Origin of the sequence: Dulcicalothrix desertica PCC 7102, assembly GCF_003991905.1 — a bacterium.
Taxonomy (GTDB): domain Bacteria; phylum Cyanobacteriota; class Cyanobacteriia; order Cyanobacteriales; family Nostocaceae; genus Dulcicalothrix; species Dulcicalothrix desertica.
Genome location: NZ_RSCL01000019.1, coordinates 166,765 through 212,493, shown reverse-complemented (window position 1 = coordinate 212,493; position 45,729 = coordinate 166,765). Strand labels below are relative to the sequence as shown.

General features: G+C 37.5%; 43 protein-coding genes. 17 read left to right on the top strand and 26 right to left on the bottom strand.

What is annotated here, in order from left to right:
- The 4 genes from DSM106972_RS34325 to DSM106972_RS34310 form a co-directional block, all read left to right on the top strand.
- Positions 1 to 1,583: type IV secretory system conjugative DNA transfer family protein (locus tag DSM106972_RS34325; protein WP_233787949.1), on the top strand; the 1,583-nt coding region annotated here is incomplete at its 5' end.
- Between the two features lie 12 nt (positions 1,584 to 1,595).
- Positions 1,596 to 1,925, top strand: coding sequence for a hypothetical protein (locus DSM106972_RS34320; protein WP_127084892.1), 330 nt, complete (start codon positions 1,596 to 1,598; stop codon positions 1,923 to 1,925).
- Positions 1,925 to 3,262, top strand: coding sequence for a hypothetical protein (locus tag DSM106972_RS34315; RefSeq protein ID WP_127084891.1), 1,338 nt, complete (start codon positions 1,925 to 1,927; stop codon positions 3,260 to 3,262). The genes DSM106972_RS34320 and DSM106972_RS34315 overlap by 1 nt, the downstream gene beginning before the upstream one ends.
- Before the next feature lie 40 nt (positions 3,263 to 3,302).
- Positions 3,303 to 4,919, top strand: a complete 1,617-nt coding sequence (locus DSM106972_RS34310) for an AAA family ATPase (RefSeq protein ID WP_127084890.1) — start codon at positions 3,303 to 3,305, stop codon at positions 4,917 to 4,919.
- Positions 4,920 to 5,236: 317 nt separating this feature from the next.
- Here the strand turns inward: DSM106972_RS34310 and DSM106972_RS34305 are convergent, their stop codons facing one another.
- The 6 genes from DSM106972_RS34305 to DSM106972_RS34285 all read right to left on the bottom strand — a co-directional run bounded on the left by DSM106972_RS34305 (position 5,237) and on the right by DSM106972_RS34285 (position 9,837).
- Positions 5,237 to 6,457, bottom strand: a complete 1,221-nt coding sequence (locus DSM106972_RS34305; protein ID WP_127084889.1) for a HEAT repeat domain-containing protein — start codon at positions 6,455 to 6,457, stop codon at positions 5,237 to 5,239.
- Positions 6,458 to 6,522: 65 nt separating this feature from the next.
- Positions 6,523 to 7,452 (bottom strand): DNA adenine methylase, encoded by a 930-nt coding sequence (locus tag DSM106972_RS34300; protein ID WP_233787948.1) that lies wholly within the window; start codon positions 7,450 to 7,452, stop codon positions 6,523 to 6,525.
- 267 nt (positions 7,453 to 7,719) lie between these two features.
- Positions 7,720 to 7,833 (bottom strand): amidase, encoded by a 114-nt coding sequence (locus DSM106972_RS55955; RefSeq protein WP_411675360.1) that lies wholly within the window; start codon positions 7,831 to 7,833, stop codon positions 7,720 to 7,722.
- Positions 7,824 to 8,516, bottom strand: coding sequence for an amidase family protein (locus tag DSM106972_RS55075; RefSeq protein WP_158632928.1), 693 nt, complete (start codon positions 8,514 to 8,516; stop codon positions 7,824 to 7,826). Before DSM106972_RS55075 ends, DSM106972_RS55955 begins: the two co-directional genes overlap by 10 nt.
- Positions 8,470 to 9,180, bottom strand: coding sequence for an amidase (locus tag DSM106972_RS55070; protein ID WP_127084887.1), 711 nt, complete (start codon positions 9,178 to 9,180; stop codon positions 8,470 to 8,472). The genes DSM106972_RS55075 and DSM106972_RS55070 overlap by 47 nt, the downstream gene beginning before the upstream one ends.
- Before the next feature lie 69 nt (positions 9,181 to 9,249).
- Positions 9,250 to 9,837, bottom strand: a complete 588-nt coding sequence (locus DSM106972_RS34285) for a TetR/AcrR family transcriptional regulator (protein WP_127084886.1) — start codon at positions 9,835 to 9,837, stop codon at positions 9,250 to 9,252.
- Positions 9,838 to 10,125: 288 nt separating this feature from the next.
- On the opposite strand from DSM106972_RS34285, the gene DSM106972_RS34280 reads away from it, so the two are divergent.
- Together DSM106972_RS34280 and DSM106972_RS34275 are read left to right on the top strand one after the other, a co-directional pair.
- Positions 10,126 to 10,368 (top strand): hypothetical protein, encoded by a 243-nt coding sequence (locus DSM106972_RS34280; protein ID WP_127084885.1) that lies wholly within the window; start codon positions 10,126 to 10,128, stop codon positions 10,366 to 10,368.
- Positions 10,358 to 10,585 (top strand): hypothetical protein, encoded by a 228-nt coding sequence (locus tag DSM106972_RS34275; RefSeq protein ID WP_127084884.1) that lies wholly within the window; start codon positions 10,358 to 10,360, stop codon positions 10,583 to 10,585. Before DSM106972_RS34280 ends, DSM106972_RS34275 begins: the two co-directional genes overlap by 11 nt.
- A gap of 258 nt (positions 10,586 to 10,843) precedes the next feature.
- Here DSM106972_RS34275 and DSM106972_RS34270 read toward each other — a convergent pair whose 3' ends face one another.
- From DSM106972_RS34270 to mobV, 3 genes are all read right to left on the bottom strand, one after another.
- The gene (locus DSM106972_RS34270) at positions 10,844 to 11,665 is read right to left on the bottom strand and encodes a hypothetical protein (RefSeq protein WP_127084883.1); all 822 of its coding nucleotides are present in this window, start codon (positions 11,663 to 11,665) and stop codon (positions 10,844 to 10,846) included.
- Between the two features lie 838 nt (positions 11,666 to 12,503).
- Positions 12,504 to 12,974, bottom strand: coding sequence for a hypothetical protein (locus DSM106972_RS34265; RefSeq protein WP_127084882.1), 471 nt, complete (start codon positions 12,972 to 12,974; stop codon positions 12,504 to 12,506).
- Positions 12,922 to 14,568 (bottom strand): MobV family relaxase, encoded by a 1,647-nt coding sequence (gene mobV, locus DSM106972_RS34260; protein WP_127084881.1) that lies wholly within the window; start codon positions 14,566 to 14,568, stop codon positions 12,922 to 12,924. Before mobV ends, DSM106972_RS34265 begins: the two co-directional genes overlap by 53 nt.
- Positions 14,569 to 15,519: 951 nt before the next feature.
- Here mobV and DSM106972_RS34255 point away from each other — a divergent pair.
- The 4 genes from DSM106972_RS34255 to DSM106972_RS34240 are packed head-to-tail and all read left to right on the top strand — an operon-like array spanning position 15,520 to position 18,804.
- A complete protein-coding gene (locus tag DSM106972_RS34255) occupies positions 15,520 to 16,686 on the top strand; it encodes a ParM/StbA family protein (protein WP_127084880.1) in 1,167 nt (388 codons plus the stop codon).
- Positions 16,667 to 17,086 (top strand): hypothetical protein, encoded by a 420-nt coding sequence (locus tag DSM106972_RS34250; RefSeq protein ID WP_127084879.1) that lies wholly within the window; start codon positions 16,667 to 16,669, stop codon positions 17,084 to 17,086. Before DSM106972_RS34255 ends, DSM106972_RS34250 begins: the two co-directional genes overlap by 20 nt.
- A 9-nt stretch (positions 17,087 to 17,095) precedes the next feature.
- Positions 17,096 to 18,082: a P-loop NTPase family protein gene (locus DSM106972_RS34245; RefSeq protein WP_127084878.1), complete on the top strand. Its 987-nt coding sequence runs from the start codon at positions 17,096 to 17,098 to the stop codon at positions 18,080 to 18,082.
- Positions 18,079 to 18,804 (top strand): DUF6753 family protein, encoded by a 726-nt coding sequence (locus DSM106972_RS34240; RefSeq protein ID WP_127084877.1) that lies wholly within the window; start codon positions 18,079 to 18,081, stop codon positions 18,802 to 18,804. The genes DSM106972_RS34245 and DSM106972_RS34240 overlap by 4 nt, the downstream gene beginning before the upstream one ends.
- 47 nt (positions 18,805 to 18,851) lie before the next feature.
- On the opposite strand, the gene DSM106972_RS34235 is transcribed toward DSM106972_RS34240, so the two are convergent.
- Entirely contained in the window at positions 18,852 to 19,082 is a 231-nt protein-coding gene (locus DSM106972_RS34235) for a hypothetical protein (RefSeq protein ID WP_127084876.1), read from the bottom strand.
- 111 nt (positions 19,083 to 19,193) lie between these two features.
- On the opposite strand from DSM106972_RS34235, the gene DSM106972_RS34230 reads away from it, so the two are divergent.
- Positions 19,194 to 22,952 carry a hypothetical protein gene (locus tag DSM106972_RS34230; RefSeq protein ID WP_127084875.1) on the top strand — a complete coding sequence of 1,253 codons (3,759 nt, stop codon included), beginning with the start codon at positions 19,194 to 19,196 and terminating at the stop codon, positions 22,950 to 22,952.
- Positions 22,953 to 22,994: 42 nt separating this feature from the next.
- Here DSM106972_RS34230 and DSM106972_RS34225 read toward each other — a convergent pair whose 3' ends face one another.
- The gene (locus DSM106972_RS34225; RefSeq protein ID WP_127084874.1) at positions 22,995 to 23,603 is read right to left on the bottom strand and encodes a GIY-YIG nuclease family protein; all 609 of its coding nucleotides are present in this window, start codon (positions 23,601 to 23,603) and stop codon (positions 22,995 to 22,997) included.
- A 273-nt stretch (positions 23,604 to 23,876) separates the two neighbouring features.
- Positions 23,877 to 24,362, bottom strand: coding sequence for an aminoglycoside phosphotransferase (locus DSM106972_RS34220; protein ID WP_127084873.1), 486 nt, complete (start codon positions 24,360 to 24,362; stop codon positions 23,877 to 23,879).
- Positions 24,363 to 24,686: 324 nt separating this feature from the next.
- Between DSM106972_RS34220 and DSM106972_RS34215 the strand changes: the two genes are divergently transcribed.
- Positions 24,687 to 25,154 carry an XdhC family protein gene (locus DSM106972_RS34215; RefSeq protein WP_233787947.1) on the top strand — a complete coding sequence of 156 codons (468 nt, stop codon included), beginning with the start codon at positions 24,687 to 24,689 and terminating at the stop codon, positions 25,152 to 25,154.
- Between the two features lie 274 nt (positions 25,155 to 25,428).
- Positions 25,429 to 27,294, top strand: coding sequence for an AIPR family protein (locus DSM106972_RS34210; protein WP_127084872.1), 1,866 nt, complete (start codon positions 25,429 to 25,431; stop codon positions 27,292 to 27,294).
- A gap of 179 nt (positions 27,295 to 27,473) precedes the next feature.
- On the opposite strand, the gene DSM106972_RS34205 is transcribed toward DSM106972_RS34210, so the two are convergent.
- The 9 genes from DSM106972_RS34205 to DSM106972_RS34165 all read right to left on the bottom strand — a co-directional run bounded on the left by DSM106972_RS34205 (position 27,474) and on the right by DSM106972_RS34165 (position 37,244).
- Positions 27,474 to 27,755 (bottom strand): hypothetical protein, encoded by a 282-nt coding sequence (locus DSM106972_RS34205; RefSeq protein WP_127084871.1) that lies wholly within the window; start codon positions 27,753 to 27,755, stop codon positions 27,474 to 27,476.
- A 111-nt stretch (positions 27,756 to 27,866) separates the two neighbouring features.
- The gene (locus DSM106972_RS34200; protein ID WP_127084870.1) at positions 27,867 to 28,196 is read right to left on the bottom strand and encodes a hypothetical protein; all 330 of its coding nucleotides are present in this window, start codon (positions 28,194 to 28,196) and stop codon (positions 27,867 to 27,869) included.
- Positions 28,197 to 28,338: 142 nt separating this feature from the next.
- Positions 28,339 to 28,596: a hypothetical protein gene (locus DSM106972_RS34195; RefSeq protein ID WP_127084869.1), complete on the bottom strand. Its 258-nt coding sequence runs from the start codon at positions 28,594 to 28,596 to the stop codon at positions 28,339 to 28,341.
- A gap of 48 nt (positions 28,597 to 28,644) precedes the next feature.
- Complete coding sequence (locus tag DSM106972_RS34190; RefSeq protein WP_127084868.1) at positions 28,645 to 29,007, bottom strand: DUF6876 family protein; 363 nt, start codon at positions 29,005 to 29,007, stop codon at positions 28,645 to 28,647.
- A 111-nt stretch (positions 29,008 to 29,118) separates the two neighbouring features.
- Positions 29,119 to 29,367: a hypothetical protein gene (locus tag DSM106972_RS34185; RefSeq protein WP_127084867.1), complete on the bottom strand. Its 249-nt coding sequence runs from the start codon at positions 29,365 to 29,367 to the stop codon at positions 29,119 to 29,121.
- A 530-nt stretch (positions 29,368 to 29,897) separates the two neighbouring features.
- Complete coding sequence (locus DSM106972_RS34180; RefSeq protein ID WP_127084866.1) at positions 29,898 to 30,623, bottom strand: hypothetical protein; 726 nt, start codon at positions 30,621 to 30,623, stop codon at positions 29,898 to 29,900.
- 165 nt (positions 30,624 to 30,788) lie between these two features.
- Entirely contained in the window at positions 30,789 to 31,160 is a 372-nt protein-coding gene (locus DSM106972_RS34175; RefSeq protein ID WP_127084865.1) for a hypothetical protein, read from the bottom strand.
- 62 nt (positions 31,161 to 31,222) lie between these two features.
- Positions 31,223 to 31,468, bottom strand: coding sequence for a Pb-reticulocyte-binding protein (locus tag DSM106972_RS34170; protein ID WP_127084864.1), 246 nt, complete (start codon positions 31,466 to 31,468; stop codon positions 31,223 to 31,225).
- Between the two features lie 253 nt (positions 31,469 to 31,721).
- Positions 31,722 to 37,244 carry a DEAD/DEAH box helicase gene (locus DSM106972_RS34165; protein ID WP_127084863.1) on the bottom strand — a complete coding sequence of 1,841 codons (5,523 nt, stop codon included), beginning with the start codon at positions 37,242 to 37,244 and terminating at the stop codon, positions 31,722 to 31,724.
- A gap of 432 nt (positions 37,245 to 37,676) precedes the next feature.
- On the opposite strand from DSM106972_RS34165, the gene DSM106972_RS34160 reads away from it, so the two are divergent.
- Positions 37,677 to 38,270, top strand: coding sequence for an REP-associated tyrosine transposase (locus DSM106972_RS34160; RefSeq protein ID WP_127084862.1), 594 nt, complete (start codon positions 37,677 to 37,679; stop codon positions 38,268 to 38,270).
- 122 nt (positions 38,271 to 38,392) lie between these two features.
- Here the strand turns inward: DSM106972_RS34160 and DSM106972_RS54110 are convergent, their stop codons facing one another.
- Positions 38,393 to 38,536, bottom strand: coding sequence for a hypothetical protein (locus tag DSM106972_RS54110; protein ID WP_233787946.1), 144 nt, complete (start codon positions 38,534 to 38,536; stop codon positions 38,393 to 38,395).
- A 73-nt stretch (positions 38,537 to 38,609) separates the two neighbouring features.
- On the opposite strand from DSM106972_RS54110, the gene DSM106972_RS34155 reads away from it, so the two are divergent.
- Positions 38,610 to 38,846: a hypothetical protein gene (locus DSM106972_RS34155; RefSeq protein WP_127084861.1), complete on the top strand. Its 237-nt coding sequence runs from the start codon at positions 38,610 to 38,612 to the stop codon at positions 38,844 to 38,846.
- Positions 38,847 to 38,870: 24 nt separating this feature from the next.
- Complete coding sequence (locus DSM106972_RS34150) at positions 38,871 to 39,293, top strand: HNH endonuclease (RefSeq protein ID WP_325052243.1); 423 nt, start codon at positions 38,871 to 38,873, stop codon at positions 39,291 to 39,293.
- Positions 39,294 to 39,320: 27 nt separating this feature from the next.
- Here DSM106972_RS34150 and DSM106972_RS34145 read toward each other — a convergent pair whose 3' ends face one another.
- The 3 genes from DSM106972_RS34145 to DSM106972_RS34135 all read right to left on the bottom strand — a co-directional run bounded on the left by DSM106972_RS34145 (position 39,321) and on the right by DSM106972_RS34135 (position 44,487).
- Positions 39,321 to 43,163, bottom strand: a complete 3,843-nt coding sequence (locus DSM106972_RS34145) for an Eco57I restriction-modification methylase domain-containing protein (RefSeq protein WP_170213623.1) — start codon at positions 43,161 to 43,163, stop codon at positions 39,321 to 39,323.
- Positions 43,164 to 43,733: 570 nt separating this feature from the next.
- Positions 43,734 to 43,988, bottom strand: a complete 255-nt coding sequence (locus DSM106972_RS34140; RefSeq protein WP_233787945.1) for a type II toxin-antitoxin system HicA family toxin — start codon at positions 43,986 to 43,988, stop codon at positions 43,734 to 43,736.
- Positions 43,978 to 44,487, bottom strand: a complete 510-nt coding sequence (locus DSM106972_RS34135) for a DUF4365 domain-containing protein (protein ID WP_127084859.1) — start codon at positions 44,485 to 44,487, stop codon at positions 43,978 to 43,980. The genes DSM106972_RS34140 and DSM106972_RS34135 overlap by 11 nt, the downstream gene beginning before the upstream one ends.
- Positions 44,488 to 44,663: 176 nt before the next feature.
- Between DSM106972_RS34135 and DSM106972_RS34130 the strand changes: the two genes are divergently transcribed.
- Positions 44,664 to 44,858, top strand: coding sequence for a hypothetical protein (locus DSM106972_RS34130; protein ID WP_127084858.1), 195 nt, complete (start codon positions 44,664 to 44,666; stop codon positions 44,856 to 44,858).
- Positions 44,859 to 44,969: 111 nt separating this feature from the next.
- Here the strand turns inward: DSM106972_RS34130 and DSM106972_RS54105 are convergent.
- On the bottom strand, positions 44,970 to 45,729 hold a 760-nt coding region (locus DSM106972_RS54105), incomplete at its 5' end, for a DUF8741 domain-containing protein (protein ID WP_524536093.1).

Genomic DNA, 45,729 nt, shown 5'->3' with positions numbered 1-45,729 from the left:
GTAACTCTGTTGCACTATATGTTGGTACTCCTTCACAAATGCGTACTCGTTTAAATGCTGAATGGCGCCGTCTCGGATTACTTCAAACACAAACAAATGGGAACAGTTTTAATAAGTTTTTTTCGTCTAATCATACTTTATATGTCCCTGATGCTCAACGAGGTGTAGCTGTTATCGGCGCCGCTGGTTCGGGTAAAACTTTTTCGGTGATAGACCCTTTAATTCGTAGCGCTTTTGACCAGGGTTTTCCGATGTGCCTTTATGATTTTAAGTTTCCCGCTCAAACCAAACGGGCTGTAGCTTACGCCATGAAACGAGGTTATACTGTGCGTATTTTTGCACCAGGTTTTCCAGAAAGTGAGACTTGTAATCCTTTAGATTTGCTAGCAGATGAGGAAGACGCAATTGCAGCAGGGCAGCTTACGCAGGTAATTTCGCGTAACTTTGACCGTGGGGGTAATGTTAGTAGTGATAAGTTCTTTGAGGAAGCGGGAGACTCCTTGGTTGAAGGTATTTTACTTGTTACCAAGGCAATTAAAACTCTAACTGGGGAAGAAAAATACTGTGATTTGATGATGGCACAGGCGATTTTATCTTTGCCAAATCTACCTGCGCGTCTGGAAGCTGCCTCAATTGAAAAGCTGAAAGTATGGACTTCGCGCCCGCTTTCGCAATTAATCAGTGTTAAGGACTCAGAAAAGACGGCTGCATCTATCATCGGTACAGCACAAAGGATGTTTCAACGTTTCCTCAAACGTGATTATGTCGGCGCCTTCTGCGGTAAAACAACGCTGCCGTTGGATTTGGATGGCAAGCAGTTAATTGTGTTTGGGTTAGATAGAAATAACCGAGATATTGTTGGTCCACTGTTGGCTGCTATCTTGCATATGATTGTTACACGCAACGTATCGCGCACAATACCACGTATTGACCCTTTGGTGGTGGCGTTAGATGAATTACCAACTCTTTACTTACCAGCATTGGTAAATTGGCTGAATGAAAATAGAGAGGATGGATTTGTAGGTATTTTGGGATATCAAAACATCGCCCAGCTTGAGAAAGTCTACGGCAAAGAGTTAGCACGAGCTATTTTAGGAGGTACTGCAACCAAGTTTATTTTTAACCCTCAAGACCCGGAATCTGCAAAGTTGTTTAGCGACTATTTGGGGGAAATGGAGATTAAGTTTAGCTCTAAGTCCCGCAGTACTGGGAAAGGGGGTGGTTCTCATAGCAGCAACGACCATCATCAAAAACGGCATTTATTAGAGCCAGCACAGTTTGCCAAGATGGGTACTGGTAAAGCTGTGATTATTAACCCAGCTTACACGCGCGCTAGTGAAGCATATATTCCTCTACTGCAAAAAGTAAAAGTTCCTGCTGCTGATATTGCTGAAATGAATTGGTCAGAGGAAAAGTGGAATTTTGTACTTCATAGATTAATTCAAAATAATGAAGCGAGAATTAGTGATTCTGAACGTTCACAACAATTTTTAGAGCGTCGTGAGTTAGCAGAGAAATTATTCCCAGTGCCATCTCAATCTAATTCTCTGCCATCTCCAGAAGAATTAGCAAATGTTTTTTAGGAGGAAAATATAGTGCAACTTTTACAACTTGATTCTAATCAAGAAGTTTTCTCAGTTTTATCACGCTACCCTGAATGGTTACAAATAGTTCTTGAAACCATTGATAAGGCGCCTATAGATGGTGATTATTATCCACATATTATTGAAGTCTTTGACCAACATGGTTTGTTAGCTGGAAAAGTTCAAGGTAAGTTTGCTTATGAATGCACTCGCACTGTTGAAGAAAAGAGTGATTTTACTGCTTGGTTCATTGATGGAGAATTAATGGTTTTTTATGTGGGTTCAGAGGTACTTATTAATCGATTCAAACTCTTGACATCTGTACTAGGAGGGCTATTATAATGCCGGATATATTTACAGTCGAAGCAAGCGATGCAAAGGTAATTCAACAGCATTACGAGCAAGTCATCGAAGCATTGTTAAGAACTTTACTTGATGCCAAAGAGAAAAATAACGACAAACAGGGCTTGCAAATATTTGATAATGACAGGCTGATTTACGGACGAGAGGGGAATCAATTTCGTGATGAAGTTTCATCTTTCTCTGGACAGCTTCTTAACCCTGATATTATTATCGAACTGCAACAATTGCGTGCAGCGAAAGTAGGGGATGTTGTAGAAGGAGCAGCAAATAAGAGGGTTGAACTAGATGGGCAAGTTGTTTTACAGTCTGATGAAAACGGAAAAGTTGTAGTAAATACTTTATTACAGCAAGAAGCTGTTCAAACAAGAGAATCTCAAACAGCGCGTAATAATGAAAATCAGGCGCCAACAGATAATCAACAAATTATTACCATCACTCCAGGGTCAACGCGCGTAACACAATCACTTAAAGCGTTAGAGGATAGCCCATTAAAAACTTTACTCAATACATCTATCCAACAGTTGCAAGCAGAAATTAAAGCATTACAGGAAGAGCGTAATCAATATCAAGAGTTGATTCAAAGAAGGTTACAGCAACCACAAAATACTTCATGGTGGCAGCAAAGTATTAATAATATGGTAACTGTATTAAATAGTATTGGTTCTGCAATGAAAATGAGTGTACGTGAGTATAAAGATAACTCAGACAAACGTAATATCGCTACAACTCTTAAAGATTTATTTGACCTCCAAGCACAGCCAGGAGCTAATCAATACCAAGCGGGTGATTATCAAATTTCCCGTAACGGCTCTTTGTATGAAGTTAATGAGTTAGCTACAGGCGCCTCAATCATGAAGTTTCGCTCAACTCCCAACGGCGTAAAAGTCGAACAAGGTGATTTAGAAAGTGTACATCTGAAAAATATTAACGCTTTGCAACACTCTTTTGAACGAAATGAACCTATCCCTGCATCGTTCGCTCCTGTTGGCAAACAAGAAGCTGAATATTTCGCGCGTGTTGAGAAAATTACCAATGCTCTTGTTCAATACGCCGTTGCTCAACAAAAAGAAGTAAAAATCGATGGCGTATTTTCTTATACATGGCAAGCTAGTCCAGATGGAAAAGTAAGCATCTATGCTAAAGATGGACGCGGTACGTTGTTGGAGAAATCTGGAGGGCAACTCAAAACTAATATGAGCGAACGAGATTTAATTTATTTTGAGCAAATTTTACCTAAGCTGCAACCTGCTCGTAGACAACAAGAAGCAAGCACTACTCAATCACAAAAAGCCGCAAATAACCAATTATCAAGATAAATTGACGCTCGTAATATCCAAACCATCACCATTTTAGACCATGAAATTATCTGACTTAGACTTATTAATCGATTCTGGTAGCAAAATTATATGTGTAAATGCTCCAGTACAGGAACGCATCACTGTACTGACACATATTTACTATCAATGTGCAGCGTCTAAAAATCTTCCTCTTTATTTATGGAATGAAGGTTGGGGTTATTTTAATCAGGTCAAGTGTGATTTATCAAGTACAATAATATTCTCTCCATATGAAAATAATTTGCAACCGGAAAATGGAACTATTTTTACAGCTTTTGATTTTTTATTAGAAAGCCAATCGGATGGAATTTATATTCTTGAAAATCTACCATCTTTGATTAGCACTAGTTTCAAACAATACTGTAATTGCAATTCAACTAAAATTGTCTCGCATTTAATCAACCTATATGAGTACTTGAAAAACAGTAATCAATCAAAATATTTAGTGATTTTAGCAACTGAAGATGTAGAACTACCGCAATCTTTGAGTAGTTTGATTCCAACCCTTTCAACTCCCTTACCATCTATTGACAAGATACATGATATAATTACGCAATCTTTACAAAAATTGCTTGGCAAATCGTATACAAAGCTTAACGTTTCTGATTTTGTTAATATTGCTTCTGGGTTGACAGTTGAGGAGATTAATTTAGGGTTAGCCATAGCAGTCCGTTCTGGAGAGAAGATAAATACTGATTCTATAGCCGAAAATTTACTCTCATACAAAATTGGTCGCTTCCATTCCTTCAACTTAAATTTTTTCGGCAAGCCAGATGTGCATGACTTTGGTGGTTTGGACTTGCTCAAAAAGTTTATCGCTCAAGTGAAACAGGACTTTTTACCTGATGCAAGAGGCGCCAATATTCCCCTTCCCAAAGGTTGCTTGTTAGTGGGGCCACCAGGAACAGGGAAAACTTTAGCAGCACATGTCAGTGCTAAAAATTTGGGTTTTCCCTTAGTCAGCGTTGATACAGCAGCAGTTTTGGCTGGTGGCGCCAATTATCTGAAAAGATTACTTGGACGTGTCGAAGCTTGCGCTCCCATCGTTCTTTACTTCGACGAGTTTGATAAGTTATTTGCTGCATCGAACGAGTCAGGTGAAGATATTGGCTCACGGCAGATTTTAGGAACGCTGCTAACTTGGTTACAGGAGAAAACGAGCGCAACTTTTGTAGTTGCAACTCTTAACCGACTTGACGCGCTACCCCCAGAGCTAACCAGGGTAGGAAGATTTGATGAGATATTTTACGTAGGTTTCCCTCAAGCTATTGAGCGTAAAGAAATATTGACAACGCATTTAGCAAGATTTGATGAGCGTTACACTCATGATGACCCGTTAACCGAGAAAGAATGGCGAATAATTCTTAATAAAACACTTAATTGCACAGGAGCAGAACTTGCACGGATGGTCGAAAAAGCAGCGCGTGCGTTGTTTCATCAGAAACAAGAAATGAAAATAGGGTTGGTAGAACTTTTGGAACAACGAGATAAGATAGTGCCTTTGTACATGCGCGACACTGATAGAATTTTAGCTATTGAGAATAAAGCTAAATATTTTTGTCAACCAGCTTCAAGTCCCGATGTCTCCGAGTTTGCACCTGTCATAACCTCTTTTTGGGGCGAAGTTCACAACTAAATATTTTAACCACTGCTAAAATCCTAAGTTTTGCAAACTATAGAGATATCATGTGTTTAAACATACGAGAGATTGAAGTGTATGAGCAAAGAATTGATTGAAGCAAGTGAATTGTTAGAAAGATATCAGAAAGGGGAAAGAGATTTTAGCAATGTCTACATTGAAGGCTCTGATGAATTAGCTGGGGCTAACTTAAGTGATATTAACTTAATTTTTAAAAACTATTCATCTAATCTTTTTTATCAAACTAGCTCGCTAATGTCCAATAGCTTGAATAGCTTGAGAAGTAAAAGTATTAATTATTGCAATTTTATCATTCACTCACATAACGAGTAATAACGATAAGATTCTTGTGAATCTGCAATTACTTGACATTCGAGGTAATTCAACTTTTCAAGCATATTTTGTTTCAAACAATTTCTAGAAATATTTAAAGTGTATAATTGATTAAACTTTGCAGATTTAAGTAAATCAATATCTTCAAGGGTTCTTAAGTCACCTTGAGATAGGTTTAATACTTTTAAAGTATCGATGATTGGTGATTCGATTAAAGCTTTAAGAATTGCATTGGTGTTACAGCTATTAATTATTCCCAAATAAAGTAAATTAGGAAATGTTTTATTGAGTAAGCTACTCCAACTATCAATATCTAGTCTACCATAAACTTGTAACTCAAGATATTCTAAAGATGGCAAGCTCAAGTTAAAAATTTTATTTATATTTGACTCCGACAAATCATATGCTTCAATAATGAATGATTTCAAGTGAATGTGTCTAAATACTTTTTTTATAACTAAGTTTTCATTAACTATATTAGCTTTTTTATGCTTTTCAAAATCTAATTTTAAAAAGTTTTCATTATCAATTTTACCTCTAACTTTTAGTAGTTCTAAGTTAGAATAAGCTTTAAGAATTGGAAGAATGTTATAAATATATACTTGAGATGACATTAACGAGTCTTCTTTAGTATCTCCAATAAATAACGCTTTAAGATTGGGCAATAAATCTTTTGCTTCAGCAATATCTTGGAAAAATTGTTGTGAATGTTTACGACGATATAAATTTATATCTTCTATGTGGCATCTTAAGACTTTTAAACTCTGACAATTATAATCTTGTATCAAATCTTGTAGTTGTTTCTTACTTTGAACAATGTAAGCTGTATTAATTGGATTTGAAAGACGAATTTTAGGATGGAAATGTTTTACTTTCCAGTCTTCTAATTTAGTAAATATCAGCCAAGGATTATAATTTATTAAAGCTTGCTTTGCTTTTTTGCTTTCGCTTTGACCTAGTAGACTAGCTGCATACATTTGCACTACTAGCGAAGAATCATCCAAGGATTCAATCACCAAATCCAAACCCTCATCTCCATAATTCATCGCATCCTCAAGTGCTACAATTCTCATGTCAAAGGCTGCTGCACTTTTTAATCTATTTTTAACGCTTTGAATTCCTCCTAAAACCATACCACCCATAGGAGGCGTTATTTCTCCTCCAATCACAGCATCAAATTCTCCAGGTTGCCTTTTTGACATAATTTACTCTCATGTCGAACAATAACATCCACAAAGATAACCTACTTAATAAGAAGCAACCACACTTAAGTAATTTCGGTTGGGCAACACTGTATGCGAAAAATTACAACCTTGCCATTATTAAAATGACATTCAATTTCTACCTTTTTCGATTTAGCAGTTTTTACAGTTTCTAAAGAAATATTATCAATATTATAATTAATCCACAATACTTCGGTTCGCAGCCCTTTTGTAGAGTGACAAACTTTTTCAGGCGCCACAATTGCTTTCCAGTCACCATAAAGTTCGTCCATCAAATCACATTTGTAGCCAGAAACCGCTACTTTACCTTTAACATTATGCAATACGGATGCAAGTTCTCGATGCTGCTCATCGGTCATCTCATAAGCGTATGCTTGACTATCTCCCCTTGAACCATGCGGGTAAGGGGGGTCGCAATAAAATAATGTATCTTCACTATCGTAACGTTGAATAACTTTAATCGCTGTATCGTTTTCTATTTGCACTCGTAGAAGTCGCTGCACAATTTCCGGTAAATCTTCCACGCTTCCTAACCACCGAGAAACGGCGCCTGCCATTCCTGCGCGCGATGTTAATTTACAATGCGCCCACCTCCCAGAGCTTGCTGTTTGTGCTAAACCCGTTCTCACCTGCCTTGCCCGAATAAAAAATCGCCTTGCTCGCTCAAAGTCAGATATATCGGGAGTAAGCCTAGAAATCGCAAGCTCAAATTCTTCGCGCGAGAACGGAGTTAAGCCAATTGCCTCTATTAGCTTTTCTTTATCGGAACGCAGTACGCGAAAAAAATTTACAACCTCGCCGTCGATATCATTATATGTCTCAACCATAGCTGGCTTACGGTTAAGTAAAATTGCTGCTGAACCACCAAATGGTTCACAGTAATGCACCGAGTCGGGCAAAAGAGGTAAAATCCAATCCAGGTGACTAAATTTACCACCATACCACCCAAAAGCTATCACCTTGTTTTTACCCATGCTTTTTACCCCTGTGGATTAATTTAAGCCAGATTTAAAATAATATCGCACAAAATAAGATGTCAGATGTCCAGTTTATATACGCGAACAATATAACTCACGGTTCTCGCTTTGAATCAATTTCGACTGCTTCATAATCTATTCGCCAAGTGGTTCAAGTTTGGTCACTATAAAATAGTCTGAGTTATCTCTACTTTAACTTTTACTTGTAGCAAGCGTGTATTATGTGACTGTGGTGCCTGGTGCCAAACTCCAGCTCCTAAAAACTTAAAAGCCAGGTGGCGCCTCCCAAAAGCCTGATATTTCCGCAATTTGTTCAGCTATAGTTAGCAATTGCATATCCCGCCATCGTTGACCAGCAAGTTGCACTCCTATAGGCAAACCGAGGGCGGTTTTCCTATGGGAATTGTTACTATTGGATTAGTGGTAAGACTTGTTACAGCCGTGTAGGTTGTGCCCCATGTCCAATATGGTAAGTTTTTATCATCCACTGGCAACGAGGCGCCAAAGCCATTACCGACCGAGCGGTGAGTAAAAGCGGCGCCTGGTGTAACAGGACAAATCCACGCATCCCATTGAGTCAGAAATGATTGCATAGTAGCAATAAACCTATCACGCCGTTCTAAAGCTTGTGCATATTTTTTTAAACTTAAGCCAGTGTTTTTGAGAAATCCCCGCAATAGGGCACCTGGGTTTGAAAGTAAAACCAACGGTGTCATCATTCGGTAGCCCAGTTGCTCAATCACCTCAGAAGCAACTAGTGATTCTGCTCCCGCAATTTCGCCAAATGTTTCTATTGCTTGCTCAAAATCAAAATTGGGTGGCTGGCAATATTCTATGTGACATCCAGCTTCTTGTAACTTTGAGACAAATTGCTGTAGTAGCGAACGTGTTTCTGCTGTTACAGATACGGCGCCAAATGTATCTGTCCATGCAATGCGATACAGCGACAACTCACTCTGTAAAACAATCTCTTGTGGTGCAGGAGGAACTTGCCAGTCGTAATTATCAGTTCCCTCAATTAAGCTTAATCCTAACTTTAAATCCGAAACTGACCGTGCCAAAATTCCTGGTGTTGCCTGATGGCGCGCGCTCGGTTCCTAATATTTCCCATAACGCTCCTGATAATGGGACTCGATTTTCTGTGGGTTTTAAGCCGAAAATGCCACAAAAGTGAGGTGGAATTCGTATCGAACCTCCGCCATCAGTACCAAGTTCCAAGGGTGATAATCCTGCCGCAACCGCTGCTGCTCCACCCCCTGTACTACCGCCAGGTGTATAGTTGAGATTCCAAGGATTATTAGCTCGACCGAGTAGTTTACTATCGGTTTGAAATCCTTGAGAAAGTTTGGGTAGATTTGTTTTCCCTAAAAGAATGGCGCCTGCTGCTTTAACCCGTGCCACTACAGTTGCATCGTTTGGGGGAATATAATTCGCTAACGGCTCATAACCGCAAGTGGTACGAACACCAGCCGTTGCATAGAGGTCTTTGCAGGTGAATGGAACACCGTGTAGTACACCCCAAGATTCACCTTTAGCTAATGCCTCGTCGGCAGAAAAAGCTTGTTGCCTTGCTTGTGTTTCATTTAATGTCACTATCGCATTTAATTTTGGATTATGAAGAGCGACGTGTGCTAGATGTGCATCCAGAACTTCGACACAGGAAAATGTGCGGTCGCGAATTCCTTGAGCTAATTGATAGGCAGGTAAAAATACAAGTTCATTCATGATGATTAAGATGAAAATGCCTCACTCCACGTAGACGAAAGTTTGTTAAGTCCTGATTTTGAAGCCGAGTTAAGGTTTAAATACTTTTGATTGCAGTGCCTCAATTAGCGCATCCAACATACGCTCGAAACTTAAATCTAACGAGCGTGGCAGCGTAAATAAGCCTGCTTTTTCAGCCTCAATGAATCCTAGTAAGCCAGCATGAATCATCCGAATTGCATCAATGAGTTCTGCTTCCTCAAACCCATACGGCGCCAGTGCTTTGTTGTAAAAACTTAAAATTTCTTGAGCAATCGGTGCAAAGTCTGGGTCAGAAAGTGATAATTGAGTCCGTGTCATCACTGTGTACAAAACAGGATGCTTTTGAGCAAAGTGACGCATTGTATAAGCAATTGCTCGAATTATGGCTTGTGAATCGTTAAGATTGTCAGTTTGCTGATGACAGTCTACTAGAAACCTTCGCCAAAGTTTCAATGCTACACATCGACGCAAAGCAGCATTGCCATCAATGTGTTTATAAATTGATGGCGGTTTAATTCCCAAAGCTCTTGCAACTCTATTTACACCCAAGGCAGATTCTCCCTCGGCTTCAAGACAAGCAATCGCGACTTCTACAACCACTGCTGGTGTTAAGCCTTGCCCTTTGGGACGATTCATGTTGAATGCTCAAAATTCCTATAAGCTAACACTGTTAGCTTATGCTTATACTGCTGGTTTTGTCAATCTTCAAGTGCTAGTAGTAGTAGACACTGTTGGCGAAGTATAAACTGCCTGTTTAAGTATTAATACTGTTAGGTAGAATATTAAACATATATCTAATACTGTACGGTTGGCATTAATATATAATATGGGTGAGCGTAAAACGAGCAGTCTCGTTCAGTATAAACAGCACTTTCAAATCGCACGCAGCAGTATAATAAACAAACATTTAAAACAGGTGTGAAAATGAACGCGAAACAAGCATCAATTAATAAACAAGAAAAACTTCGTGCAATTACCTATAGCATGGATTTATTGATACCAGGATTATACTTTTGGTGTCCATATTTTCTGATTAGAATTGGTGGAGCAATACCTGACGATAATCCTTATAGATATCCTGGCACGATTCACAGTTACATCGGAATTGCATTAGTTCTACCAGGATACAAAATATTTACAACGTATCAGGGTAGCTATGACGCTTGACAAACATACGATACAAGGGTTGCCAGCATTTACCACTACAACTTTAAGCAAAAGCGAATTCTCTGAAAGAATGATTAATGCAGAATATTATGAAGTAGGAACGGCGCCAGCTCAAGGTGGAAGAATCAAGGTGTGGTGGTCTCATAACTCATATCCACGGGTTGAATCCATATACAGTCCGGATAAAAATATTGTTCTCACTGCATATCATGTGTAGTAGTGATGCTACTTTGAATACGTAAAAACACGAGAATTTTTAGATTGAGCAGCAATCAGGCTTGGTACAGCGAGACTCAATAATAAGGAGCAACACAGGTTAAGAGTGCTGAAGGTGGCGCCCTGACCTATAATTATCCAAAAACTATGCAGTCGTGAGTAGTATACTTATGCATTTGTCGCTTGTGGAAAATTTTCCACAAGCGTTATTGGTAAATAAATGTTTCCTATCTACGGATTGCCAATTATTTAACTTGAATCAGTTTTGGGAACCATTAGAGGCAATTCGAGCCTGGATATTTTTCAATGCAAAAGCTTTCAAAACCTTAGTTGCCTCTTGATTTTTGTTATTTGCAAAGTGTACCCATATGGATAACCATTCTTGTAGCGTGAGTGCGTACACACTTTTTACTCCTCCTTGAGTTTGTACACGGCATTCTACGTTGTCCTTTGATAAATCTAATGTAGAGAAAGTTTTTGCTTTTCGTTGTGAGTTTTGAATTAACCAATCAGGGGTGGATTTAATACACTTCAGCCCTTCATGATGTGCAATACGATATTCTCCAGTTGAATCCACTAATACTTCGAGTTTGATATTACCTTCTAATTCAATCTGGTATGACTCAGCTATTAGTACTCGGTATTCACCAGTGAAATAGCATGGATTCAGGGTAACTGAGTTTCCTTGTTCAGGATTAGTCAAAGCCGACGCTATTTCTGCCCATTCATAAGGGCTTAGGGGTAGATTCTTAGGTATATAACCACCGCTCAATAATTCATGCAAATAAACGGCGCCGACTTTAAGAGGGTAGACTTGAGTGGATATACCATTCGGAACTTCAACAGTCATTGTCTCTAGCTGATTCGATGTAATAAACTCTCGCACTTTCTGTTTAGGTTGGTCAACTAATAACGCCATTTTTCTGGCACTCATAACCTTAACTCCAGTTGGTAATTGAAAAGCTGCCCAAGTATAGTTTTGCCAACGCCAATAAGTATTAGTTACTTTTGGCAGTGATGACATTTTTTGTTCCTTACGCTTTTGTTTATTCTTGGGTTTTGTATTTCTTGCTCGACTCATAGTTAGGGAACTTCCTTTGTTTAATAAATTATTGTTTCCTGAAGAATCGCGTTCCTTGTATCATTCCGAGAGCCTGTGACAAAAAACCAGACAATGATGTCTGGTTATGCTTTTAATTTAAGGGAATCTATTTTTTACACCCTGGTACGATGCATATGAGTGTGGAGCTACCCCTGAATAACAATGTACAATTATGTGCTACCCCAATTCATCAACAGAGGATAATACATGTCAGAAAAACAAGCTTTAAGTTAGCTTTAACTAAAGCTTATATAACTTTATACTAGCTTAAAATTTTTGAAACATCAAAAGGTGTACAAGTAAAATTCAATTTTTTATCTAGATACAATTTGTTTTTATCAAGGTTTGGATATTTTATTTACACCATTTAGCAAATTTCCTCAGCAAAGATACGTAGATGATGTCGTGAAAATATAATTTTTATACTTTATAATCAATTAAATAACTTGCTATTAGCTGGTTAAATGATGTATAAAAGGTAAGTATCAATTAAGTTTAATTCATAGTTAATAATTGTGATTATTGCTGCTATGATTAGGTTTTGGTAATTATATATTTGCTCTAGTAGTTGTATATGGCGCCTAAAAATAAGTGCTTGGTTCTTAAACATACTGAGTATACTGAACTTTTAAATTTGACTATATTCCTAGGCGCGAGTCTATGCATAGCATCAATAATATTTTGGTTGTTCTACTAACTGAAATTATTTACTTGACTCTAGTTATAGAAGGTATAGACTATGCGTATTGATTCTAAGCTTAAAAGTAAAAACACGCTTATGGAAAATTTTCCACAAGCGTTAATTACAAACGTGTGATTACTTCTTTAGTTTTAGAATTAAATCTATTTCTTTAGCATCTCTGTTCTTACCTTGCTGTAAATAGAGGCTTTTGGCATGTTTGAGTGACTGACGACCTGATAAGTAACTATTTTGGCAAATCAAACTCATACCTTGTCCTTGGTACGCCAAACCGAGGTTTGAATCCAGAGAAATGGCTTTCTTGAAGTAAGGTAAAGCCTTTCTGCAATTAGCTTTATAACGTTCTGAGCGGCTATCCCTTATTCCTAACAAATCTGCCTCCATGACTTGATAACCCCACTTAGCATTATCTATGGCTGTTTTCAATTGCTCTGGCTTTGGCGGTTCAATATCCTTTTTGGGTGGCGCCAACAAAAGATAAATTCCTCCCAACGCTCCTAACAAGAACATTCCGAACACGTAACCGATAGGATTGCTAATGACAATAAGGGATGTCAGAAGCATTTCTCTGCGATTCCAGAATGGCATGGTTTTTGCCTCCTTGTTGTTGCAATTGTTGATTCCAAGTTATTTTTGGCTCTAAGCGTATTGCATTTGGCAAAGCTTTGCATACTGTGATTGCAGTTTCCCGAAGAGTTGCTACAATCACGTTTGGCACTTTTTCAAGAAATTCTTTAGGTAGCTTATCGTATTGGCTATCGATAACTAAATATAAAGTTTTGTGTTTGTGAGGAGCATTCAAAGCTGCCAAAGATAATGCTTCGATGGGTTCCGATACCAGTATGGCTTCTTTTGTAGGTTCGTCGAGTTTTCCACCTATGCTGAGGTGAAACCAACCGCATGAACGTCTGCTCGACGGATAAAGATTGAAAGTATTACCACCTGGTGCATGTAAATATGCTCCTGTTGGCTCATTCTTCATATTTCGCGCTAAAAATACGGCGCCGACTGTAACCGATGCATAAACTAAAGAGCGCTCATGAAGTATTTGCAATAATTGTTGGGGAATAAAGCACTGTTGTGTTAGATAGCGCTCAACTTCATCCCAATGATTAGGTGAAGAAGAAGGCGCCACAAATAATTGTGAGGGAGTTTGCTGTGCAATCGTTAAAGCATGATTAGCAACTGCGTGTAACATTCCTTTTTCGCCAAAGCGGTCGCGTAGCCAAACCACCGCATCATCAAAGTTATACTTGTTAACCCGCATTACCAAAGACAACGCATTATCATTTTGTTGATAGTAATTTGCTCCTAATTCATAAGCAACAAGCGGTAATGGTAAATCTGGCTGACCACTGGTTGCTTGCAGTAGATGTAATTCTTTCTCTAGCTGTTTTCTTAACTGTTCGCTCTTGAATGCAGTTTGCTTAAGAACGGCTTTTTGTTGGAGAATACGCGACCGCTCGTTTAACTGGTGATTAATTATCTCCAACTGTGGGTTCAAAATCTCAATGACCCTCTGTCGATAAGACTCGCTTGTTTCTTGTGCAGTAGGTTGGGGGAGACAATGTTCCAAATTCAGAATCTGAGAATCCTGATTAACTGCTGCGTAATACTTTCTAACTTGAGTGTGAGTCGCTAAACTTCCTTTAATACCGCGCTCGATTCCCAAGTGTGCAACAGCATCAGCAAAACTATCTTGCAACTGATACATTTGATTGAAAGTTCCAAACAAAGCTTTACATCTAAGTTTTCCCTGTTCATCCAATGGTACGAGATAAGCATGAACGTGGGGTGTAATTTCATCAAGATGAAGCACCGCTTGAACAACTCTGTCTCCCCAAGAAGAATCTAACCATCTAATAACAGCATCAACAAAATTATCCAGGCACCTTTTATCATAAACTCCACCCTCATGTGGTGCATGGGGACGAAAATATTCTGCACTAGCACTAAGCAACATTTCTACCGCCAGAACTGCGTTTGAGCGAATTTTTTGCGAACCGATTTTGTTTTGAACTAAAGTACCCAAATCGAGGTTGTCTAAATTCCCAACGATTTGAATATTTTCCACTTCTGGATTAGCGTTGGGAGTTTCCCGCGTCCTGGTGGCGTGTTCTGAGTGGGCTGTTAGTTGCCCCCAAGATTTTATTTTTTGAATGCGACAAATTGCAAAAGACATAATTCCATAATTGCCTCTATTTTTTCAGGAAAGTGTCAGTAACCTATTCCTTATATTTGTATCGCATTATGATTGATTACGTATATAATCAATTTAAATATTTTACCAAACAATAATTGATGTTTACGTAATCAATGGACATAATTAAGTTATTTATGAAGCATTAAACTTGTGTATATATGCTTAAAAGCAGACTTATTGAGCATGTGTTGCTTGTAATAATTTTCATATATAAGTTTTTATAAACGTAATTGTACGTAGCCAATATTTTTATAACTATAATACCTAGCGTTGCCTTGTAGCAATACTTGAGACGTTAGAGTATTTTTTTGTGACACGGAAGCTCTAAATTTTAACATCTATTATTTTATACCATTGATTTTAACCTGTTTAAACCACAGTTCAAAATCTACCCAGCGCAATATTGAAGTAATTAGGCTGAAGTTGCTAACACAAAGTAAGAAAGAAATTAAATGATAGGACAAAGGGAAGATATGAGCGATTTATTGTTTCAGGCTTTGATAAGTTACGCTAATACTCGAACACCTCTACGGCAGAGAGGTTTTACAAGAGGTGGATTTTGAGGCAAGTTTAGCTGTAATTCGTAAAACCCGAATTATTTTTCAGAAAATGTCGATTTATAAAAGTGTAGTGAGTTCCACTTTTTTAATTAACGGCGCCTGGAAAATACGATTCAAAAATAAATACAAAATTCGTGGATAAAAACCAGGCTATTTACCAAAAATGCAAAATCATGCCTAGTAGCCTACCTAAAAAACTCTCAAACTTATACAGCAAGCATTTTAGGAGCAAAACTACAACTGGAGCCAAATGGAGCCAAATAAAGCCAAATAGAGCCAACTTTTACGCCTATAAAAATGCAAAATCTATTAGTTTTATTTATAAGTAGGCTCCAAATGGCTCCAAATTCTTATTTTTTTGGGATTTTTCATGAGTATAAATACTTTAAAAACAAATAATTTTGACTCATCTCCTCTCGTTATTATCGCTCTCGACTTTGGAGGAAGTGGCACAAAAGGAATTTATTCGCTTTATGAAAGTTCTGAAGCATATTCATTATTTATGGAACCGGAGGTTGTTTCGGTAACGCTGGAATCAATTAAAAATTACGAACAAAATCTGATGGGAACGACTGAACCGGAGAACCGCGCGTGGGTGTTTGTCAATAACGAGGCAAAAGCAGTTGGATATCTGGCACAGAGCAGGTATCACGCAAACGCTGGACTCGTTGAACTGAAATACGAACGCGCGGTTCATAAAACATTAGCCGCAATTTGGGTAATTAAAGAAAAACTCAACCTAGAGCGCAAGTTTAGAATTGCCCTTTCTGTCTTGCTTCCACCTGGAGAGTTTGAGAACAAAGCGATATTTGAACAATTGGTTTGTGCTAGCTTATCCGATTACCTTGTACCGTGTGGCAAAATGCAAGTTGAATGTATAATTTTCAATTGCTTGCCAGAAGGAGCAGGTATATATCTATCGCACCAAAAGCGCGTTGGGGAAGCAATCAAACAAAAAGTCTGTGCGGTGGCAATGATTGGCTTCCGCAATGCATCAGTACTAATTGCCCATCGAGGTGTTGTATCTAGAGATGGTAAAACCTCAGATTTAGGCATGGTACGAATGCTAGAAAAAGTGGTTGCTGCAACTGCGGGGCAAGCAGTAGAGCGTTTAACCGGGGCAGTGGCAATTTCTGGAAGTGATGTTGATACTCTTCCTTTAATGCGTTTGTTACGTTCCACAACTACTCAGGGACGTTCCGCTGAATTAATCAAGCTTGTGCAAGCAATTAAGTTTGCTCGTCATGAATACGCTACTGCTTTAACAAGTTGGCTTTCTCAGCTTATCCCACTTGATGTTGAAGAAATTCTTTTTTGTGGTGGCACTGCTGACTATTTGAAAAAAGAGTTAAATACCTGTTACAGAACGACACCATGTATATTTTCTGGGATAGCCGTTCCTGCATCAATCGATAGCTACTCGCTTGGTAGTCGTTTGGCAGATGTTTACGGCGCCTTCTTATATTTTAACGAAATTGTAAAACGGCGCCTTTCACGTCAAATTGAGGTAATAAATAGTGTTCGAGAAAACTCGTAGTAATTTTCGCTGGCGATATCAACCGCGTAACGAAATAGATATTCTGATGCTCGATTACATATCTACAAGTGATGTAATGAGTACCACAACTATGATTTTGTTAGCATTGAGAGCATTTTGGCTACCCTTAGCGGCTGCTCAATCACCAGATTTGGATAAAGCAACTAGAGAGCGGATAGCTATGGAAGCTTGCTCCAGTTTGCTAATCCAACTCAACCAAATCTACGCAGTAGTTGGGTTAGAGCTACCTAATTATATGCCTTCATTCCATCAAAAAGAATTTATACAGGCAAATGGTCAGCCCAAAACTAACTCAACACAAAATTACCCCTCTGTTGAGGAGCAGAAAGAACAAATAGGACAATTTAATTACGATACTGATTCGTTTAGCAGTTGGTAGGTAAAATTTATGGATTTTCAACAGCCTAAAAAAAAAAGAGGCAGACCTAGAAAATATATTGCTAATTCTGATAGTTATGTGAATAACTCAACAACAATGCACGAAAACACAAATTTAAATAACTCTCCGACAGAAACAGCAAGTGAAAATAAAAGCGTTTATATTGAAGATTGGGAGCAGGAACTTGATGGAGAGTCAAACCCAGCTAACTTAGATTTATCTGAGCATGATAATACCTCAAATAATGAACTACCATCAGGTTCGGGCGCCATACCGTTTGATAACTTAGAAGAGAATCTCACTCATTCAACAGTGATTCACATTGTAGATGGCGAGAAAGGTGGCGCCGGAAAATCGTTTGTGAGTAAAACTTTGATTGAATATTGCGTCAATGCTGATTTGGATGTTGCTATTGTAGACGCGGATACAAGTAATCAGGACATTGCCAAGCTATATCATGATGTAAAGCCAGCGTTTTTTAGCGATGATGAAAAGCAAGCGCATGATGCTGATGAAATATTCGATTTAGCCTTAGAAAGGTCAGTAATTGTCAATTTACCTGCTCAAGTTTATACAAACGTTACTAACTGGATAACGCGCAATAGCCTAACTCAACTAGGTAAAGAGCATTCAATTATTTTCATTAAATGGTTTGTGTGTACTGGTGGGGTAGATTCTGTAAATTTCTTCCTCAAGTCGTTGAATGATTTAGGTGGTGATGTAACTCACGTATTTGTAAAGAATATGGGGCTATGCGATGACTGGAGCTATATAGATAAAATGCCAGAGTTTATAGAAGCGCAGAGGGTGCATCAATTTACGATTATGAACTTTCCCAAATTCCCATTTTGGGAGCGCAACATGGTTGACCGTTTAGGAGTTACTTTTTCTGGCGCCATAATGCACCCTGATTTTAAAGTGATATCCAAGCAGCGGGTGAAAAATTTCCTAAAAGTTGCGTATGCAGCATTTACTCTCACGGGGTTAATTAAATGAATCAATTACAAGACTCTCAACCTACACCGTCTAACCCAGAGAAGAATCAAACTCCAGAAGATTTACTTGCCGAAGCTTTAAAAGGAAAAACCGAACGCTTTAAGCGCCGTGTGTTGGACTTTGCTTCTAAGAGTGGCTTATCCCAAGATGACCCTTTATTTCTAGTGTTAATTGCTACTGGTCATTTAGAAGCGATGCTTGAAGAGGCGCCTGACACCTTACAATTACTCTTTAAAAACTGGAATAAAGACTTAGCTCATAATTTGGAATTGGTAGAACAAGTAGCAGTGGAGCGGCAGAAAGTAGCCATTAACCGCGCGGCTAATGCTTTAATTCATGAAAGCTTATTACGTGAGGGAAGAAATCTCATAAATTCAGTGTTTCCTGCCGCTATTCTATTTTTCTTTACCTTGAGTGTCGGTTTTATCACGGGTGTTTTAATGCCTCCCTGGATTACTGGAATAATTGGCGGGGGCTATACAAAAGTACAGTCAACGCTTTTAACGTGGAACGAATTAGACGCGATGAAATGGGCAATGTCCAATGAAGGAAAATTTGCCAGGAATTTAATCAACTGGAACCGGGGTTACTTAGATAATACAGAGTGCGTTAAAGATGCTCAAAGATTGGGTGTAGTTTTATCGCAGTTCGGACGTAAAGCGAAGTCAGGATACTGTTTTGTATGGGTTCTCCCACCTGATAAGCGAAAGTTTAGTCCCTAAAGCTGAACTTTGACGCTTATGGAAAATTTTCCACAAGCGTATAAACGTTAAAACTCGATGAAGTATTTATTGTAATACTCTTCAGACTTTGTATTGTCCTTTGTCTCCTGTCGCTCAATAGCAAGTAATTCCTCCAACTTTTCCTCTTCGGGGTCATAAAAATCATCATAGTTTGCATATCCCTCGCTCAATAGTTCATCCGGGGTCATAGAAGACTCTATCTGGTATCTAGTTGTTATTGGCTGATTATTTGGTTCGGGAACAGACTTTTTAACCATTTTTTTACCTCTGTGATACCAGTTTCTATTTTAGTACACCAACAGCTAGAAGAATTAATTAGCTTTGGTAACTTCTGACTCTAGTCACCACTCATACTTGCCAGAAGTACTATGGTTTTAAGACTTAATCACTTTGATACGAAAACAAATCTTAACACTGGGATACAAGAGAAACTAGAAAATACACTTGCTGAATACTTATTCCCTGGTGTTGAATTTAGTATTGGCACTGCTTATCTTAAAGCCACAATACCGTCCGATTTGCAAGAACATAACGGTATGAGCTTGCAATTTTCAGCGGGTAGTAGAATGTTTTTTGCGAATGACCCAACTATTCGCGATTCCTTATACCCAAATCCTTCGGATGGCGCCGCTTACCCTTTACCTTTTACACCTTGTCGCACTTTTCACCCTCTGCAAGATGTAAGAATTTTAGTTATTGACGACACGACAGGAGAAAATGGTGGTGTTATTGCAAATAGTGATGCTCGAAAGCTGGTTGGTGATTGTAAAGGGTTAATTGATAAGACTTTTGCCGCATCAAACAACATTGAACCGCGCGCTTTTCAATTTCGGCTTGGTATTCGACCTCAAGAAGAGAGCTTAGTAATGCGGATTGCTAAAGGGACACTGGCGCCTGCAAGGCTGGATAAATTTGGTGAATCGTTTTTTCGCATGGGTGGTAACACCTCTTATGGGACTCTACGCAGTAAAGTTGGCTATGATATGGTACTTGCCACTTCTTGCTTCAAAGGTAGGAAAGGAGAAGATGCAATTACACCAGGCGAGTATATGCTGTCTATTGGTTTAGGTGTAAAAGCATTAGCTTTATATAGAAAACACAGTTTAGGAACTCAAATTTTAGTAAATTACCCATCGGCGGTAAAAAAAGAAATTTTACCTATAATCAAGCAACAAGCAGAACAACTTGCTCATGACCAAAAAGATTTAAGGCGCCTTGCACAGCGGTATCTTGAAACTTACGAGCGTCGTAAAGCGTTATTGGCTAAAAGTTTAGAATCAAATTTCCAAGAAGATATAGATGATAAATTTTCGATATTTGATAATTTAGATTCAGGTGGAGAAGCTGATGACACTACTGATGGCGAAAATTTTTCTTATGAACAAAAAGATTTATTGCTATACTCATTATTAAAAAACGATTTATCCGGTTACTGCCAACTTTTGGAGCATCCCAAAATAATTACTGAACTTCAAGAGTTTGCTCGCAAAGAATGGGTAGAGATAGCAACTGGACGCTCTATCAAGTTTACTTCTGGCCTGGCTCAACCAAATTTAGACTTACAACATAATGAAATATGTATTCCGACAATAAATGATGGTGAAGAAATTATAGTTACTCGTTCACCCTTAATTAATTCAAATGGTGTTATCACTTTAAAAAATAGACACCTACCAGAAATGTTAGACGGATGTGTTTACATTCACCCGAAAACAGCTATGGACAATATGCAGTGCGATTTTGATGGTGATTTGCTGGCATTTGCTGCAAGTAAGACTTTTCCTCACCTAGCAAGTGAAGTTAAAGAAAAGAACTTATCTCAAAATCGTTACCCCGATATCGTCAAAAAAGCTAAAGTCGCTTATAAAGGCACGTTTGAGAAAATATCTATTTCCGCAATGTCAAATAAAATTGGCATTATCGCTAACGAAATTCAAAAGAATATCGCCTTACAATGCGAAATTTGTGCTATGCCGCAAGCCGATAAATTAAACTATCTCAAACAAGTATCAATTCATTTTAGTAAAGTTCTGCAAAAACATCAACAAGGTAAATTAAAGATTCCAGATAAAATTATACAGAAGGTCAAGCAAGTTACTATTAATGATATAAATAGTCAGCAGACTGAAGAAAAATTAATAAGAGTCAAAAATTTATTAAAAGATTGTGTAGCTGAACTTGGTAATGAGTTGCAAATTGCTACTGATGGCGTCAAAAGTGCATTACGACCTGACAACTTAATTATTGCATACTGCCAAGCCATAACAGATTATAAAAAAATCGAATGGTTATCCGATAAGAAAAATTCAGAAGCGTTTACTAATAGAGGCATGAAAAGCAATGGTTATAGCCCAATTGATTTAATGATTCAACAAACAAATCAGATATTTGAACAAAGCCAACTTCATGCTAGACCTATTGAACAGTTTAAAAAATTATATCCCGATATTGTATTAACTGACCATCATAAAGAACAAGCGCAAATAATCAAAACTGGATATAACTCGTTAATCAAACAACGTATCACATTAGAAGAGAGAAAGAAATTAGAACCAGGACCGTATCTTGTAATTACCTCTTCTACAAGTGGGAAACAATTAGAGATTACCAATTTAATTAAATTTGATGTAGCTAAAAATCCAGAATTTTGGAAAGCATCCGAACTAAGTATCCGCATTCAGTCAAGAATACCATCAGCAAAAATGTCACATCCTTTAAAAGCTACTGCCAAATACTTTGATACTGATGGTCAAGTGAAAGATATCACGATTGGGACAATCAGCATGAAATCAATGAAGGAACATGACCTAAAACCAGGAATGTCTATCAATCAAGCTAAGGTTGAATTCCACTTTGGCATCAGCGATGGAATGGTAGATGCTTTAAAACAGCAAACAATGGAATACGTCGAATCTATCAGAAATAGTACGCCCGAACCTGAAAAGTTACAGTTAGCAGCCGCAATACACGATATTACCCATACCGAGGAAAGTAAGAATTACCAAGGACTCAAAAGGGCAGGTGTTGCATTCGCCATATTCCCCAACGAAGTAGTTGGTCAACTTCACTCTTTACAGTTTACCAAAATGAGGGTAATCGGCGCCCAGTTTAATGAATGTGCTGGTATAAACTTTAAGGGTGAACAAGTTGCAATTAAATTTGAGGATGGTGCAAATCCTCGTGACCCAACTAAAACCGCACGTTGGGTAACTGTAGAAGAAAAAAAACTCGGAACTATAGACGCGCGCTCCCCTCAACTTATCGCAGGATGTGAAGCACTGGCAACTATTACTTCTTCCCCAAACACCAGTATTATCGTCACTAGTCTCAAAAATCCTGACAACAAATTACAAATTGACAATACTGATAAATATGCTTTTGCTGGTCGCGACTGGCAGAGTGAGAAGACTAGCATCTCCTTTAATGTACAACAATCAAACGTAGGTAAGGCGCCTGTTGTTATCGCATTATTGGGAAATCAAGCTTTAGGAATACTAAACAAACAATCAACAAACTTTTTACTACCTCAGTTAGCTAAAGGAGGTAAAACAATACAAGGGCTAACAATCACTGGTATTGTAAATAACGCACCTGCAAGCTATGCGGATATTGTAATTGACCCCAACAGCGTCAAGCTCCCAGATATTCAACCAAATAGTAATCAGCCTCTTGTTGCTAGAGTAGTATTTTTTGAAGCAACAGTTGATAGTAACTTACAACAATTAGCTGACCAGATGATGTGCAATATGTTGCAGCGCGCGGTTGATAGAGCTATCGAGCGAGGTTACAACATTATCCACTTCGTTGATATTTCTCCACACCAGTTAGATAACCCCTCACCTGCTGTAAAGATGATTCAGGAATTAGGCGCCACGCGCAAAGATATTAATATAAAATACTTTGATGTTGCATCGCCAAAAGAAGCCATAGGAAATTTAGTGCAACCGGATGACATTGCCCTTGGGATTCGCAGTAAAGAGACTATCAATATTATTGGGTATGCTGCAAACCAAGGAAAAGCAGTTGCAGCATATATTCCCGAAACTGGAAAGTTTGACAGGTATAATTTACCCCCAATCGAAAAAACAGTTACAGCTATCAAAAATGAAATAGAACGTGACGCATAGCTTTAATGCCTTTACATTAGCAGCGCCGAGTTTTTGATAATTTTATACTGCAAAATTATTCATAGGTATGTCATCTTGACTATGGTAAGGCTTATCGACATGATTATAAGCTGTTAAATTATACATTATTTGTTGATAAGCTTCTTCTGGTGTATAAGGATAAGGTATACGATAAATTTTTTGCTCACTATAAACTGCATTTAGTTTATTTTGCCAGTATTTTACTCTATCCAGTAGTAAGTATTCATTGACTTGTTCTACAACTTTTACAACAAAAGCTTCTATACCCAAAAATACCCAGTCACTTTTGAACAAAATTGATTTCCCACGACCAGCACAACTTCTCAAGTATTCTTCTGAATTCTCCCATGTTTCTCTCATATTTCTGATTTCGTGGCTATTACCAAGTTCTTTGATATGAGTTTTCATTCTTTGTTCAAAATTTTTTGTTTGTCCTACATACATTCTACTATTTGACAAACAAATGATAGAGTAAATATATCCTGTTTGAGGATAATTTTTAATTAATTCAATTGCCTGCTCTTTTGTTTCCGCTAAGAGAGTTTTTCCTGTTAGTATTTCTTTTAGGGTTTCGATAAACTCTTTATCTAAATATTGATCGCATTGCTTTATTTCGGGAAAACTAGACATATATCACTTAAGTTTTCATTCATCAGAGTATGAGAATTTTTTATTTTGATAACCTCAATTAAAACATAAAATAAAAGTTATTAACGTAAAGAATTAATTCATATTTTATATTTTTGTGTCTTAACTGGTATGAAAACATCGTCGGAGTTTGTGGGTTCATGCGCGAACCCACAGAGCCACCTAAATAAATCACGAGGTTGTCACAATACGTGACAACCTTATATTAGTACATGTTAACTAAATTAAGCAACAACAGCCTCGAAACTCCGAGACTCAACAAAGCTGTTTCTGTTTGCTTGTTGAAGTTTTCATTGTCAGTTGACCAAGCACCTGTTTAACTTTGGATGGTTGATATCTTAACACATCTTGAAGTTGCGCGCGCAATACTCCTACTTTTTGGTAGCTTCCATCAACCTTGTCTCTAATTCCTAAACGTCGTGCAGCAGTACGAACACGGGACTGTGGTAGCTTTTGTATCAGCAGTTCAAGCGACTCTATGTCAATGTAGTGTGTTGTAGGTGGCGCCTCAAAATCTGCTGCTGGTATGGATACAGTCTTTACATCTGTGTCAATTAATTGAAGCTGTTGCCTATTTGCATTTTTAAACTGTGGGTATACTTGTTGGACGTCCACTTCGTTCTTTGCGACGTTATTCCACAACTGCGTCAGTCCTATAGAGAAATCTAACGCTATTGTAATTGTGATAGTAGCACAAAGTACTACAATGGTCATTGTTAAGAAATTTTGAATGCTTTGCATTTTCTGTCTCTCCATATAAATCGCGCGTGTAGCGAGTGCGCTTTATTTCATAGATATTAACCCGTAAGGGTTTGCAATTATCCTTTATAAGTTTAAAGAAAACTTCTTCCCTATTGTTCTTCAAGCATTGCAATTAAAGTGAGATATTGTGTTTGTGGATAAAATTGCGTTTTGAAATATACACGGAATGAGCCATCAGAGTAAATTTTCAAGTCTTTTTCATCAAAGACTATTTCCTGACGTTGCAACCACTCAACAACTAAAGCAATACTGTAAAGAAATATTAAACAACAACAACGATACTGTAAAACTCAGCTAGAAATAGTGCGGGAAACCCGCGCAAATAATGCCACTTATGAACGCTTTCCAATGGCTGATAAAATAATTCTCGCACGTTGGGAAACCATACATCAAGTATCTATAATCGAACGCACTGCTGTTGTGATGACGCATAACTACCTTGACGACATCGAAATAGTCAAGATGTTGCTTTTATCTTCTAAACGATGTGTGGGAGTTTTTGGTTCAAAGCAACGTATTGAACGATTATTGGCTGACTTGCGCGCGGTAGAAACAGTTTATACAGACAAAATGCTAGAAAAACTACACGCTCCAATTGGTGTTGATATTGGAGCAGAAAATTCAGAAGAAATAGCAATGGCAATGATTGCTGAAGTTCAAGCAGTCAGGACAAACCGCAATGCTAGTTTTTTGAAAAACCGTAAGAAGCCAATTCACTCCTCAGTTATTGGCACACTAAGCGCATCGCAAGACTTAATATTGCTATCTTAACTATTAATGTAGGTATGAGCTGAAAAATCGCATTTCAATGTTAAGTTGTGTTAAGATATTGTATAAGTTAACACATTTAACTTATAATAAGTGTTAGAAATCTTCATTCAAGGTATGGTTTGCTATCTTGAGTGAAACAAATTTAAAGTAAATATATTGATTTAATAGTAAATTTATAAGATACTCTGCTATACTTTCTTGTTGAAGAGTAAGATTTTAAACAGCTTCTGAGATATGGTTTAGTTTTTTAAAGTAGTAGTTATAGGAGAATATTATGAGTCTAAGAATATTGCTAGACGACAAAATAGATAGACTGCTTAAAAATAATCCTGATTTAAATGATTTAAACAAAAATAAATTTGAAAAAGCTGTAGCTGCCATAGTAAATGTTAGGCATTTACATGGTATTGAATTTGATAATTTGGTTAAAGGTATGATGGGCGATGGTGGAGATGAAGGTATCGATTTATGCTATTTATTCCTAAATGGTAAGCCAATATATGATGATACAATAGATATTGATAAAGATATTAATAGTCAATCAAAAATAGTTTTAAAGCTATTCCAAGTAAAAAAAGAAGATAGTTTTTCTACTGACGGATTTAGAAAATTTGTTGAAGGGATTGAAGAAATTTTTACACTTGATCTTAGTTTAGATAAACTTAAACGAATAGGAGCTAATAAAGAGTTACTAAATCAAATTGATTTAATTCGGCAAGTTTTTAGGAAAACAAGATTAGAAAGTTCTGATTTTTTAGTAGAATGTTATTTTGCTACTGCTTCAATTGTAGATGACTACTCAGAAAAAATTAAGCATTTACAGACAAAACTTGAAGAATTTTTATCAATGTATCAAATTCCAATAACTTTTTATTACTGGAATGCTCAATATCTACTCAATTTCACAGATAATAAAGAGGAAAAAATAGAGTTTGAGTTTGAAGGACAACCTCTGATGGTTTCTGAAAAAGACGTATTAACAAGTGGTTATGTTGGCTTCATAAACGGTAATACTTTAATGTCAATTCTTGTAGATGAAAACAGACGCTTTAAAGATGAATTAACAGATGGCAATATTAGATTTTTTTTAGGGGAAGATAAAGTAATTAATGCTTCTATCATCGAAACTGCTTTGTCAGAAGAAAGGTCAAAAAATTTCTGGGCAATGAATAATGGAATTACTGTAATAGGAGAGGAAATTACTCCTACCACTAAAGAATCTATTTTAGTCAAAAATCCACAGATTGTAAACGGATGTCAAACTGTTCATTGTTTATATAATGCATATAAAAAAAATAGCAATTATCAATTACCAAAACAACTAAAAGTATTTGTCAAATTAATAAAAGCAAACAATTCAGATATTAATTCGGAAATAATAAGTGCTACTAATTCACAAAATCCAGTTAAGTCTATCAGTTTAAAAGCAAATGAAAGTATTCAAAGAAACATTGAGAAGCATTTATTTAAATATGATATTTACTATGAGAGAAGGGAAAACTACTATAAAAGACAAGGTAAGAGCGGTTTAAGAGTTATTAGTCTAGAGCGTTTAACGCAAATAATGCATTCTGTTATAAACAAAGAACCTATAACAGCAATTAATGATACTGCTACCATAATTGATTCTGAAAATAAGTATACTACATTGTTTCATGAGAAAGTTGATTATGATATATATCGCTTTGGATGTGAACTATATTTAAAAAGTTGGAGCTTGAAAAACTCAGATATAAGAAGTGGCAATCTTGAAGATAAAGAAAGGGATATAATTTCAAAAGGAGGAGGAGGTTTCTTATTAATTGCAGTTCTGTCCTCTTTAATATTGTCTGATGCGGAATTTTCAAAGGGTGGAGAAACGACTAAAGAAAAATTTATAACAACTATTGATATTTCTATTCCTCAAAGAAAAAATGATTTTTCTATAAGAAAAGATATTGCATTCGTCATTATTGATAATGATACTGAATTTATAAGACATTACAATAATGCTAAAAGCATCCTTTTCCAAGCAATTGAAAATTATGAACATTCAACGAATAGAAACTACACAAAAATATTTAAAGCTAGAACATTTGAGAAGGATTATTTAATACCAGCTATTAAAAACTTTTTAACATGCAACTTAGCTGAATTATAGAAATCATAAATCATTTCATGTCAACAGCATAATGCTAATAAAATATTTGTAGAGACATTAGATATGGCACAACGCGTATCACATCTCTACCAAATATTTTTCAAATTAATTCACCAGTTTAATATTTAGCTTTTTCCGCGATTACGAGATTGATTTATTTTATCCTTATTTCCACTTGCCTAGCTCAAACTTTCTCGTGATTGTTCTTCAAGCATTCCTATTAATCTTTCATATTCGGCTTTTGGAGACAACGGTGTGCTGAAATATATACGGAAAGAACCATCTGAGTACATTTTTAAGTCTTTATAGTCAAAAACTATTTCCTGACGTTGTAACCAGCTAATTATGATACTGTAAAACTCAGCTAGAAATAGTGCAGGAAAGTAAATACGTGCGCTAATAGCTCCAGTTTGTGCATGAACTATTACACGAAATTGCGGGTGTGTTAAAACGAGTGCCATATTATATTACCGTTGCAAATAAGGACAAGAAAGAAAAAGGATTAAAATACTGAGTGTTTTTCATGGTTGATACTCAGTATTTAAGACCCGTGCGTTACAGGCGCCGTACAGTTAAGGCAATTGTTTTGACAATTGGTAAATTCCAGTATCAATTTCCAATTGGTAAGTGTTCGCAGGGTGTTGCATTAAAAAGTATTCAAGGTCAGATATTTGAGTTAAAGTCAGTTCGGTAGTCAGAGCATAACCGCTTTTTTGCAATACAATTTTTGGAAACTCTTTTTTCCCGCATCTTCCTGTTTGCAGTAAATGATACTGATTTTGATTGATTTGTAACTCGTAGTCCAGAGCTTGATAAAAATTTAAAAATTCAGTCAGACGTTCTATGGAGCTTATTTCATGTGAATGTAGTGTTCCAGATTGTGTTCTACAGGATATAAACATAATCAATCCCCCGTTACCGTATTTCCATTACTTCTTGAGGCGTGAGCCTATGAGTAAAAAGAAATGCTTTTTACTGTGAGCAAATCAATTATGTTTTTAAGCTTTGTAAATGCTTTATAATTAGCCTTAATCGTATCAAGAGCTATTTTTTACGCTCCTGAACAATTTCTAGTTGCTGGCGCCGATATCTGAGTATTAACTTTGTATCTGGAACAATTCCTTTTTTACCTGGAAAGTATACGAGATAATCGCCTGTTGATTGGCTATAAAAATAAACTACCCCAACACAGTTCGTCAAATCGAGCAGTTGATGGCAGTCGTATCCATCAATACGAACCTTCGTACCATTTTTAATTACAGAAAAGTTGAGCGATAGCTGAATAAAGCCATTATTATTCATGATTCTGTACTCTACAATAGCTTTTGTTTATGGCTGCTATTCTTGACATCAGTATTCGGTTGGCAGCATCAACACTTTCTGAGCTAGGTAAAGTTTGATAGTAGGCAATGGAAAGTCAGTGTAAGGAATATCCTGTCTTAACACTTCTTTATCAGTATCCCACTCACAAATTAAGATGCCTGATTTTTCTTGAACTATCAGGCGCCAAATCTGAAGTTCTTCCAGATACGGATTTGATAACAATTGTTGAGTTTGGTGTGAAGCAATTGCGTCAATTAGCCAAAAACTTTGTGTTGTTTCAGCTAAATGCTTGATGCCTTCGGTATACCGGATATTTAACCAATGCTTATACAGAACACATGAACCACTAAACTTTTTTAGTTCTGCGATTATTTCTTCAGCACTTTTCATGGCTTAAACCTCTAAATATGGTTTCATTACCTCATAAGGCGTAAGCCGAAAAAAAAAAGCTACTAGCAATTGTTAAACTAGTGGCTTTATATTTTAGAAATTATAAATAGTTTAGGAAACGCAAGCGAATTCACTTTCCGCAGCTAATTCTGACTCAGTTAATTCATCACAATAACCAAGCGGGTAATCGAAGACTATGGTATAATTCCAGATATTATCGTCATCAAGACGTAATCCAGTAACTCGACCAATAGCCCATTTACTTTCTTCACAGTTACTTCTCATGGCAACGCGCGAATTGAATGTATACTTTGGAGATTGAGCGCGAAAATGAGAAAAATGAATTGTGATATTGTTCATATTTTTGTGTGATAGTGTAGACAACAGTATTCACTTTTAATCCAGGCGTGAGCCTGAAAATATCTTTTATAGCAGCACAAATTAAAACAAGCGTTTACATATTTATCTTCGATACATGCCGGGAGCTAGCTTGAATTTGTTTGTTTTTATGCGGGTAATCTTAAGACGAAGAGGGAAATTTTCCGGAATCGTGATAGTTTAAAAAATTAGCATATGACTAGTATCATGATTGATGGTTGGATTCATGGAAGTCGTGTAATTTTATATATTTATTATAGCATTTAAATCTGCGCTTTGAGCCTATTTAACTAGCAAATGAGTAGCGGTTTAATAAGGATTTTTAATACCCATATTATCGCTTGATTGCGTTAAAACTATATTCAAACCATACAGATGTATTGAGTGGAGTGTATGCGAGTATTACGGCGCCGTTTGTGTTCTACCACATGTATTTTAATCACCGTTCTTTATGGCAACTTAACGCTCCTGGCAAATTTTCCAGAAGCGTCAAATGAGTGTAAGCATCTAAACTATTGCTGATTTAAATACTTCATGAAATTAGATACTTTCCAGTTTAAGCCATGAACGGGGTCAGCAATATTTGGCTTCGATGAGGCGCCGTTGCATAACCCGCATGAGTCACATTGCACCCTGTCATCTTCGGTGTGACGACAGAGAATTTCGTTTTCACTTAAAGGAGCATTAGGGGCGATTATTCTAAAAGTTCTCCAACCTTGATTTTGGGCAACGCGCGCTTCAGAAGAACTGTGAACTGATGCCATTAAATACTTCTTCCAACGAGAATCACAGTGCGACCATTGGTGAGTAAACCCTGTCCACCTTTTCGATGCTGAGATTATTGGTTCCCACACTTCAAACGGTACTGCTGTAGGGTCTCCGTATGAACCAATTCTAATTGGGTAGCGGTAATGCTTTAACATTGCCATTTCGTTGGCGCCGAATTTTGGGTAAGCTCTCCTTGTATACTTATGATATACGTTATTCACTGGAAGCAAAGAGACGTAGCAAGCACCTGTTTGGCTCATTCTCAAGCTACAATTACCACACACGCCTTGATCTAATCCTTCTTTCGCTGCTTTTGTTGGAGTAAAATCTTGCTGTAGTATCCAACTTTGGATTTGCCTTCCTGTCCTGCGGTTTGATGTAGGGAAAACGAAACCTGTAAGTACAAGAAATATGGGAGAATTATCAAGTAGAGATGCTCCCTCCCAAACGATGTAACCATTCTCTAACATATTGTGTTACAATGCTCAGATATTAGTGTTTTAGAAAGCTTGAAGCGGTTATTTGAACATGCGCTTCGGATTGCAAAAAGGGTGATAAAGCTTGTATTTATCACCCTTTTAAACATCAGTATTAGGTTGTTAGCCGTCAGACGGGATTTAGAAGAATTCGTCTTCCTAAATTACCCTTGAACGAGAGTTGAGTTTTGCTATTTCTGCGTACTTCTGTCTACGTTGCCAAGAAAGTTGGTTTAGCAATAGCAAATCCTCTAAGGTTTTACCAAACTTACGGTTAGCATATTCAAGCAACTGTTGTAGAGAGAAGCGTTTTTCTTGAACTTTGCCGAAATCATGAGAAAACCGCTCTTTAAAATCATTCCAATCAAATGCTTCAGATAGAGAGCGCTTTGCTATAAGTCCAGACAGTTCGCGAATAGCATAGTATACTTTTGAGTACACGCGCACTTGATAATCAACAACAGCGTAATCACCTAAAATCGAACTATCAATTGGTTGGAAGGATGGGATAGTAGATTTTTGCTTCGTCATATTCCAAATTCCTAATTATTCATTCGCATTCCTTGGCGTAAGCCTTATTACGTGCAGTTTACTTACCACCAAACTTTTTCATCGCAGTCAGCCATCAAGTCTTTTTTATCGCAGTACAATTGGTATTCAAGTTCTAATTGTTCTAAATCCACATCTGATGCCAGCGCTTTTACCTCGGACATTATTTCCTGAACATGCTCTTTATCGCTGGCGCCTGCATAGTAAACCTTGATAAATTTGTCAGCTTTACTCAGGAATTTCTCTAGATTTGTAATAAAAGTTTGCTCAACGCTAATTTGCTGAATCATACATGCGTACCAATGGCGTTCATGCCGCTCTACGGCGTAAGCCGGAAAAATCAGCTTATGTTAGTGAAATACTTGTTTTTACCTTTTTAAAAACACTTCCAAAGTGGAAATTTATGAACAAAACCAAGAAGCTATTCAAGCTGGCGCCCTGGTGACGATGATGATTGAATATAGATATACGGCGCCTCGATAATTTGGGTTATGTAGGATATAGGCGCCGCAATAACGTCTTCTACTATGCACTTTCTCATGTCTAAGGCAACGCGCTCAATTTACTCATCCAATTTTCGTCATATTTTAGCGTTAAAACCCTATAACCTGTGTTGTATTTGAGATTGTCGCGCTCGATTTTGTCTTGCTTTTTTTTCTCTGGACTGTTGTGTACTGAACCATCGCAGAAGATTGCTATTTTGTCTTCAAAGTAGAGAAAATCTGGTTTGCTGTTTGCGGATGGTATAAGTTCTTGTGTGGCATCGGGTAATTTATACCCGCGCTGATATATCTCGGTTAATACTATCCTTTCAAATTCAGAATTTGGGTCGGTTTGCGCGAGTAATTTTTGATACTGCTCGTTGCGAGATGTTTCTTCAATTTCATTTAGGACGTTGCTTTGAAGCAATTCATTAAGCCAAGGTTTGATTAGATGGCGATTTATTAGGGAGTGGTCAAATTGATTGCGGTAAGATAGTAAACATTCATAGCAAGCTTGAATGCAATTATCTTTGGGTTCTTTGAAATGGCAAATATCTAAAGCTGCATCGGCGATTTTTTGGAATGCGTCGGGTTGTTCGAGTAGTTGGGAAAGTACACCGGCGCCACCTTCGGCAGCTTCCCAGAAGAGTAGATATTTACCTTGTCCCAAGCGTTCTGAGTCTAGTTCGTCGGGTTCAAGTTTATATACAGCTTGGATGGCTGTTTCTAATACGTATTGGAATGTTGTAATTAATGCTTCGCTGTTTTCGCCTTCTATACCAATAGGTTCTACCAGTAAAATATTGCTGGTGTCTTCAACTAAAATGTGGACTTCGGTGTGGATATTTTCAGGAGATTGATGATTGGAGTTATCTCCCCATTCTCCAGTTTTGATGTCAAGTTTAAATCCGCGTTCGTCTCTATTTTTCCGCAAACCACGATTAATTCGCCACAGTTTTGCTGTTGCGCTGTAGGTTAAACGTAAGAATGATTGCCCGCTTGAGGTTTGGACAATTGCAGTTTTACGTTTTTGCTCACTATAGCGGTAGTGAGTGGTTATATTGTACCCATATTTGAGACGTTCTTCTTCGTCGCAGGTAATACGCTCGCGTCTTTGGGTTATTGCTGTTTCCATTGGTAGCAAGCGACTAATTTTAGCGATGTTTCCGTAATTATCAGGTTTAATTTGGGCGCCACAGTTATCACAAATATCTTGGTCATCGCTTTGATGGAAGTAGCCGCAGTTAAAGCAGACGCTAACTCGGTTATATTCGTTTTCAATACCACCAACGGCTATTTTGGTTTTTGTCACCATGAACTTACTACCTTCATAGTAAACAATGTTGTTGGGTGCAAATTCACGTAAAGCGACGCTACGGGGACGAGAGATAAATTCGCCACTGTCAGGACTGGTGCGGATATAAGCACGGATAGGAAGACGAGGGAAGTTAAACCCTGGTAAAAATCCTTCGGCGGCAAAGTAACGGTACGGGTAAAATTCAAATTGAGTTTTGTTTTTGGTTTGCAAGTTACCAACAAGTAAATCAATTTGGCGTTGCGCTTCTTTTTCTTGTGCGTTAGCTTTGTCCCGCTCTTCTTGGGTAGTATCCCCGCGCGCGGAACGGTCGATAATAAACCGTGATTTTTTCAGTTGTTCACATGCATCACTATAAAGTTGGCGCCAACGCTTGCAAGCGCGATCAAATGCTTCTATGGCGTTGTCGAGTGTGAATTTTAACCAATCAGTTGAATACCAAGATACTTTTTTGAGGTCATGGGTACAAAATTTATCTTCTAGTATTGATTTAATCGCTTCTAAACACTCGTCTAGCTGCTTTTGTGTCAAAGTTAGTTGAGTGCGAACGCTGTCTTTAAGAGGGTAGCCATCTAAATCTAAGTCGAGTATTTGGTTCATTGCTTCGCCAAACTGCATTCCAGTACGTGCTAACCAAACTGAATATATATGCGATTTAATTAAATCTTGGTTGGCAAGTTCGAGTTTAGGCGCCGCAACAACTCCAGCAACCATTTGATTTTGACGTTTGAAGAAATACTGGTCATGACCGCTACCAATTGAGGCATAAGTAAATACTAGTGCTTCCTGACCACTTCTCCCCGCGCGTCCGCTACGTTGGGCATAGTTGGCGGGACTGGGGGGTACATTCCGCATATGAACAACGCTAAGGTCAGAAATATCTATACCTAGTTCCATTGTGGGGGAACAGAACAAAGCTGCGAGTTCACCGTTGCGGAAATCATCTTCCCGTTGTTGACGGTCTTGGTTGCTCACCTGTCCGGTATGCTCCCGTCCCTCCATTGATTTTATCGTGTGGGCGTTGTTTTGATAAAAGTTTTGGAAAAAGCTATTAATGGGGGTGTGAGTATTTTCATCACCTTGTAAGCGTCGCGATGTTAGGGGGTCTACGGGTATTTGTTCGAGTTGAGAAGCAATCCAAGCTAGAGCATTTATTTTAAGTTGTACTCCCTGTGGTTGGTCGTACAAATAACCTGCATCTTTCAATACACCAATTAACGCTGCAATTAATTCATCATACTGTGCCTCGGTCAAGGGTTGCAATAACCAATCCCAGGCTCTAGGAGAGCGCAGAAATCTACCTATCTTACTTCGGGCTGTTAATTTAATAGTACTTTGGAGGTTATATCTATCATTTTTGCTATCGGTAGTTGCCCACTTAGCACTATGTAGGTATTCGTATTTCTCAACTTTCCAAGGTTCTTTAAGGGCTTGGGTAACTTCACGGCGTAACTGGTCGATACCATCAGGTTGTAAAATCTGGGCATCAATAGCTAGTTCCTTCCGCAACTGGTCGAGAAAGGTTTTTGCTGCATTGTAGCGATGTGTAGGTGTCGCTTGAAGTAAAACTGGATGACGGTATTTTTGCCAAATTTTATCATTTTGACAAACTGACTCCAGTTCCATATATTTAATAGTCAGTAACCCACACTGCTCTAAATTTGGCTGTACAATTCGCCATCCCCGTCGCAAGTCTTCATAAAGACGATATTCAATTAAATCTCGAAATGCATTTTCGTTATTACGTTTACCAACACCCACATCAGCAGGTGTAGAAGCATAGTCTGACTGCGATAAACCCATATATTGCACTACCATTGTTGCCAGTTGCTTATGGGTTAATTCTTGGTTTTCTTGAATAGCGCGGTTTAAAGCAGCACGAAGAAAACTTGTTTGCACAAAATCGTTAAAATGTCCAGCTTGTAGAGAGGCGTCTTGACGGTTATCGGTAAAACTGAGAATCTTAGCAGCGTTAGCTTTTTCACCAGTATAGAATTGTTTGAGACGGTTAACTGTAGAAAGACTTAATAAAGTAGTTGCCGTGCTTCGTCCTTCGCTACTCAAACGCGATAATTTAGCAAACTCCTTTTTCTTGCCATCATGGACAACACCGCAATTCAAACAAGTGCGGAAAGGTTTAGGAATAAACCAGCATGGTGTACCTTCTAAGGAAGAAGTAGAAACGGCGCCATTTCCAAGCACATAAATTTTGCGGGGAATAAACTTTTCATATTCCTTCTTAACCACCCGTCCCTGTTTCTTAGTTTCCCGGAACCAAGTATCAGGAAGTCGTTCCTCATCGTTATAATCCCAAAGCCCGGTTTCATCAAGACTCAAATAACCATCTTGAACATTATCATCATCAGCGGGTACTTCCAACATAGTTGGTAATTGAGGCGCCACAGTATGATTATTAGCATCGTACCGCACCACATAATAATCATGCCCACATTCCCGACAAAACACCAAAGGAAACAGCAAGCGGTTATTAGTCGTAGTATATTGACCGTCTAATGTTAAAGTCCGCGCGTCATGGGGTTCAATAGTGGCATAAACACTACCCCCCTGAGAAACAAACTGGTGCAAACGAAACGCCAACCCCTTAGTTTTACTCCCCCACAGAAACATTTGTTTAAGAATATTTAAGGATTGTTCGTAGTAGCGCTTCAGCGCATCTTCATTGGTTTGCAGCGCATCTTCATTAGTTTGCAGCGCATCTTCATTGGTTTGTGCAGAAGCACAACTACGTGCCAATTTTTCCGCACCTTCTTCCAAACTAATCGGTTGGCGCCGCAAATAATTAACAGACTGCTTCCTAGATATACTATAAACACCACCCGCATCCGCCGCCAACTTCCTACCACCCGGCGCCAAATCAACCACATCCCCAGTAGAACTATTATCCTTCCCAACAACCTCCCGCACCAAACCAAAATTCATCTCTATCCAAGGCGCCAAAGGATGTTTTTGAAACTCCTCCAAAGTACGTTCCGATGGGTCAGGCAAACCATGTTCCAAACCAAAACGCAATTCCTCAACAGTTGGTTCAGAACGTTGTATCGAAGGTTCGAGAGTTTCATCAATAACATTATTAACCCCAATCTCCACCCCAAACAACTTACTAGCCACAAGAGCAACAATGGAGCGCCGTTCAATACGAGTACCCTTCGAGGCCATCGTAGCACTAGTACCAATACATAATAATTCCTGACTTCCCTGACAACGTTGACGAAGCTTGCGAATTAATATCGAGACATCAGCACCCTGCCTACCCCGGTAAGTATGTAACTCATCAAGCACCAAAAACTTCAGGTTTGGCGAACTCACCAACACATCCTCATGCGCGCGCGTCAGCATCAACTCCAACATCACATAATTTGTCAGCAAAATATGCGGAGGATTATTTTGAATATAGTTTTTTTGCTCAGGAGATTCCTGACCCGTATACTTCTCTACACGGATATGGGTATTAGAAACATTATCAAGGAACTTCCGCAACTCTTGTTCCTGGGAGTTAATCAAAGCATTCATCGGATAAACCAAAATTGCCCTAACCCCATTAATTCCGGGATTATAGAGTAAATCATTAATAATGGGGACAACGTAAGTCAAGCTCTTACCCGAACCAGTCCCCGTCGTAACTATATAATGTTCTTGGCGCCTAGCAGCTTCAAATGCTTGCTTTTGGTGATAGTGAAAAGTAAAAGGTACACCATTTTTGGTACCGAAGTACTTAACACAATCTGGATGGAGAATATTTTGTTGTACTAGCTCAGTGACAGTGGCGCCAGTTTTATATTTAGGGTTTAATTGTACTAACGGGTCAGTCCAAAGTTGCCCTTTATCCAACTCGTTGTCTACAAATTCTTTTACTTTAGGGTCGCGTATTTTTAAAAAGCTTTCAATATATTGACGATAGTCACCAATTACTTCATTACGAAATTGAAATATATCTAAAAATTGGGAAGTAGACGGCGTAGAACTATGAACAGGTAATGGAGTTACTCGTCCTAAACGATTGTCAATATAATTTGATAATTGAGTAGCAAAAGAATCTGTTAATGTAGAAGAATCAATAACCTCTGCAATTTGTATAAAGTCCCAATCTTGAGGAACATTACTAAATATTAAATCCAATAATTCCAGCTTAACAGAATCAACGTTAGTGCAATTAAGTATCGCAAAACCTTGACCTATTAAAGTACTTACAGGTGTAATAGCGCTTTCAGGTTGTGATAATAACTCTTGTAAATTTACTAAAATTCTCATAATTTATTGAACCGTATACCATTAACCCACGCATTGCTCCCGGAACAACCCACATAAAACAGGCGCCGTTGCTCATTAATTATAACTGTAATTTCATCATATAGCAGGTTTTTATTGATACAAAGAATATTTTCCTTTTCTAAACCGACAATGACAACAAAGGGAAATTCCAAACCCTGGCATCTCAAACTCTTACGCACACTAAGAAGCTTAACCCAACCCTGCCCCTAGTGACTTTTTACTTATAGCCTAGGGTAACTTTAGGAATTCTTTAAGAAATGTATCTGTTACTGATAATATCCACATAAAAATTTAACGAGAATTTTTACTAACGTACTACTAAGTTAACTACATTTTAATAAATTTGCAAAAAATCAAGGTTAACTTAAAAACATAAAACAAGCGCTCTTCGCCAAACCAGAGGCTAAATCAATGTACGAATATCGAAAACTCTCCCAAGAAGAAAAAATCGCACTTGTCCAAGAAAGATTGAAAAAAGGATTTCCTCCGCATTCGCCACCACATCCTATAAAAAATAGCGAATTTTACCTGATCACAACAACTTGTTACGAGCATAAACCTCGAATAAACACAGAACAACGGCGCCAACAGTTATTAAACGAGCTATTTGATAAATTCATAAACCAAGGAGTTGAAATATTAGCATGGGTTATTCTACCTAATCATTATCATTTACTAATGAAGAATGTTGAATTTAAACTATTGAGCAAAACATTTCGCTTAATACATGGTCTTCTTGCACGCCAATGGAACCTTGAAGAAAATACTAGTGGTAAAGTTTGGTGTTCTTATAGCGACAGGGCAATTCGTTCTGAGCGGCATTATTACACAACGTTAAATTATATTCATTACAATCCTGTTAAACATGGTTGGATAGAATCGACTTATGATTGGGCAGAAAGTAGTATTCACTGGTATTTGGAAAATCATGGTCGAGATTGGTTGCGTGAATATTGGGTTAAATATCCGGTAAAAACATACGGGAAAACCTGGGATGATATATAGGCGCCATATATGTTTAATTTAGTTTCTAATCGTCCAATAGTCTTTACTCAGAGAATTAATAAACTCTGAGGGATTTGACTTAGAACCGCACACCATCAACGCGCGCATTGCACGAGAACAACCTACATAAAACAGGCGCCTTCTTTTCTGGGAGGGTCTTTTTCCAAAACTTTTATAACCTTGGTAACTTTTTTACTGATAGCTTGATAGCTTGAGGTCAGTTTAGGAGTTCGTTTAGGAATGTATCTGTTACTAATAGTGGTCACATTTGTTTAATTTGTAATTTATAAGTGCAACTGCTAAAATAAGAGCAACATCTAGTGAAAAGGTACTAAATATATGACCAGCGTAGTAATCAAGCCTTCGTCTTGGCTAACAGAGGGAATTCGAGTTGAGAGAATTAACAATTTCAACTTATTCAAGTTTACAGAAGAATTAGGCTTACGTATGCAAGAACTCCTCGATAAGAAAAAAGCTGACCTTCTAACACCAGATGAAGCTACCGAACTAGAAGCTATAGGAGAATTAGATACCATATTTAGTTACATAAACGCTATAAATGCATCACAGTCATGACAATTTCTAATAGTACTCAGGAACTTGTACGCAAACGTGCGTTCATATCGATGTGAGTATTGTCGTTATCCAGAATTTCTTAGTACGTCTCCTCTTACAATTGACCATATTAAACCACAGTCTTTGGGTGGTTCAGATGATGCTGATAATTTGGCATTGGCTTGTCGTCGCTGCAATGAACGTCATTATAATTTTATTATTGGCACTGACCCAGAGACTCAACAAGAAGTACCATTATTTAATCCTCGTGGTCAAAAGTGGTCTGACCATTTTATTTGGTCAGAAGATGCTACGAAAATAATTGGTGTAACATCTATTGGTCGTGCAACTTGCAACCGTCTCGATTTAAATGATGAACGTCGCGCTGACAAATTTATCCAAAAATCCCGACATTTTTGGGTCAAAGGTGGGTTTCACCCTCCTGACGAAGACCCCCGTCTTTCATAAAGAAATTATTTTAATTATTTTATTTAATCACCTCTTGCCAAACATTCTATCCCATGCTTCGAGAACTAATCTTTGTGTCCTGTACTCGCCAAATTGTTTAATTTCATTATTCTTTAATACACGGAACGTCTCGCTGGGAAAGTCGGCGCCGTAAACATCCGCAGGGTCAAGGATATATCGCAACTCATCGCGCGTAAGTCCGTAGAGTTTGGCGTAATATGCGTCTAAATCTGCTCTTAATAGCGCGCGTCGGTTGCTGTCCCAAATAAATGGTTCGCCGTTATATCCCATGTCTTGGGCGAAGGGTTGCATATCCCATGCAGTGTAGACTAGTTCGAGGACGCGGGGGACAATAAACTTGATGTCTTCTTGGGTATAGGATTCGGGAGAGAGAACTGGAAGCTGTTTGAGAATAAAGAAACTCAAATCGACTCCACCTATTTTTTGTCGTGTGCTATAATCAAAAACTAAGCTGTTACAATTAGCAAGCAAACAAGCATTTAATACAGTTGATTTATTATTAATAATAATTGGAGCTTTATCATTAACTGCAATTTTTGGCAGAATATTGAAAATAGATGTACGCTGATTTACAGCTTTAGATGTTCGTCGGAAGCATAAAAACCAATTTCTTTTCCATTTATCACCTAAAGTATTTTCTACATTATCCTTTTCAATCCAATAACGTGGCTTAACATATAAATTAGTATCAATCTTTTCCGTATCAGTTAAGTCACGAATCTCACTTACATCATTATAAGTTGCCCAACGATGGTCATACTGGTGAAACATCTTGGCTTCATAAAGAGGAACTAAATTATTACCACCTTCATTTTTAAACAACCCACTATCATTTGCCATATCAAACATTCGCATGAATGAAATAGACCAAGGATTATAACCAGTGCTTTCATTTTCTAGAACAGGTACGTGCTGATAAATTTTTATTGTCAATTCAGTATCTGCACGAGTTCTAAAAACAGGACAAGTAAGAGTATTCGGATTGAGTAATGCAATATCTCGCGATGATAATTTAAACTGACGCTTTGGATTTTCTAATTGTCGTGGTTGCGTCAAGAAAAAAGCAAAATTTCCACATTTTATAGGTTTAGCAGTAATAGAGATTAAAGAAAATTTTAATTGTCTGTCTATAGCAGAAAATAACCCTTCTCGATTTTCAAAATCATACAAACTTGCTAAAACTTGTTTCTGTGTTAAATCACCAAAAAACTTTTTACAAGTATCATCAGTAGCAATTCCTGTAGGAACATAAATACCGACTCTACCATTATAGGAAATGAGTTTTCTTGCTGTTTCAGCAAAGACAGCATAAGTATTAATATCACCAACAGCAGTTAGTGGAAATCTACCTGACTCACGTATGAATTTAGCTTGAGCTTCTACAAAATGCTTTGTATCTTCCCAAAGTTTTGCAAGCATAGGATTAGTTTCAGGCAAATTTTTTATTAATTTTTCTCGTGCTGCTTTATTAACAGCATTTGCAATGTCTGCATCACGAAGAGAGAAAAATTCTTTTTCCTGTAATTTAATTCTTTCCCAAGGTGTATTTCCTAATACACAATCAAACCCACCAGCCTGAAAAACTTCAGGAAATTCTAAAGGCCAATGAAAAAAATGTTTCTCTTCAGCTAACTTATTAGCAGTATCTACAATTTGTTTTGATAATAAATTACCTTGTAGTAATTGACTTAAGACTGCTGTTGTTGGTAGTAATTGTAAATTATTATCAGTTAAAGGGGTAAAAAAAGCAGCAGTCCATAAATTGCAAGCCGAATAATCTCGCCACCACCCTGAATTTTTACGATTTGTAAAATATTGTATTTCTTTCTGTCTTACACCATTTGGTGTTTCTTCATCTATATAATCGAGAGAACGCCATATTTCACCATATTGTTCTCGTTCAGGTTCTAAATTACTAAAGATTGATAATTGTCCTTGTAAATCTGTTTCTTTTTCTTTTTTATTTCGTTTTTTTAATTGTATAGATAGTTGCTTGTTATCTCCAGTTACAGCTTTATAAGCTTCATCAGGAATTCCCCCATATAAGCAATTTATTTCTAAAACACCTATAAGAGAATTACCGCATTTAATTCTGTGATCCAAAAAATGGAGTGGTAAACCTCTATAAAAACCCTCAATCCATAAACTAACCTTACATAAATCAACTGCTAAAGGATTAATATCTACACCATAAATACACTTTCTAATTACATCGCGAATTGCATGATTCAAAGGCTCTTTTCCTGGCTCTGACTCTCCTGTCCGAATACGGGCTAATTCCTTACTTATCCGACGAGCGGCAGCTAAAAGGCAATGACCAGAACCGCAAGAAATATCTATTATCTTTAAACTTAATAGTGCTTTTTCTAATTGATTTTTATCGTTTATATTACGAAGCTTTTCTTCAATTACTGGTTCAACAGTAGTTTTTATTAATTGGTTTACTAGTTGCTGTGGAGTATAATAAGCACCAGTTGTTTTCCTTTCGCTACCATATACTAAAGCAAATTCATATATTTCATGACGCTGTTTAACTTGAGGTTGAAAATCCAATAAGCTTTCGTAAATGCTCCCCAGTTCTTCTACATCTAGTGCTGCATAATTTACTCGTCGTAATACGTTTTTATCTACATATAAAGATAGAAATTTTATCGCTTGAAGCAAATCATAATTATCAAGCACACATTTATCTATATCAGGTAAAGTATTACTACCAAATAATGCACCATTTAAAGGTGATAAGCCTAATACTTGTCCACGCCAGTTTTCATCAAATAATTTGAATGTAACACATAGACCTTGCCATAAATCTTGAAATCCTTCACGTCGATACCTAGGCTTCTCAGCCAATCTTCGTAACCTTTCAACACTATAATACTCTCTATAAATTCGCGCTTTTTCTACATCATCACCTATTAATAATAACTCTCTTCCCTCTGCTACCATTAAAAATAATAAACGGTAGATTAAACGTAATAATTCACTATAGTATTCTTTGCTGGTAAGTGATGGTTCAAAATGAGGAATTAATCCTAATTTTTGACGTAATTCTTGATTATCAGGATGTTGAATAAATCCGTTACCAAAAATTCGTAATGCTTCTTCTACTCCATCGCGCAATTTATCCCTTACTCGTCCGCCTTGTTGTAGTGTTTCTTGATGATAAAATTCCAACAAGCACTTATCCGCATCATCCACACCTTCAGGTAAGCGGGAACGGTGGAAAAGCCGATAAAATAAGCCAAATTCAGCAAAGTTTTCGCTGTTGAGGATTTGCTCTAAGTCAAATTCTATATACGATAACCGTGTCATTAACGAAGAGTCGCGTAACAGGCGCCAACGATAACCATTTGTAGTTATAGCCCACAAATGCTCTGTCTTATTTAAATATTCTTGTACCAGACCATGTGCAGATAGTCTAGGTGTACCACTTGGTGGACGCTGGTCTAATTTGAGACGACAGCCAATGATATGAATGGGTGGCTTGTTTTCTCCTGGTTCCGCGCGGTGAGAAATAGCATAAGTTAATCCATCAACTTCTTCGGCTTGACGGGTAAGAGTTGGCTTGTAACCTAGGCTTTCTAATAATGATACTGCCCATTCGCGCGTAATTGTTGTAGCTGTGTCGTCCTCTTGGAGTCGCGCAAGTTTACGCTGGAATGCTGCCCAGTATGCTTTGCCGTCACCCCAGGCAACAGCTATTTCATCGGCTAATTTATCAGTTTTTGCTAGCCCGAAATCTTCTGATTGTTGCCCTTTGACACTACCTGTTGCCAACAGAGAAGTCATATCGGAGGCGAGTAGATTTCCTTCGATTTGTATTGCTGTTATTGCACCTGCTACACTCATAATTCACCGCGCGTAATTTATATAAAAGTTAAATTTAAGGGGTTGGTAAATGTCAGCGCACTACGTTTCCCCTGCTTGCATATCAAGTCTATCGGTCATAGGAGCATAGAAAGGCAGCAAAAAGCCGCAGAAAAATAAAATGTCTTCTGCATCACTCTTAGCTACGGTGATATTACTTAAGTATTTTCTGGTTTTAACATAAATTTATATGAACGGCTACTAAACAGCTATACTTTTTTAGTGGCTAGTAGTGTCAACACCATCAGTAACATTACAACAACGTATGACATAATGACATGTCACACGGTGCCTCTACTCAGTTGCCGTCAAGACCCGCACGCGAAACTGTCTAAGACCCTCAACCTCAGATATTGGAATTTCATTTAGCTAATGCTTCTAAAGTATTAATGTATCATTTTGCCAAACACCTATTGCTAGAGCTTCAAATCCGACTTTGGATAATGTTAGAGATTTTTTGGTAGCCAGTAGCAAGATTTTAAATATTGGCGCCGCAAGTAGAGCGTATGATATAATCTAAATTAAATTAAATTAAATTAATATTGATTTATTCTAAGAAGCAACTTTTTCTAAAAAACTAGTGAATACATCCCTATCCATTAAGCCATTTTCGTCTAATATCTTACGTACAGCTACTAAATGCATAGTTCTTACATTTGCTTGTTGCTCATAACCAGGCAAAACAACTAGTGTACCGAGTAGTGAATACTCGTAGACTTTATGCGAGCCAGTTGTCGGTACTTCCACAAAACCGATACTCAATAGCAATTGTTCCAGCTCTGCAAATTTAATATTTCTAATCATCATGACGAATTACCCCTTTTAGCTGCTTGAGTACATCATTCTTAAATGTAGCAAATTTTTTGATAGCCTCTTGATTTATAATATTCTTTTTAGGTACACGAACTACTACGCTGTCTCGAAGTTGTTGTAAGTCGAATTTTTCTAAGTTCTCAAAGTATGCCTGTAAATATAACCAGTAAGCCTCCTGAGCCTGAGCATCATATATAATCAAGATGCATGGCATTGGTTCATTTAACCATAATTCCAAGTCCGAGCGAGTCAGCTTAAAAGTTACTGTTTCATTATCTACTAACTTAATTAAAGAATTTGTTGCTTTTAACTGTACATATATTTGACCATTTTCAATCTCTCCATTTTCATCATAAGTAAATATTTGTAAGTCATAACCATAATCATATTCAATACGCTCTACTGAATAACCACACAAAAATATGTACCTTTCAACGAAATTAACACTTAAGTCGGCTATAATATGTTCTCTTGGTCTCTTTTTTCTTGGCATTGTTTAATTAATTGTCAGTTTTAAATAAAACAGTTTTTTCTGTATACTTATTTAAACAATATTTAATTCACTATATTGAAAGATTACATATATTATCTGACCCAATTCAATACATTGCAATACTTAAAGTATGATTTGATACTCCAAATCATAAATTATTCTTTGTCTTTGTCGTCGTGCCCAACCATTTTGGATTAGTTTGGGTTTATTTCCATGAATCAATAAACTCGCAGCAATTAATAATCGCAGGTTGTCCAAATTTCGTACCTTTGATGAGGTCAGGTTTCATAGGTTTTACTGTTTACAAACGGCGCCTGCCGAGAATGCTTGTATTTTTAAGTGGTGTTGGCGCCGATTTAAAATCTCTCTAACTCTCCTCTCTGTGTACTCTGCGTCTCTGTGGTAAAAAAAATTCTCCCAAAATTAATGACACAAACCAGTAGTTACAGATTTGGCAACTGACCATTCGTGCGTAATAAAAATTAAGTTTTGCGTTTTCCGGGTTGGAGGATGAAGATACCTAAAATATCCATTGGTAATTGGGGTTTTACTTGAATTGCTCCTTCTTTAGTAATTGTTCTCACACGACGATGAGATTGTGAAAGTGTTTGTGACCGTAAAGCAGCAAAATCCTCCAAATCACCCTCTAATACCTTGATGTCTTCGAGTAATTCGCTGATTTCTTCTTGTTTTAATTCTTTGGGAGTATTGCTAACTGCCTCAGCTTGTTTGAGTAACTCGTTCGCAATTTCTGGTTCTAGCCATTTTGGTTGAGACGGGGCGCCTGTAAACCCAATCACAGCGCATTCTTCTGCTAATAGTGTTTGATTTTTAGTGCTTCGGAGTAAATGACGCAATCTGACCAACAATAATGTCGTGCGTTTCTCCACTGCGTCAGTAACTGTATACCCACACCTTGCTGCAATGGGGTTATCTTGATTAACCAAAGCATCTTCGAGGATGTGACGTGCTAAAGCTTCTACTAACGGGTGATTGCGTCCAATATATTCAATACCTTCCGGCGCCGGATGGACGAAAGTGAGTAATAACGGTTTTTCTCCGAGCGAAGATTGAAGAAATGCTGGAATCGACGGTAACAGCCATTTACCCTTTTTTTTATCAATGAGAGAACAATTTAGTTTCTCGCAAGCTGACTTAACGAATATGAAGACATCTTCTTGCGAACCTAAAATTTGGTCAGAATCAACCAATTCCTGCTGAACCTCTTCTGGTTTAATGCTG

Coding starts and splice junctions, on each gene's coding strand:
- DSM106972_RS34310 (WP_127084890.1), top strand. CDS start 3,303: ATGAAATTATCTGACTTAGACTTATTAATCGATTCTGGTAGCAAAATT.
- DSM106972_RS34195 (WP_127084869.1), bottom strand. CDS start 28,596: ATGAATAATAATGGCTTTATTCAGCTATCGCTCAACTTTTCTGTAATT.
- DSM106972_RS34200 (WP_127084870.1), bottom strand. CDS start 28,196: ATGTTTATATCCTGTAGAACACAATCTGGAACACTACATTCACATGAA.
- DSM106972_RS34315 (WP_127084891.1), top strand. CDS start 1,925: ATGCCGGATATATTTACAGTCGAAGCAAGCGATGCAAAGGTAATTCAA.
- DSM106972_RS34300 (WP_233787948.1), bottom strand. CDS start 7,452: ATGGGTAAAAACAAGGTGATAGCTTTTGGGTGGTATGGTGGTAAATTT.
- mobV (WP_127084881.1), bottom strand. CDS start 14,568: ATGTCTTTTGCAATTTGTCGCATTCAAAAAATAAAATCTTGGGGGCAA.
- DSM106972_RS34270 (WP_127084883.1), bottom strand. CDS start 11,665: ATGAGTCGAGCAAGAAATACAAAACCCAAGAATAAACAAAAGCGTAAG.
- DSM106972_RS34205 (WP_127084871.1), bottom strand. CDS start 27,755: ATGGCACTCGTTTTAACACACCCGCAATTTCGTGTAATAGTTCATGCA.
- DSM106972_RS34170 (WP_127084864.1), bottom strand. CDS start 31,468: ATGATTCAGCAAATTAGCGTTGAGCAAACTTTTATTACAAATCTAGAG.
- DSM106972_RS55070 (WP_127084887.1), bottom strand. CDS start 9,180: ATGAATGAACTTGTATTTTTACCTGCCTATCAATTAGCTCAAGGAATT.
- DSM106972_RS34280 (WP_127084885.1), top strand. CDS start 10,126: ATGAACGCGAAACAAGCATCAATTAATAAACAAGAAAAACTTCGTGCA.
- DSM106972_RS34155 (WP_127084861.1), top strand. CDS start 38,610: ATGACCAGCGTAGTAATCAAGCCTTCGTCTTGGCTAACAGAGGGAATT.
- DSM106972_RS34225 (WP_127084874.1), bottom strand. CDS start 23,603: ATGTCTAGTTTTCCCGAAATAAAGCAATGCGATCAATATTTAGATAAA.
- DSM106972_RS34245 (WP_127084878.1), top strand. CDS start 17,096: ATGGATTTTCAACAGCCTAAAAAAAAAAGAGGCAGACCTAGAAAATAT.
- DSM106972_RS34175 (WP_127084865.1), bottom strand. CDS start 31,160: ATGACGAAGCAAAAATCTACTATCCCATCCTTCCAACCAATTGATAGT.
- DSM106972_RS34255 (WP_127084880.1), top strand. CDS start 15,520: ATGAGTATAAATACTTTAAAAACAAATAATTTTGACTCATCTCCTCTC.
- DSM106972_RS34165 (WP_127084863.1), bottom strand. CDS start 37,244: ATGAGAATTTTAGTAAATTTACAAGAGTTATTATCACAACCTGAAAGC.
- DSM106972_RS34160 (WP_127084862.1), top strand. CDS start 37,677: ATGTACGAATATCGAAAACTCTCCCAAGAAGAAAAAATCGCACTTGTC.
- DSM106972_RS34180 (WP_127084866.1), bottom strand. CDS start 30,623: ATGTTAGAGAATGGTTACATCGTTTGGGAGGGAGCATCTCTACTTGAT.
- DSM106972_RS34145 (WP_170213623.1), bottom strand. CDS start 43,163: ATGAGTGTAGCAGGTGCAATAACAGCAATACAAATCGAAGGAAATCTA.
- DSM106972_RS34185 (WP_127084867.1), bottom strand. CDS start 29,367: ATGAACAATATCACAATTCATTTTTCTCATTTTCGCGCTCAATCTCCA.
- DSM106972_RS34140 (WP_233787945.1), bottom strand. CDS start 43,988: ATGATGATTAGAAATATTAAATTTGCAGAGCTGGAACAATTGCTATTG.
- DSM106972_RS34275 (WP_127084884.1), top strand. CDS start 10,358: ATGACGCTTGACAAACATACGATACAAGGGTTGCCAGCATTTACCACT.
- DSM106972_RS34235 (WP_127084876.1), bottom strand. CDS start 19,082: ATGGTTAAAAAGTCTGTTCCCGAACCAAATAATCAGCCAATAACAACT.
- DSM106972_RS34240 (WP_127084877.1), top strand. CDS start 18,079: ATGAATCAATTACAAGACTCTCAACCTACACCGTCTAACCCAGAGAAG.
- DSM106972_RS34220 (WP_127084873.1), bottom strand. CDS start 24,362: ATGCAAAGCATTCAAAATTTCTTAACAATGACCATTGTAGTACTTTGT.
- DSM106972_RS34190 (WP_127084868.1), bottom strand. CDS start 29,007: ATGAAAAGTGCTGAAGAAATAATCGCAGAACTAAAAAAGTTTAGTGGT.
- DSM106972_RS34210 (WP_127084872.1), top strand. CDS start 25,429: ATGAGTCTAAGAATATTGCTAGACGACAAAATAGATAGACTGCTTAAA.
- DSM106972_RS34305 (WP_127084889.1), bottom strand. CDS start 6,457: ATGTCAAAAAGGCAACCTGGAGAATTTGATGCTGTGATTGGAGGAGAA.
- DSM106972_RS34285 (WP_127084886.1), bottom strand. CDS start 9,837: ATGAATCGTCCCAAAGGGCAAGGCTTAACACCAGCAGTGGTTGTAGAA.
- DSM106972_RS34265 (WP_127084882.1), bottom strand. CDS start 12,974: ATGCCATTCTGGAATCGCAGAGAAATGCTTCTGACATCCCTTATTGTC.
- DSM106972_RS34135 (WP_127084859.1), bottom strand. CDS start 44,487: ATGCCAAGAAAAAAGAGACCAAGAGAACATATTATAGCCGACTTAAGT.
- DSM106972_RS34230 (WP_127084875.1), top strand. CDS start 19,194: ATGGTTTTAAGACTTAATCACTTTGATACGAAAACAAATCTTAACACT.